The organism is Arthrobacter sp. ISL-69, assembly GCF_018613775.1.
Taxonomy (GTDB): Bacteria; Actinomycetota; Actinomycetes; order Actinomycetales; family Micrococcaceae; genus Arthrobacter.
On the sequence record NZ_JAGGPO010000036.1, the window covers coordinates 1 to 55125 of the forward strand.

Genomic DNA, 55125 nt, shown 5'->3' on the forward strand with positions numbered 1-55125 from the left:
GAGCGACCAACGGACCTGAGTAAACGGCAGCAAGGACACCAGACCCACGCGGCAGCGTCGGCAGAAGCCCACACGAGGCCCGCAAAGCCCTCACGGACGGTCACCGACCTGCGCGGAAGCCCCATCAGATCCCGTACGGTCAGACTCACACCGCTGCCATAAGAAGAAAACCAATGGCCAGCAGCCAAGAAGCCCACTAATTCAGCAGTCTCCTAGGTGCTCCTGCCCGCCGATGCTGCTGCTATGAATGCCCGCCGTTGGGGTGCCTGACGGCGCCACAGTTTCCGCGCGTCCCAGGAGCCTGCTGAATTCAAGTAGCTGTTGGCTGAATCGTGCCGAAGCTCATGCCGCTCCCTAGGTGCACGTCCAGTCCCAGAGGATGCCGGGGAGCCCCAGCGTTGTTGTAACAGTGGCAACCAGGCCCTCGCCGTGAACACCGCAGACGGCTCCGTGGTGTACGACGTCGCGTTCGCGCTGGTGTGGGCCGAGGACGGCGAACCCGTGGACACCACCAACGAGGCCTACGCCTTCGCGAACTGCGCCGACTGCGCCGCGGTGGCCGTCGGTGTCCAGGTGGTGCTGATCGTGGGCAGGCGGACGTGATTGTGCCGGAGAACCTGTCCGCCGCCGCGAACTACAACTGCGTCCGCTGCCTCACGTATGCTGGCCAGCCAACTGGTGGTCACGCTGGACGGGCCCCTGAGTGGTGAAAACATGGTCAGGCTGAACGCACTGTGGGCCGTGATCGCAGAGTACGGACGGAATCTGCAGGACGTTCCGCTGTCCGAAAGCCAGGGGCGCCTGAACTCGTTCAAGGTGCAGATTATGGAGACCGTCCGGAGCGACCCCAACGTCACAATGGGCGCTGGCACGCCTGCGTCCCCGTCGGCAACAACCACGCCGGCGCCCGGATCAACCCCGACTCCTTCGCCCCCTTCGACCGGTGGCTGAGTCGGCCCCGGGGGTCGAGCCTTGCGAAACAGGGTTCGGCCACCGGGTCCACCGATCAGCGGGTTTACCGATCAGCGGGTTTACCGATCAGCGGGTTTACCGATCGGCCTAGACGGGGGCCGGGGCGTGATTCTGGCGTTTTCCGGATTTTCCGGCGATCACTGCCGCGACGCTTCGGCCGGCGATGGTCACGGTGAAGGCTGTTGCCAGGGCAAGGAAGGTCCAGGAATAGATTTCCCGGCCCGGAAGGTTCGACGCGGCGAACCAGCGGACGGCGTAGTTTGCCGTGGTGGCGACGGGGAAGGTGAAGACCCAAAACAGGGGGCTGAAGGCCAGCTTGCGGTATTCCCCGATGAGCAGAAGCTGCATCAGCAGCATGATGATCAGCACTCCGGTGAGGCCAAGCTGCAGCGCTCCCATGGGCCCGGGGTGGGAAACCAGCCAGGCGATACTCGCTGTGGCCGGCGCGGCAAGATAGGCCGACAGTCCGGTGCGGGCTGCCGGGGGCAGCTCGCCGGCCGTCATCAGCCGCACGGTGACGACGGTTCCCACGACCAACCAGAAGAACGCGCCGATGCCGAACGCGGCCAGCGCCGCGTCATGGGCGTGCACGCTGGAGAACCCGATGCTGGCGACGAAGGAGCCGGCCACGACGGGCAGGAAGTAGCCCGGATGAATGGACTGCATTGATACTCCGCCGGTGAGCCAGTGTGCCAAGAGTTGGGTGGCGACGACCGTGAGGGCGGCGATGAAGCCTAAGCACACCCACGTGCCTACCACAGGAAGGTATTCGCTGTAGTGGGCTGAAAGCAGAATCCCCACGAGCGGAATGAATGACGCAAACGGGCCGGCAAACTGGTGCGTCAGATCGGCCCGGAAGGCTCCCTTTTGTCGCAGGCCCCTAAGCAGATAGATGGTGGTAAGGACGAGCCAGATGGCACTGGCCGCCCCGTAGAGGACTTCCTCCGGCCAGGACGGCGCCCCGAGCGTGGCCCGTGCTGCGGACCATCCGGCACCCAGTCCGGCCAGGCCCAGCGGAACACCGAACTGGCTCAACGGCAGCATGCCCGAAGGGGCAGCGCGAGGGGTGGCTGCGGGCGATGGGATGCGGGCTCCGGCCACTGTCTGCTCAGTCCTGAAGTCAATAACAGTCATTCCGTACTCCTCGAAGTTCGCTGTGCGGCGAGCTGCAGTGGTTGATCGTTCCGGTGTCGGCGCGTAGTATCAAAGTACAAGCTTTCTTAAAGAAAGTAAACAAGCTTGCTTTAAGAAAGTAAACCGGTTCTTTGAAGGGAACGCTGATGCCGCTCCGTACCAGCTGGTCAGCAGACAATTGCCCCATTGCCCGGGCCGCTGACGTCCTGGGTGATCCCTGGTCTCTGCTGGTTCTGCGCGAGGTCTTCATGGGCAACAACCGGTTTGACGGCATTAAGAAGGAGCTCCGGGTCGCTGACAACGTCCTCAGCGATCGCCTCCGGCGTCTGGTCGGGGCGGGGCTTCTGATCGCCGAGCCCTACAGCGAGGGAAAGCGCCCCCGGAACGAGTACCTCCTCACCGCAGCCGGAACCGACGCACTGCCCGTGCTGCACGCATTAACGGTGTGGGCGCAGAAACACACAGGGTCTCCGAGCGGAAAATCCTTGCGCATTATTTGCACGACCTGCGGGACGGAGTCCGCCTCCGGCGCCTGGTGCCAAACGTGCGGGGCTGAACTCACGGCGGCAACCACCGCGTGGGATCACCCGAAATCCGGTGAAAATCTCATCGAGCTCGCCAAAGCCGGCACCAGGCAAAGCCCCGCGACTGACGCCTGACTGCACGATCTGACGCGCGCGGGAGAAGCCTAAGAGTCCGCGCGTTGGTGTCCGGCCATGGAGCTGTCGCCCTAGTGTTGCTCATTCGCTAAAGCTGTGAAAACCCAAGTACGAGCGAGATCCAGAAGCTTGGCGATAACCAGCTCCGCTCTAATTTGTGCTCCGCCGGGAGACCGCGGCTGTCAGCGCCGGTCATGGCTTCCTCAGCAAACATGGCCCGTCGGAGCTCACGTTCTGGGACAAGGGCTCGCCAAGCTGGGTTGCATCCGCCGGGCCCGGGAGGTCAACGAGTACCGTGCGGAAGTGGTGGCCGCTCGCCGAACTGCCCGCTCCGGGGGTGCCGGGAGACTCCGCACCCTGTCCCTGCGATGAGCGCTCATAGCCACGACAGGCCCGATCACCGGGACCGGGCAGTCCATTCATCGCGGAGCATGGCGTAGACCACTTCGGTGGCCCATTCGCCCTTGTACCGCCACTTGTCCACGTGGCGGGCCTCGAGGCGCATGCCGAGCCGTTCACAGATGGCTGCCGAGGCCGTGTTCAGGGCGTCGAGCTTGGCGTCGATCCGGTGATAGTCCAGGCCCTCGAACCCGAGCTTCAACACAGCTTCCGCAGCCTCGGTGGCGTAGCCGTGGCCCTGTGCACCCGGGGCAAGGCTCCAGCCCACTTCGCCCTGCCCGTGGCCGGGAAGCCACTTGAGCACCACCTCGCCGATCAGGCCGGGCGAGTCCGCTGCTTCGATCGCCAGCGCCACCCAGTCGCCTTCGCTCTCGAACACGAAGTTGGCGTACTTACCCACCCGTTCCATGCACTGCGTGTAGCTCTTGGCATCGCCGGGCAGGAACCGGGCGGTCTCCGGCAGCGAGTGGTAGCCATGGAATGCGTCGAGGTCCGCGGCTTCGAAGCGCCGCAGGATGAGCCGCTCGGTGCGGATGGGGAGGGTGATTTTCGGCATGGTTTGAGGGTACCTCCAGGCCTTAGTGCATTACTTCTTCACAACGTGGAATCCATTGACGGGCTTAAGGAGCGCCATCATGACGGCCGTCGCTTCCATTGCACTGAACACCGGCAACAGGACAACCTGGACTGCGGTCCACGCGCTTCGAGCGAGCCAGCCCGTGATCCCGTGCTCGTCGAGGTTCGCCTTCAACCCCGTGAGGTAGAGGGTCACGAACGAGGCAAAGGAGAAGTTGGCGAGGGCACGCACCCAGGGCTGAATCTCAAAGCCGTAGAAGAAGTGGACGATGGTGTACAAAACTGCGAACGGAGCGAGCGTCCACAGCAGAGTGTTGGCGCCGATGGCCAGCCGCCACCTCAGCTTCACGGGTGCGTGGATCGCAACCTTCATCAGGCCCTGGTACCAGCGCCGCCGCTGCCTGAGGAAGTCACCGACGCTTTGTGTTGACTGCTCTTCGAGGTACCCGTCAACCCACCGCGCCCGCCCGCCTGCTTCCATGAGTTTGAGGGCCCAGAAGGCATCCTCGGTGATGGAACCGTGGGGCCCAAAATCGAATCCGACGGCCTTCTCCACATCATTGCGGACCACTATGTAGCTGCCGTGCAGGCCAAAGACCGTCCGGCCCAGCTTGTGCTGGAAGTGGAAGCGGGCAAAGTCGTCGCCGGTGCGCACGTTGTCTGCGAGGGTCAGGAACGGGTGCTCCTTCCAGTCCCGGTGGTAGAGGAGGGCTCCCTGGCCCGCGCGCAGCCGGCCGCTTTCCTCTTCTTCCCGGATCATCTGGGCTATGCCTTTTATGCCAGAGGACGTGGGTTGCGTTTCCTCGTCCAGGTGAACCAGCCAGGCGTCGCCCGGAACGTCAGAATTCTCCAGGGCGAACTGCAGGGCGCGTGCTTTGTAGAGCGAGATATTTGCCGTTGCGTAATTGCGGGGGATGACCACGTACCTGATGGTGTCGCCCTGTGGAAGATCACCGACCCCGGGATCATCCTCGATGACGATCTCAACGAGGTAGCGGAAGAGCGGGGTCCTTTCCATTTCGGTAACGCACCTCCGGATGGTGCTGGCCACCGCCTCCCGGTTGGTGCCGCGGGTGACTATGCGGAACACCACCAGCTGACTGATTGGTGCCACCGCATCCAGGTGGGCCGGGTGCCGGAACGACAGTGCCCCCAACAGTCCCAGCAACCCGGGAATGACGGCGCCGAGCCATACGACACTGGCGGATCCCCACAGACTGTCTGCGAAGGACACAGGTTTCACTGCCACCGGCCACAGGAAATCCTGGAGCAAGTAGAGGCCAACGATCGCCAGGGCCATGCACAGGACAATCCTGGTGCGGTGCCCGGTGATGAATCCCAGGCTCCAGTCGCGGACAGGCTCAAGGACCTTCCCCGGACGGTCAAAATGAAATCTCGTTCGGAATCCAGACCCTACTGCGATCCGCGGGGCCGAAATCCCCTCTTCGAGTGTTGACATGGCTCTTCCTTCAGATGGCTGGTTTTGGTCCGGCGCGGCGCCGGCGGAGTTTGTTGTGCGCCTGCCGGCCCGATTTTGGGCAGGACAAATCAGCGCGGCGTGATGCCGGGACATGGCCGCATCAGGCCGGGGTAATCAGGGTCGGTGCGTATTTGGGCTTTGAAGGCGTTTAACCGCGGAGTAGCGGCACGGCCGTCCACCATGCGCGGTGCCTGTGGAGGCTTAGCCAGCGCTGGGTCCACGTTGACGTGAGCCGGGCTCCCGGATGCCTGCCCGGCGGTGCCAGGGGCAAGGACATTCTGATACGCAAAGAGTTAGACACGGTGAGACCCCCTTAGGTTCCGCGTCGCTGACCAACATTGACGGTTAAGAAACGACGGCGGGCCCCCTCAGTTGGGACCGCCGTCGCGTGAACGAAACCGCTTGCTTAGAGGGTAGGGACAGAGCCGGGGCAGGGACCAGCGTGTGCGCTACCCGATATTTTTGGCACGAACCACTGGTAAATGGGGCGGGACCACTTGCCTAAAGGGGGCGGGACTACTTGTTTCGGCCGTTACGAAGCAGCCGGTGAATCGACGACGGCGGCAGTCGCCTCCGCGATCGCACGCTCCTCGTCCGTGGGCACCACCAGGACGGGGATGAGCGACTCCGCGGTGGAAATCACGCGAGGCTCCTTGGACCGCTCACTGTTCAGCCCGGCGTCGATCTCTATGCCCAGGGCACCCAGCTTCTCCCCCACCAAAGCGCGGAACTGGTGCGAGTTCTCGCCGATGCCCGCGGTGAACACCAGAGCCTTGGCCCCTCCCACGGCCACGTGGTACCCGCCGATGTACTTGGCCAGCCGGTAGGACGCGACGGCGAGCGCCGTCGCCGCCCGGGCATCGCCGGCTTCCGAGGCCTCCACGACCGTGCGCATGTCGTTGTTCCCGGCGAGCCCCTTGAGCCCGGATTCGCGGTTGAGCAGGGAGTCGATGACCTCCGTGGACCAGCCGGCCCGGCCGAGGAACACCAGGATGGACGGGTCCAGGTCGCCGGAACGGGTGCCCATCACCAGACCCTCCAGCGGGGTGAAGCCCATGGACGTGTCCACCGATTTTCCGCTGCGGATGGCCGTGACCGAGGCGCCGTTCCCCAGGTGGGCGATCACGCCGTCGAACTCTTCCACCGGAAGATCCAGCAGCGCCGCCGCCTGGTGGGCCACGTACTCGTGCGAGGTGCCATGGAAGCCGTAGCGGCGGATGCCGTGGTTCGTGTACAGCGAATCCGGCACCGCGTAGCGCCAGGCGTGCTCGGGCAGGGTGCGGTGGAAGGCGGTGTCGAACACGGCCACCTGCGGCATGTCCGGCCACTTCCTGGCGATGGCGCGGATGCCCAGCACATTGGCGGGGTTGTGCAGCGGGGCCAGCGGGTTGAGCCGCTCGATGGCGCGGGTGATCTCGTTGTCGATCAGCACAGGTTCGCCGAAGCGCTCGCCGCCGTGCACCACCCGGTGGCCTACGGCGTCCAGCTTCCGGTCGCCCAGCACCTCGTGGATGGCGGTATCCACCTGCTCCAGTGCCTCGGCGTGGTCGCGCGGGCCCTCGATCTCGCCGTCGCCCTCGCCGCCGTTGCCCATGCCGATCTTTTCGATCAGCCCCTCGGTAAGGACGCGGTGGGATTCCACATCGCGCACCTGGTATTTGAGCGAGGACGAGCCGGAGTTGATGACGAGGACGAGCACTGGGCCTCCTAAGCCTTGGCTGCTGCGGTGGTCGGTGGAAGTTCGATCGTAGCGTGGCCGGCCACCGGGATCTGCCGGGTTGCTGTAACGTCTCTGGGGGCCGGGCCCTTCGCGTTGTGCTCCCAGGGCGGGACATGGCTTTCTCCCGCTGCAGGCGGAGACTGGCCAACCCCAACCCTTAAGGACACATGACTACGACCAAACCAGCCGACAACGCAGGCCACGGTCTGCCTCCTGCAGATACCCCAACCGCCCGGACGGCGGGGATGCCGTTGGGAGCCAGGCGCCTTGCCCTCATCGGGGGCCTCTGCATTCCGGTGGGTTTGGTCGCCGGTCCGTACCTGCTCGGTCTTCAGCTTGTGGCCGTGGCCGGGGCGGTGGCGGTGGCCATCGCGTTGTCCTACAGGCTCGGCGAGCGCTGGTTCTCGCCGTGGTCGTGGCTGACCGCAGCCGCCGGCGCCCTCTGGATCGCCGCAACGCTCGGATACTGGGCGACCATCGTGGCTGCCGCCGAAGCGTCGGCTGCCTTGGCTGCCTGGTCCACTGTACTGTTCAATGTCGGCGTCGGCGCGATGGTGCTCATGGCCGCCGGTGCCCTCGCTGGAGCGACCGCACGGTACCGCTCCGGACGGCTGCCCAGTGCATTGTCGGCCTGAAACCGCCGAACCCGGGCCCCGTCCCTTACGGGCGGGCTCTACCGCAGGGCGGAGACCGGCAGCCATCCGCATTGGTCGCCCGAAACATGACTTTTCGGTATACCTAAATTAACGCTATCCTCGTCTTAACAGGACCCCGATGACGAGGAACAACGATGACCACCACCACTCTTCCGGCCCGCCCGGCCACGAACCGGCGTTGGTCGCGGCTGCTGCTGATGGGGCCGGCCTTCGTCGCCGCCATTGCGTATGTGGATCCGGGAAACGTCGCGGCGAATCTCACGGCCGGCGCGAACTACGGCTATCTGCTGGTCTGGGTGCTGGTGGCCGCGAATGCCATGGCGGTCCTGGTGCAGTATCAGTCGGCCAAGCTTGGTCTGGCGACGGGGCTCAGCCTCCCGGAAATTCTTGGCAAACGCCTCGGCACCCGCCGGCGGCGGCTGTACTGGGTTCAGGCTGAAGTGGTGGCCGGGGCCACGGACATGGCAGAAGTCATCGGCGGTGCCGTTGCCCTGAACCTGCTCTTCGGGCTTCCCTTGCTGGCCGGCGGCCTCATCATCGGGCTCGCGTCCATGCTGCTGCTGGCCCTGCAGTCCGCCCGCGGCCAGAGATCCTTCGAATACGCGATCCTGATCCTGCTCGGGATTATCGCTGTCGGGTTCGTGTCCGGGCTTTTCGTCGATCCCCCGGACGCGGGAGGCGCGCTGTCAGGTCTGGTGCCCCGTTTCGAGGGGACGGACACGGTCCTGCTCGCGGCCAGCATGCTCGGCGCGACGGTGATGCCGCACGCGATCTACCTGCACTCTGCCCTGGCCCGGGACAGGCACGGTTTCTCCGAGGACCCTGCCGTAAGGACCCGGCTGATCCGTGCCACGCGCTTCGATGTGGCCGGAGCCCTGATGCTGGCCGGTGTCGTGAACATCGCCATGCTCCTGCTGGCCGCGTCCAGCCTGCGGGGCATCGAGGGAACGGACACCATTGCCGGCGCCCACGCCGCCGTGACGTCAGCCCTTGGCCCCGTGATCGGCGTGGTGTTCGCGATCGGGCTGCTGGCTTCAGGCCTGGCCTCCACCTCGGTGGGCTGCTACGCGGGGGCGACGATCATGGGCGGGCTGCTCAAGATCCGGGTGCCGCTGCTGACCCGGCGGGTGATTACGCTGATACCGGCACTCGTCATTCTCGGCGCGGGCATTGAGCCGACACTCGCCCTTGTGCTGAGTCAGGTTCTGCTCAGCTTCGGGATACCGTTCGCCCTGATTCCGCTGATCCGGCTGACCGGAAAACGGGACGTCATGGGAATCCACGCAGACTCCACGGCGCTGAAAATCGCCGGCTGGACCAGCGCAACGTTGATCGTTGGCCTGAACTGCGTCCTGATTGTCCTGACGATTACCGGGCAGTCCTAACAAGGTGCCGCCCGCACCTGACCGCCCGGGCATTGCTGTTGGGCGGGCTCGGACTATTTTGCGGCGTCATCAAGCAACTGCCGGAATTGCTCCTCCGAATTCAGTGTCAGTTTTTCGCCGTTGAGGAAGAACGTGGGAGTGCCGGTGACGCCCAAGGCGGTACCGTCGGCAACGTCTTTGCGGATCCGGTCCTTGGTTGCCTCATCGGCGACGGCGGCATCGAATTTGTCCAGATCCAGACCGAGCTCCTGCGCGAAGGTGCGGAACAGGGCCGCTTGGGAATCCTGCTTTTCGCCCCACTGCGGCTGGGTTTCGAACATCTTGCTGTACATCTGTTCGTATTTGCCCTGCTGGGCGGCGGCCTCGACGGCGAGGGCGGCGGTGCCGGAGTTCCGGTGCCCGGATAGGGGAAAGTAGCGGTTCACGAAGGTGACCCGGTCACCGTAGTCCTTCTTCAGTTCCTCCACCAGCGGCACTGCCACGCGGCAGGACTCACACTCAAAGTCCAGGAATTCAACGAGCTGCGCCTTTTCGGTGGCCGGGTTCGTGACCCGGTGGCTGTCCTCCCTGACGAGCTGTGCATTGACGGGGGGCTGCACGGCCTCCGGCGTCGGTTTGGTGGCCGTGAAGACCGCGTACCAGATCAGGCCGCCGCCGACGACAACTGCCATCAGGATCCAGAGGACCATGCGGACTTTCCGGGCGGGGTCGGTGGTGTTCGCCGGCGTGGAGGGTGCTGGTGCCATTAGTGGGGCATGCTTTCCTGGTCGCGGTGGGCGGCGGGTTCTATCTGGAAAGTGGAGTGTTCGACGCTGACGTCGAAGTGTTCCGCGACGCAGTGCTGCAGGTCCGCCAGGATGGTCGCGGCGTGGCCGTCCCTCATGCACGGGTCCTGGACGGTGACGTGGGCGGAGAGCACCGGTGTTCCGGAGCCGACGAGGGAGGCGTGCAGGTCGTGGACGTCGATGACGTGCGGCAGGGCCAGGATGTGTTCGCGGACCTTGCCCAGGTCCAGGCCCCGGGGCACGCTTTCCATCAGCACGTCGGTGGTGTCGCGGAGCAGCTTCAGGGTGCGGGGAATGATCAGCGCGCCGATCAGCAGGGACACGACGGCATCGGCCCGTGTCCAGCCGGTGAGCGCGATGACGACCGCGGCGACGATGACGGCGACCGATCCGAGGGCGTCGTTGAGTACCTCGAGGAAGGCTGCCTTCATATTGAAGTTGTGGTTCCGGCCCGAGGCCAGCACGATCAGGCCGATGGCGTTGCCTGCCAGGCCGATGATGCCGAACCACAGCATGGTGGATCCGCCGATTTCCGGGGGTTCGAAGAGCCGCCGGATGCCTTCGACGATGACGAATCCGCCCACGCCCAGCAGCAGGGCCGCCTGCCCGGCGGCCGCGATGATTTCGGCACGCTTGTACCCCCACGTCCGTTTCAGGGTGGCAGGTTTCAAAGCCAGAGATGCGGCGATCAGCGCGATCAGCAGCCCGGCCGAGTCGGTGAACATGTGCCCGGCGTCCGCCAGCAGCGCCAGGCTTCCGGTCAGGACGGAGCCGATGATTTCGGCGACCATCACCGCGAAGGTGATGCCGAAGACGATGACCAGTTTGCCGCGCTGACTGGCGGCACCGGCGGCACCGTGTGAGTGGTCGTGCCCGCTGCCCATGGGTCAGGCCTTCCTGCGGGTGTCCAGCGTCAGGGCCTGCGGCCGCTCCTCGGATTCACACCCGGCACAGCAGCCGTCCGTGTCGGCGCCGTGGGCAGTGCCGGCGGTGTTGGGGACCGTGCAGCAGGCATCGCCGCGCCAGGCGTTGATGCCTTCCCGGATGGCGATCGCCGCGATCACCAGTGCGGCGCCGGCATCCGCCCACCACCATCCCAGCGTGCTATTCAGGACAAGCCCCGCCAGCAACACCGCAGAGAGATATGTGCACAGCAATGTCTGCTTTGAGTCCGCGACCGCCGTCTTGGAGCCAAGTTCCCGGCCCGCGCGGCGCTGCACCCAGGACAGGACCGGCATGACGGCCAGGCTCAGGGCCGCAATCACGATCCCGGGCGTGGAGTGCTGGGCCTCTCCTCCTCCGGTGAGGGACCTGACCGCGTCGACGGCGACGAACGCCGCGAGGGCGAAGAAGGACACCGCGATGATCCGCAGCGTCAGATGCTCACGCCGTTCCGGGTCCTTGGCGGAAAACTGCCAGGACAACGCCAGCGCGGACGCGACCTCGACGACCGAATCCAGTCCGAAGCCGATCAGAGCGGAGGAGTCCGCGACGCCGCCGGCCCACAGGGCCACCACCGCCTCGACGAGGTTGTAGGTAATGGTCGCGGCAGCGAACAGCCGGATCCTGTGGCTCAGTACCGCACGGCGTTCCGGGCTCGGCGTATGGACCAGGACCGTCATGCGAAGCACTCCCCGTTCGGGGCGCAGCAGGACGGATCCACCGCGAGGACGACACCGATCAGATCCCTGATCGCGTGGCCCAGCCGGGCGTCCGCGAGTTCATACCGACTGCGGCGGCCGTCCTGGACGGCAACCACGAGTCCGCAGCCGCGCAGGCACGTCAGGTGGTTGGACATGCTCTGCCGCGACACCCCCAGGGAGTCGGCCAGATCCGAAGGATAGGACGGGGCATCTGAAAGGGCCAAGAGGATCCGGGCCCGGGTAGCGTCCGAGACCGCATACCCAAACCGGGCCAGCACGGGAGCCTTGGTGAGCGTTTCCATCCCACCAAAGTACATCCGCGGATGTACTCACACAAACCTGTATTAGCGAACAGGGCATTTGTCAGGCTTTCGGCCTCAGACGATGGTGAAAAACCACCGTCATTGCGAAAGGTCCGGCGGGAGCCTAGAGTCGGCGGACCAGTTGGACAACGCACGGAGGACTTTGCCATGACTGATAGCACTTCCCAAGCGGACGGCGGCGAGCCGGACGCCACCAAGCCGGACAGCGGCGAGCCGGGCAGCGGGGCCGGCACGAAGGATCCCACCGGCGTCGAAGGTGCCAACCCTGCCTTGGACGACACTGGCAACGTCAAGGCCGCCGAGGTGGGCGAGGCCCCGGAGCCTCCTGAGAATCTGGAAGAGCTGGACCTCACGCCGAAGAGCCTGGCCGACGAGCCGGCCAAGCAGGAAGATCCCGACAGCCCGGCGGAACCCGAAAACAGCTGACCGGACAGCTGACTACGCGTGGACCGGCGCCGGCCGCCGGAACCCGGCGGCTACGCGTGCGCGGCTGCGGGTTCCGGCTCGGCGGCAGGCTCCACGGACTGCGCCTGCACGGCGGTGATGGCCACCGTGTTCACAATGTCCTCCACGGTGCAGCCGCGGGACAGGTCGTTCACCGGCTTGCGGAGCCCCTGCAGGACAGGCCCGACGGCGACGGCCCCCGAGGACTGCTGCACCGCCTTGTAGGTGTTGTTGCCCGTGTTGAGGTCCGGGAAGATGAACACCGTGGCCTGCCCGGCGACGGACGAGCCCGGCATCTTGGACTGGGCGATGGCGGCGTCCACGGCGGCGTCGTACTGAATGGGGCCCTCGACGGCGAGATCCGGGCGGCGCGTCTTCACCAGTTCGGTGGCCTGCCGGACTTTGTCCACCGCCTCGCCGGTCCCGGACCCGCCGGTGGAGTAGGACAGCATGGCCACCCGCGGGTCCACGCCGAACTGCGTGGCAGTCTCGGCCGAGGCCAGCGCAATGTCCGCCAGCTGCTCGGCGTTCGGGTCCGGATTGACCGCACAGTCGCCGTACACCAGGACCCGGTCCGGCATCAGCATCAGGAACACCGAGGAAACGATCTTCACGCCGTCGCGGGTCTTCACGAACTCCAGCGCCGGGCGGATGGTGTGGGCGGTGGTGTGCGCGGCACCGGACACCATGCCGTCCACCACGCCCAGCTGCACCATCATGGTGCCGAAGTAGCTGCCGTCCAGCATGACCTCCAGGGCGCGGGCAAGGTCCACGCCCTTGTGCGAGCGGAGCTCCGCGTACTTCTCGGCAAACTGCTGGCGCAGCTCCGACGTGGCCGGGTCCACGATGCTCATGCCGGAGAGGTCGATGCCCTGGGTGGAGGCCAGCTCACGGACATCCGACTCGTTGCCCAGGATAGTGAGGTCGCAGACGTCCCGCCGGTGCAGGATTTCCGCGGCGCGCAGGATCCGCACGTCGTTCCCCTCGGGCAGCACGATGTGCCGGCGCTGCAGCCGGGCCCGCTCAATGAGGTCGTGCAGGAACCGCAGCGGCGTCATCCGCTCCAGCCGCGGCAGGTGCAGGCGCTCCACCAGCTCGGCCTCGTCCACGCACCTGGCCCACAGCCCCACGGCCGAGGCCACCTTGCGGCGGTGCCCGGACCAGATTTCGCTCCGGACCTCGGACACCCGCTTGGCCGTGGTGTAGGTATCGTCCGGGGCCGCGAACACGGGGAACGGCGCCTGCGCCAGCAGCGAGTAGATGTTGGGGTCCGGGGCCAGGCCGCCGGTGAGAATCAGCGCCGACGGCACCGGGAACTCCGGCGAGAAGGACGACGCCAGGCACGCGACCATCACGTCCGCACGGTCACCCGGGACGATCACCAGCGCGCCGTCGTCGAGCACGTGCAGGAAGTTGGCCACGTTCATAGCCGCCACCTTGATGGAGTGGACGTCGCGTTCCATGTCCGGCCGGCCGGCCACCTGCCGGATGCCCAGGGCCGTGGCTACCTCGCCGGTGGTGGGCCGGGCAATGTCCTCCAACTCCGGGAAGACGTACACCGGCCGGCCCGACGCACCGGGCTTCACGGCGGCGGCGATGCCGTCCACGTCCTCCGGGTCGGCGCGGTTCACCATGATGGCCAGCAGGCTGCAGCGTTCCGCCGCCAGTTCCTTGCGGGCAACCTCGACGGCGTCAGCCGCCTCCGCGACGGTGAGCCCCTTCGCGCCCACCACCGCCACGATGGGGGCGGCCAGGTTGTTCGCGAGGCGTGCGTTGAGGTCGAATTCGACGGCGGCGTCCTGGCCGGTGAGGTCCGTTCCCTCCACGATCACCACATCGCAGTGTCGTGACATTTCGGCGAAGATCTCCACGCAGCGGGCGTCGATCTCCGCCCGGTTTCCCTCGGCCAGCAGGCCGCGGACCTCGGTAAACGTCAGGCCGCCGCGGCAGCGCTGGTCGTCGAGGTCGAACCGGGCCCTCATCAGGGCCACCATGGGGTCCGCCCCGGCGTCGTTGCCGTGGACCACCGGTTTAAAGAAGCCGATGCGGTCCGCGTGGCGGTGCAGCGTGTCAGCCAGACCCAGCGCTATGAGCGACTTCCCGGATCCCGGTGTGGTCGCGCTGACGTATATCCCCTTGGCCATGATCCGCCCTTAGGTTGTGACGTGGTGGTGCTCCGTCCTTCCATACTTTCACTTGTTGTCTCCGGGAGCGATCCGGCCCGCTGCTCTTGACAGCATGCCCCAAAATGGGATTACCTAATGAACATTCGGTAAATAAAGCTGGAGGCAATGACGCATGGCTGAACTAACCATTCCCGGGGCAACCCATCAGATCCTGAAGGACGACTACGCCTCCGAATGGATGGGCATCGAAGTCCTCAAGCTGGAAGACGGGCACGCCACCATCCGCATGACGCTCCGGCAGGAAATGCTCAACGGCTTCGGCATGGCCCACGGCGGAATGATCTTCGCCTTCGGCGACACCGCATTCGCCCTCGCCTGCAACCCCGCCAGCCCGCCACCCGGCGCAGCAGGGACCGAGACCGACACCATCACCGTGGCCGCCGGCGTCGACATCAACTTCCTCAAGCCGGCCTTCCGGGGCCAGGTGATCACCGCCGTCGCCAACCGCCGTGCCCATTCGGGCCGCAGCGGACTGTACGACATCCAGATCTACGCCGCAGACCCGCACGTCGCCGCAGGCACCAACACCGCGGGCGACCACACCGCCGATACCAACACAGGCGGCTCCCCCGCGGACGCTGCCGCTACCGACACCCCGGGCGAGCTCATCGCCGAGTTCCGCGGCCGCAGCCGCACCATCTCCAAGAAATAGAAACAGGGAACCCAGATGACCCTCCACGCCACTGAACCAGCCTCCGCCACCGGCGCCGTACTGGACCCCGAAGAAACCATGTCCCGCGACGAACTGGAGACCCTGCAGCTCAGCCGGCTCCAGCACACCGTCGCCTACGCCTACGACCGCGTCCCGCTCTACAAGCGCAAGTTCGACGAAGCCGGCGTGCACCCCACGGACCTCCGCGAACTGGCGGACCTGGGCAACTTCCCGTTCACCACCAAGGACGACCTGCGCCAGGAATACCCGTTCGGGATGTTCGCCGTGCCGCAGAACGAGGTGGCCCGGATCCACGCCAGTTCCGGCACCACCGGACGCCCTACCGTGGTGGGCTACACCAAGAAGGACCTGGCCGACTGGGCCAAACTCGTGGCCCGCTGCTTCCGCGCCTCCGGCGTCCGGCCCGGCATGAAGGTCCACAACGCCTACGGCTACGGCCTCTTCACCGGCGGACTGGGTGCGCACGCCGGCGCCGAAGCGCTGGGGTGCACCGTGATCCCCATGTCCGGCGGGCAGACCGAACGCCAGATCCAGATGATCCAGGACTTCGAACCGGACGCCATCCTGGCCACTCCCACGTACCTGCTCACCATCGCCGACGCGATGGCCCACATGGGCATCGACCCCACGTCCACGTCGCTCAAGTACGCCGTGCTCGGGGCCGAACCGTGGACCCAGGAAATGCGCCACGAGCTCGAAGTGACCATGAACATCAAGGCCTGCGACATCTACGGCCTGTCCGAGGTCATGGGGCCCGGCGTGGCCGGCGAAGCCGTGGAGACCCAGGACGGCAGCCACATCTGGGAGGACCATTTCCGGCCGGAGATCATCGATGCCTTCAACCCGGCGCCCGGCAAGGAGAACGTCCTGGGCGACGGCGAGCACGGAGAACTGGTGTTCACCTCGCTCACCAAGGAGGCGCTGCCGATCATCCGCTACCGCACCAAGGACCTCACCCGCCTGCTCCCGGGCACCGCGCGTCCGGCACACCGCCGGATGGGCCGCATCACCGGCCGCAGCGACGACATGATCATCCTCCGCGGTGTGAACCTGTTCCCGTCCCAGATCGAGGAAATCGCCCTCCGCATCCCGGAGCTCAGCCCGCACTTCCAGCTGGTGCTCACCAGGCCTGAAGGCCAGCGGATGGACCAGCTGACCGTGAAGATTGAGCGCCGCGACAACGTCACCGAAGGGCAAAGCACGACGGCGGCCCGCACCCTGCGCGAGCAGATCAAGATCCACGTGGGTTCTTCGTGCACGGTGGAGGTGGCGGAGCCCGGGTCGCTCGAGCGTTCCAGCGGCAAGCTGCGCCGGATCTACGACATGCGCCCCAAGGGTTAGTCCGCGGGGAAAGTTCCGGACACGGGGATGGTCCCCGGCTACGGCAGCCGGGGACCATCTTTTCGGGAGGCATTCAGTGCACTGCTGCCAATGCGCGACAGCGCTGTGACGTGCCGATGGCTAACCGTCCTCCGGGCAACCCAACGTGCCTGATCCCGTCCCGGTCTGTGAAGTCCCGGTCTTTGAAGCTGTTCCATTGTGTGGACGGTCCCCGCGCCCGGCAAGTTCCTGATACAAAATTTCTAGCACCGGGGACACTGACAGGCAAGGCTTTTTTTCGGCTTTGACAGCCCGTTACATTGATTGACCGAACGTTCATGAGAAAATAGCCGGTATGTCCACAACTGATGCACCCACCAAGCGCGGCCGCCCGGGGTACGACCAGCAGTCGGTGCTGCAGATCGCCGTCGAGGTCTTCAACCGCCACGGCTACGACGCCACGTCCATGGGCATTCTTGCCGAAAACCTGGGCATCTCCAAGTCGGCCATCTACCACCACGTGCCGTCCAAGGGGGACCTCCTCAAGCTCGCCCTTGACCATGCCCTGGGCGGCCTCGAGGCGATCCTGGACCAGCCGGAGGCCCAGACCGGAAGCGCCGACGCACGGCTCGAATTCGTCCTCCGCCAGACCATCTCCGTACTGGTGGAACGCCTGCCGTTCGTCACCCTGCTGCTACGCCTGCGCGGCAACACGGACATTGAGCGCAACGCCATGGAACGCCGACGCACCTTCGACCACACGGTGGCGGCACTGATCTCCGCCGCCCGCGATGAAGGCTCCCTCCGCGAGGACATCGACCCCCGCACGGTCACACGCCTGCTGTTCGGCACCATCAACTCAATCGTGGAATGGTACAAGCCCGGCGGCACGCTGTCGCCGGAGAAACTGGCCGACGACGTCATCACAATGGCATTCAAGGGGCTCAGCGCGCCACGCTGACGCTGTTCTCCCCCACGTTCTCCCCCGCGGCTGCGAGGGCAGTCATTGACGCCGGGAATGGCGGCGACCACCCTGTAGTCATGGCCACGAAGTTATCCGAAGTCATCTTCGGCACGTTCCCCCAATTGCGTTACCAGCCCACCGCCAAACGGGTCCGTGCCATGGTGGACGGGAACCCCGTCGTCGACACTTTATATGCGCTCCTGGTGTGGGAGCCCAAGCGGATCACCCCCATCTATGCCGTCCCCGAAGTCGATCTGCGGGCCGAACTCGCGCCGCCGGCGCAGCAGCCCGGCGAGGTCACGGAACACGGTGTCACGCTCGGCTCGGACGGGCCGCCGGCGCTGGATCCGCGCACCGCTTTCGGCCGGCACACGGCGCCCGGTGAGGAGTTCGACGTCGTGACCTCCGAGACGAGGCTGCCCCGGGCGGCCTTCCGGCCGGAGGACCCCGACCTCGCCGGCTATGTGGTGCTGGATTTCAAGGCCTTCGACTGGCTGGAGGACGATGAGGAAATCATCGGCCATCCCCGTGATCCGTTCCACCGGGTGGACATCCGGGCGTCGTCACTCACCGTTGAAGTCAGGCTCGACGACGTGACACTGGCCATCACGAACGGCGCCCAGCTGCTGTACGAAACCATGCTGCCGGTGCGCTACTACATCCCTCCGGCGGACGTCCGGCTGGACATCATGGAGGCCAGCCCGAAGAAGACGATGTGCCCGTACAAGGGAACGGCGAGCTACTGGACCTACCCGCAGTCCGAAACCGGGCGCAACATCGCGTGGATGTACGACCCCCGGTTCCGCGACGCCGCCCAGATCCACGGGCTGGTGAGCTTCTTCAATGAGCGGGTGGACATCACGGTGGACGGTGTCAGGCAGGAGCGGCCGGTCACGCCATGGTCCTCGCCGCCGCCGGAATCGCCGTGAGGCCGATTGATCTTTGATCACCCTGACGCAGGCAAAAGATAAGGCGTCCCGCTGAGCCGGAACGCCCGTCTTCTTCGCCCTGGCCGGCCTGGTCACCGGCAGGGCCACAGCCGCTAGAGCTGGTACTCCGCCTGCTGAATGCCGAGGGTTTCGTGAACGCAGAGAATATTGTTCTCGGTGTCCATGAACCATGCGCATTTTTCGGAATCGGTAGTACAAATGTGGTGTTCGCCAGTCTTCAGATCAGGGCGATCGTAATCCTGAAACCGGACGCCGCGGGCTTCCATTTCATCAACGGTCCGCTCGATGTCCCTGACCTCAAAGCTCAGCGTGGTGTGCTCGGAGTGCCTGCCATCCTTTACCGGCATCAGCTGCAGCATGGGGCCGTCGCCGCTGCCAAACAATTCGCTTCCGTCATCTGCCACGCCGCGATGAGGCAGTCCGAGTGTTTCCGCGTAAAAACGACGGGCGCGCTCTTTGTCATCCACGGGCAGGACGGTTGTGGCTGTGTTCAATACTAGGGTCATTTCGCCACCTCCTACGCTGAAAATTTTACGCCGGGGCGGGGCCGAAAGATCTTACGAAACCCTCTCTCACATCCTGCCGCTTAACCCCCAACGCTCTCTCACTGGAGTGAGAGAGCGTCGGGAAAAAACCCACCAGAAGTGAGAGAGCGTCGGGTGGGGGCTACTTTTCGACCCGCTACTTTTCCACGAGGGTGAGGACGTCGTAGGTGGCCACGATTTCGTCGTTCTGGTTGGTCAGGACGGCGTCCCAGGCCACCTCGCCGTACTCGTCGGTCTCGCGCGGGGTGATTTTCTTCGCCGTCAGGGTGACGCGGATGGAGTCCCCCGCGGCCACCGGAGTGATGAAGCGCAGGTTCTCCAGGCCGTAGTTGGCCAGGACGGGGCCCGGAGCCGGCTCGACGAACAGCCCGGCGCCCCAGGCCAGCAGCAGGTAGCCGTGCGCCACGATGCCCGGGAAGAACGGGTTGGCCTCCGCTGCCTCCTGGTTGGTGTGGGCGTAGAAGGTGTCGCCGGTGGAGTTGGCGAACTTGGTGATCTCCTCCAGGCTCACTTCGCGGAGCCCGGAGCGGATCGCGTCGCCGATGTGCAGCGTGCTCAGGTGCTTCCGGAACGGGTGCTGGCCTTCGGTTTCGAGCGTAAAGTTGCGGTCCGCGCCCGTGTGCCAGACACCGGTGACGGCGGTGAGCATGTTGGGCGAGCCCTGGATGGCCGTGCGCTGCATGTGGTGCATCACCGAGCGGATGCCGCCCAGTTCTTCGCCGCCGCCGGCACGTCCCGGCCCGCCGTGGACCAGGTGCGGCACCGGCGAACCGTGCCCGGTGGAGCTGCGGGCGTCCTCGCGGTTGAGCATCAGCACGCGGCCGTGGTGCGCGGCAATCCCGGTGACCAGTTCCCGCGCCACGGCGGGATCGTTGGTGCACACCGTGGCCACCAGGGAGCCGCCACCGCGGGCAGCGAGGCGGACGGCGTCGGCCAGGTCGGTGTAGCCGATCACCGAGGAAACGGGTCCGAAGGCCTCCAGCGAGTGGACTTCCTCGGCTTCGGCATCGGCCCAGCTCAGCAGCACCGGGGACATGAAGGCACCGCTTTCGACGACGCCCACTCCCCCGTCCGCTTTGGTCACCTTGGGCGAATCGAGCGTGCCGTACGCGAGCTCGCCGCCGGCGTCGAGCATGGCCTGCACGGCGGCGCGGACATCGGCCAGCTGCTCGAGGGAGGCCAGGGCACCCATGGTGACGCCCTCGGCGCGGGGATCGCCCACCACCACGCGTTCCTCGATGCGGGCACCCACGGCCGCAACGACGTCGGACACCAGCTCGCGGGGCACGATGGTGCGCCGGATGGAGGTGCACTTCTGGCCGGCCTTGACGGTCATTTCGGTGACCACGGACTTAATGAAGGCGTCGAACTCCGGCGTGCCCTTGACCGCGTCCGGGCCCAGGATGGCGGCGTTGAGCGAGTCCGTCTCCGACGTGAAGCGGACGCCGCCCTGCGCCACGTTCGGGTGCGACTTCAGCATGTTGGCCGTGGACGCCGATCCGGTGAAGGCCACGAGGTCGCGGTAGTCGAGGTGGTCCAGAAGCGTGCGGGCCGAGCCGGAGATCAGCTGCAGGGACCCCTTCGGCAGGATGTTGGACTCGATCATGGCCTTGACCACGGCGGCCGCCACATAGCCGGTGGGGGTGGCGGGCTTGACGATGGTGGGAACGCCGGCGATGAATGCCGGCGCAAACTTCTCCAGCATGCCCCACGCCGGGAAGTTGAAGGCGTTGATCTGCACGGCCACCCCGGGGATGCGTGTGTAGATGTGCTCACCGGCGAAGGAGCCGTCCCGGGACAGCACCTCCATGGGACCGTCCACCACCACTTGGGAGTTGGGCAGCTCGCGCCGGCCCTTGGAGCCGAACGTGAAGAGCACGCCGATGCCGCCGTCGATGTCAACCATGGAGTCGATCTTGGTGGCGCCGGTCTGCGCGGAGAGCTCGTAGAAGTGTTCGCGGCGCGCGTTCAGGTACTGCGCCAGTTCCTTCAGCTTGAGGGCGCGCTGGTGGAAGGTCAGCGTGCCGAGTTCCGTCTGGCCGGTGGTTCGCCCGTAATCCACGACGTCGGCAAGGTCCAGTCCCTCGGTGCTCACCTTCGCCAGGACTTCTCCTGTACTGGCGTCCAGGACGGGAACAGCGGAAGCCGCGGCTCCGGCGTCGGGCGTCCACCAGGAGTCCCGGACGAAACTGGGGACTGTCTCAACAGTGTCGAGTGAGGATTTCGGAGCAGTTGCTGTGGTGGTCATCGTTGACGGGTCCTTCCAACGGGGGCAAGATCTTCACGGCCAGAGCATTACTGACCGTCCGTTCGGTAATATGTCTACAGTACATGAATGTGCCTTGCTGCACACTAGAGGAAGACCAAGGAAAGATAGGTGGCCATGCAGCCAGAAACAGGCAGCCCCGAACTGTGGAAAATCACGCTGGGCGAACTCGACGAGAAGATGGGCGTGAAAATCGTCGAGGAATCGGTGGAACGCGTAGTCGCCACGATGCCCGTGGAAGGCAACCGGCAGTCGTTCGGGCTGCTCCACGGCGGCGCGTCACTGGCCGTGGGCGAGGCCGTGGGGTCCTGGGCGGCCGTGATCCACGCCAGCACCCTGGGCAAGACCGCGGTGGGTGTGGACGTGTCCGCCACCCACCACAAGTCAGCGCGCGAAGGCCGGATCACCATTACGGCCACGCCCATCCACCTGGGCCGAACGCTGACCACGCACGAGGTCCTGCTCACCAACGAAGCCGGCCAGCGCCTGTGCACCCTGCGGATCACCAACCTGCTCCTGGACCGGAAAAACTGACGCCGCGGGGAAGCTTGCTGTCACGTTCGAACCGGCTCCCCACGGCTTGGCAGGACCGGCTGCTACCGCAGTGGCCCATCTCGACGCCGACGGCGCCCCGACGGCCACGCTCTTCGCCAACGACACGAAAGCCCCGCGCAACGACAGCAAAGGCAAGCTGACGGTCCGGCACCTAGCCGCTGCCCCCGCCGTCGACGTCCTGGCGAGCGGAACAGCCGTGATCGAGGGGCTCAGCAATCCGGACGAGGCGACCCTGAAGCTGGAGGCCGGGACCGTCTCGGCGTCCGTTGCCGCGGCCGGAACCACAGCTCCGGTGATCGGGCCGGCTGACGTTACCGTCGAGGCCGGCAAGAACACGATTGTCTACGCCTGGGGAAGCCTGGCCGACGGCACGCTGGCTGTGGCTGTCCAGGTTGTTGACTCCTCCGAGCGGTGGTGCGGACGCCACTGACGCCGGTTCTGGGAACGACGTGCGCCATCACTGAATACCGCTGCCGGCGGGGCCGCCTGACAGGTGGCCCCGCCGTCGTGCCCGCACCCCTGCGTCAGAGTGCCCCACCCGCCGCTTCCGGTGTTGCGGAATCGTGGCTGGCGCCGCCATGGCCGCCGCCGTGATGGTGACCGCCGTGACCGTGGCCTCCTCCATGACCGCCGCCCCCGCCCCCGCCGCCGCCGGAGTCGCCCACCCTTTCGCGGGCAAGGAACATTTCGACGTCGAAGAGGTTGTCCGCGCGGCGCGCCACATTCAGGAGCGTGGACATGGATGCCACCTCTTCCACCTGCTCCTTGAGGAACCAGAGCATGAACTGCTCACCCAGGGGGTCGTTTTCCGCCCGCGCCGTCGCGAACAGCTCCTTGATGCGGTCCGTGACTTCGACCTCCTGGGCCAAAGCCAGGACGAGGGGTTCCTCCGCCGACGTGAAGTCATTCCGGACCGGCTCGATTCCGGGGATTGTGATCCTGATGCCGCGGTCCAGGATGTACCGCACCATCATCATGGCGTGGTTCCGTTCCTCCAGCGACTGCCGGTAGAAGTGCTTGGCCAGCCGGGGCAAATCCTGCCCGTCGAACCAGGCGGCTATGGCAATGTACTGCTGCGATGCTGCGAATTCGTTGCCCACCTGTTTGGCAAGCAGGTCATTGAATGTGGTGCTCATGGGGCACTCCTCGAGTCGGGGTTCAAGGCTGAGGACCTGCGGCACAAAGGCTCGTCTGGGCCCGGGGTTGCCGGAGGGCCTGAAATGAGCTTGCTCCGGTGCGGAGTCGGCGGTCAAGACCCTCCCGGTAGCCGCCCTTGCCCGGGCCCATGGGAGCGCCCATCGCCGCATCTATGGCGGACCGTTGGGCGGCACGGCATAATGTGGTTCCACAGGTCTCACTGCCGCTCGAAGGAGCCATCGGCCAGGTCAGCGGCTTCCGCGAAGTCTGGGTGATCTCGCCGGACCTGAGCAAACTCGTGAGCCTCGGCGTGCTGGACGGCGAACCCGGCGTTTTCGCCATCCCGGAAGGACTCGATCTGGCTGAGTACCCCATCGTGGACGTCTCCAACGAGCCGTTCGACGGCAACCCCGGGCACTCCTCGGACAGCATTGCCCGCGGCGAGCTCGCCGCGGAAAACTAAAACCGGAAGGGACCCATCATGCTCTCAGACACCTCTTCTCCAGTCATCAAGGCAACGCTGCCTGTCGTAGGCGAGCACATCGAAGAGATTGCCAAACGGTTCTATAAGCACATGTTCGAGGCGCGTCCTGACCTCCTGGACGGCCTCTTCAACCGGGGTAACCAGGCGGACGGGAGGCAGCAGCAGGCATTGGCGGGGTCTATCGCCGCGTTCGCCGGATTCCTCGTGGACAAACCCGATCAGCTGCCGGACCATCTGCTCTCCCGGATAGCCCACAAGCACGTCTCACTCGGCCTGAGTCCGGACCAGTATCAGGTTGTCCACGACCATCTGATGTGGTCCATTGTGGACGTGCTCGGAGACGCCGTCACACCCGAGGTGGCAGCTGCCTGGGACGAGGTCTACTGGCTCATGGCCAACATGCTCATCAACAAGGAGCGGGGACTCTACAACGCCGTGCACCTCTCGCCCGAGACGATCTGGCGCACCTGGCGTGTTGCCCGGCGGATCCAGGAAACCGACGACGTGGTCACGTTCATCGTCGAACGAACCGACGAGCGCGACGTCAAACCGTCCCTGCCCGGCCAATACGTCACCATCAAGATGGCCATGCACGACGGCGCGCACCAGCCCCGGCAATACAGCCTCACAAGGGCCGACGACGGGCATCACCGGCAGTTCGCGGTGAAGCGGGTTCATGGACTCCCGACACCCGACGGCGAAATGTCCAACTTCCTCCACGACGAGGTCCACGAGGGCGACGAGGTGGTGCTTTCGGTACCTTTCGGCGACGTGGTCCTGGAATACACGGACAGGCCTGTGGTCCTGGCCAGCGCGGGCATCGGCATCACGCCCATGGCCGGAATGCTCTCCCATCTGGTGAAGTCCGGTTCCCGACGCCAGGTCCTGCTCCTCCACGCGGATGACTCAGCAGAGTCCTTCCCGCTGAGGGCCCAGGTCACCGAGGATCTGGCGAAACTGCCGGACGCGTCGTTGAGCACGTGGTTCCTTGAGCCGGCAGTCCCGGGGACCGGCGGAACGGGCGGGGCCGGGGGTGCGCCGGAATTCGAAGGTTTTATGGACGTCAACGCCGTCGATCTGCCCGACGACGCCGAATACTATCTCTGCGGCCCCCTGCCCTTCCTCAAGTCAGTCCGGAGCGCGCTTATTGCAACGGGCGTCCCGGCCAAGGACATCCAGTACGAAGTGTTCGGCCCGGACCTCTGGCTGGCGGACTTCCAATAGCCGGACCGGCTCCTCGGCGGTTCAGCGGCGGGAGCGGCGCCTGGCCAGGACCAACGCGATGCCGCCGAGGACCAGAACCCCGGCCCCGACACCCGCAGCGGTGAGGAGGCCATCGGCACCGGTGGCCGGCAACTGGCCTGACACACCGGCGGGGGTAATGGCCGCGGGGGCAACCACGGGGGCGGGGTCAACCACAAAGGTGACGTTCACGGGAACCGAGGCCACGCCGTCGACCGTTTGGCTGGCTGCCACCGTATGCGTACCTGCCGCGAGTCCCGCAGGCAACGGCGAGCTCCAGGTGCCGTTCGACGGGGCACGCGCCGGTGCGGCGGCATCAACAGTGACGGTCACCGCCGCGCCGTTGAGCGCGGTACCGGTGACCTGACCTGGAACCGCGTCATGGGCAAAATGCTGGCCGTCCTGGATGTTGGTGACCGCTGGCGCCGGCGGTGCAACCATAAAGGTCCGGCTTGCCGCCGGGCTGTCAGCGATGCCCCGGGCGGTCTGGACTGCCGTGACGCTGAAGGAGCCGAACCTCGCGTTGCCGGTGACAGGCACCGTCCAGTTACCGTCGAGGCCAACCATGGCCTGCCCGGTGGCGTCACCGGAAAGTTGCACGGTGGCGCCGGGCGTACCGGTGCCCTGAATGCCTTCGAGCGCCGTGAGGAGTTCCCCGTCAGCCGGGCTGGCAATGGTAGGTGCCGGCAGGTCTGACGGCAGCACAGTGACATCAAACGAACTCGCGCCGGAGTGGCTGAAGCCGTTGATGGTTTCGGCCGTAAACCGCAGCCGGCCGGCCGGAGACGGAGCGGTGAACTGCCACTGTCCGGCGGCGTCCACGGGCACCTCCACGGGAGCCTGGCCGGGCACCGTGATGCGGACGGTTGAGCCCGCCGCAACGGCGGAGGCCGGAACGGCCGGGACCTGTCCCGTGATGGCCTGGCCGAGCGCCACTCCGCCGCCGGCGGCCGGTTCCGTGAGCACGGGTTTGTTGAGGAACAGCTGCAGCTGAACGCCGGGGAGCCGGGTCATGGCGTCCTCCAGGGTGGTGGCCACGGCGAAATTCGACGCGGAACCGGGCGCGTCACCCGCAGAGTGCGTGCCGACGGCGAAGTTTCCGCTGATCCACGGGCCGCCGGAGTCGCCGCCGCTGGACTGGACCGAGTTGGACAGGAAGCCGCGGAACGCCCGGAGGTCGGAGGGGTCGGGGGTGATGCCGCCCACGACGTAGATTCCCACCTCATCCACCGTGCCGCAGGACCAGCCGTCCGTGCGGCCGGAGCGGCAGACGGCCTGCCCGGGTGACGGCGACGCGGTTCCGATGATCTTCACGGCCGTGGAACCGGGGTTCGCGGGAGCATCCCAGCGGGAGGCCGCAGGCTGAACATCCAGCCCGGAGCGGATGGACTCGATCACTGCGATGTCCGTGCCGATGTTTCCGGGGTTGGCCTCGTCACCGGTGATCCACGAGTTTCCCGGCCCGCCGAACTGGCTGAAGCCCAGGGTGCCAAGCAGGTTACTGGCGGGCGATTCGGGACGTTCCACGTTGGCCGTTGAAAGGGTTCCGTCGTCAGTGCAGTGGCCGGCGGTGAGCACTATGGGCTCCCCTGCCGGGCTGTAGGCGCCATACCCTGCGGAGCAGATGATTCCGTTGTTGAGCACAAACCCCTGCCCGCCGAAGAAGTCCTCCTCCGGGGCGAGCGGTTCGCCCTGCTCCAGCCGGACGTTCGAATACCGCGCCACGAACTCGGACGGCGAGGCCGCGGGGGCTGACGATGCGGGGGCTGACGATGCGGTGGCGGCGCCCGCCGGAGCGGCGCCGGCCGGGGCCGCCGGGCTCGTCGGGGTTACCGGAGCGCTGCCGGCCTCCGCCTGGATGGTGCCGCCGGTCCGGATCACAAAGCTGCCGTCGGCGAAGGCGACGGCCTGAAGGCCGGCGGCGCCAACTTCGCGGACGTAGTCCGTGAACAACTGGTCCGTGCTGGCCGCGACCCGGTCCGGCGTTTCGGCGCCGGACGATGTTTCCGGTGATCCCGTCGTGGTGGCACTAGCGCTGGCCGCCGGCGCCCCGGCTGATGGCTTAGGGGCCGGTGCCTTCAGGACGAATTCACCGGACGCACCCGCCTCGCCTGCCGCGCCGGATCCTGCAGCATTGAGTTCAGCCACACGGGCCGCAAGCTCCGTGCCACTGCCCTCGACCACAATCCGGCCGTCCTTCAGGCTGATTCCCACATAGCCGGGCAGTTCGCGCAAGGAGGCAACGGCGTCGGCCGCGCGTTTGCCCTGGTCACCGGCGGCGTTGAACTGTTCGAGCGTCATCCCCAGGTCGCGGAGGACGGCCTCCGTCAGCCCGGCATCGCTGATCGCGGGCGCGGAATCGCCCGCTTCGGGGGCCGGCGCCTCGGGAGAGGCAGCAGGCGCCGCGGGAGAGGCCGCAGGCGCCGCGGTGGAAACGGTAGACGCCGACGGACCAGGGAGCGGCGGACCGGACTCTGCGACGGCGGGACCCGCGAGGAAGGTGGAGCCGAGGGCCAGGGCGGCTGCGGCAGCCAGTCCCAAGGCGCGGTTGAAGCGGTTACGTCCGGAATGATGCGTCAAAGCGTCCCCCAAATTTCGTTCACGTCGCCACCCTTGTTGCCAGCCGGGACCGGATCGCAGCCAGCTCGGCCACGGTGATCCCGTGCCGCAAAAGATAGTTTGTGGTGTCCAGCCGCCGGACGAACTCGAGGGCTCCCCCGCCGCGCTTCTCCAGCAGGGGCAGCAGGGCGTGTTCTTCCAGGTAGCGCTCGTGCTTGTGGGGCACCGCGGCCGTGCGGTGGCGTTCGTTGATTCCCCGCATGGCGGCCTGGTAGCCCGAAACAATCTCGTGGTCACCGGCGCCCGTAAGGTCCTGGAGCATGGCAGCGATCATTCCGCTGCGGTCCCGCCCGGCCGAACAGTGGATCACCACACCGGCAGGCGCAGCGGCGACGGCCCGAAAAACGGCCACGAGCTTGTCCGGAAACAGCCGGGCGTTGGCCGCGTAGCAGTCCGGATCGTTCAGGTACGGGGAACACAGTTCCTTGAACTCCGGGTGCTCCGGGTCTTCGGTGGGAGCATGCACCACGTCGAACACCGCCAGCACGTCCGCGCCCACTTCGGGATCGGTGTCCCGGCGGCCGTGTTCCGCAGCGTTCCGAAGGTCGATCACCGTGCGGATGCCGTCGTCGTACGCCTGTTTCCAGCCCGCTGCGGTGACCCATTCCCGGCGCCCCATCCGGAACACGTTGCCGGAAATGCGCCACGCATTCACGGCTCCGTCCCAGTGCACGGGCTGTCCAGGCTGTTCCATCCAGCCAGCTAACCACAGACGCCCGGCATCCGGCACCGGTACTTGCCGAAAAATGGGGTGGCTGCCGGCAAACAAACGGGTACTCCAACCGGTGTTCGCAGGGCCGGCGCAAGCGTACTCTTGGGCGTACTTGCGGCTTTGCCGCCTGCCCGCGGCCACGCGGCCCGGCGCACAATTCAGAACAAAGGGGAAACTGATGGGTGACCGGATATTACGACGGCGGCGCGCGGCGTTCGCGGCAGGCCTCGCGACGCTCGCACTGGCGTTGGGAACCGCGGCGGGTCCGGCGACAGCCGCTCCGGCCCTGGCCTACGTCGCACTGGGTGACTCATTCGCTGCCGGCCAGGGAGCCGGCTCGTATTTGGATGAGTGCCTTCGAAGCGCGAACAGCTACCCGGCCGACGCCGTGGAAAAGAAGACGGTGCGCCTGGCCATCAACGCCGCGTGCCAGGGATCCACCACGCAAGTGGTTGTGGCCACGCAGCTCGAACGGCTGAACAAGAGCATTGCGGTGGTGACCATTACGGCCGGAGGCAACAACCTCGACACCACCGGTTTGCTGACCGTGTGCACGTCACCGGGCCAGGAGGCCGCCTGCCTGCAGGGCCTGCAGGCCCGTTCGATCGCGCTTGCCGAGGCTCAGACCGGTTCCGGTCCCTTGTTCCAGGGCCTGGTAACGATGATCAACGCGGTGAAGTCCAAAGCACCAGATGCGCGGGTCTATGTGACCGGATATCCGCTGCTGTTCCATTCACCCGAGCCCGGTTCACTCCAGGAAACCGTGAACGGACTCACCCTGGGGCTCAATGCCGTGATCGCAGGGGCAGCCGGTGCCGACGGTCCCGGAGGCGCACAGTACGTGGACGTAGCCGGAGCCTTCCTGGGCCACGGGATCGGCTCCGCGGATCCCTGGATCAACTACAACCCGTTTGTGCCTGGGCCGGACAACTTCCATCCCAACGCGGCCGGGTACCGGGCCTACTACGCAGCCCTCACCGCGGCCGGCGCCTACTCGACGCCGTAGCGCTGCTTCGCGAGCCTGAACTCCAGGCCGGTGCGGACCATGGGCCATTCGTGCTCGAGGATCGAGAACACCACGGTGTCCCGGAGTGTGCCGTCCGCGGTCCGGCTGTGGTTGCGCAGCACGCCGTCCTGCTTGGCTCCCAGCCGGGCGATGGCTTCCCGGGACTGGTGGTTGAGCCAGTGCGTCCGGAACTCGACGGCCGGGCATCCCAGCGTTTCGAAGGCATGCCGCAGCAGCTGCAGCTTCGAATCCGGGTTGCTGCCGCTGCCGTGCGAAGAAGCCGCGTTCCAGGTGGAGCCGATCTCCACGCGGGGTGTGGCGGCGTCGATGTTCATGTAGGTGGTCATCCCGATGACCCGGCCGGGACCGCCCGTGGCGGGGTCGATCAGGCTCGTGGTGAACGGCAGCATGGAGCCCTGTTCCTGGAGCCCCAGCCGGCGGTCGATCTCCGCGGCCATGCCTTCAGGGGTGGGAACACTCGTGTACCAGAGTTTCCAGAGTTCGCCGTCGCGGGCCGCGTCCACCAGGCCGTCATGGTGCGCGTGGCTCAGCGGTTCGAGGACGACGTATTGCCCGGTCAGAGTGATGGGTTCGATGGAAGTCACGGCACCATCCTAGGGGCAACGGCTAGGCTTCTCGGATGATCACTGTTGCAGGAACCGTCCGCTCTCCCCTCGCCGCAGAACAAGCCTTCGCCTACCTGTCAGCCTTCGAGCACACCGCCGAATGGGACCCGGGTACGCCCGTGGTGAAGAAGCTCTCCGAAGCGCCCGTTGCCGTGGGCCACCGGTACCACGCCGAAGCGGAATTCCGGGGCAAACGGCAGGCCCTGGTCTACGAGGTGGTGGAGCTGACCGGCAGCCACATCAAACTCCGCGGCGAAAACAAGACGGTCATTTCCGAAGACTCGATCGACGTCTCGCCGGACGGCACCGGCTGCGCGGTGAAGTACACAGCCGAGTTCCAGCTCAAAGGCTTGCTCAAGATCGCCGAACCCTTCATGAAACCGGCGTTTATGTCCCTGCGGGATCCCGCCATGAACGGCCTGAAGACGGCCCTCGACGCGCAGGCAGCACACTAAGGGTTCCCGGCGCTAAGCCGGCCAGTCGAAGAATCCCTTGCCGGTCTTCCGGCCCAGTTCACCGCGGGCCACCTTGTCGCGCAGGATCTGCGGCGGCGCGAAGCGCTCCCCCAGCGTTGACTGCAGGTACTCCGCGATGCCCAGCCGGACATCCAGGCCCACGATGTCCGTGGTCCGGAGCGGCCCGGTGGGGTGCTTGTAGCCCAGCACCATGGCGTTGTCGATGTCCTCCGCGGACGCAACGCCCTCCTCCACCATGCGCATGGCTTCCAAGGCGATGGCCACGCCCAGCCGCGACGAGGCAAAGCCGGGCGCGTCGTTGACGACGACGGCGGTCTTGCCGAGTGCCTCGACCCACCTTTTCGCCGCAGCGGCAAGCGCCTCGGAGGTCTGCTCACCGAGCACCACTTCGATAAGCGTGGACGCCGGCACCGGGTTGAAGAAGTGCAGGCCCAGGAAGTTCTGCGGACGCTTCAGTTCGCGGGCCAGGCCGTTGACGGACAGCGAGGACGTGTTGGACGCGAGGTAGGCGTCGTCGGAAAGCCGCGCCTCGATTCCGCGGAGCGAGGTGACCTTCAGGTCCCAGTCCTCCGGGACGGCCTCCACCACCAGCTGGCGGTCCTTGAAGTCGTCGTAGTCCACGGTCACGGACAGGCGGGAGGCCATCTCGTCCAGGTTGGCGTCCGTGGCGCCTCGTTCGATGCTCTTGGCTGCCGCGGACTCGACGCGTTCCCGGGCGGCTTCGGCGGAGGCTTCGTCCCGTTCAACCACCAGGACGTTGGCACCGTTGATCAGGAAGGCGTGGGCGATGCCGGCCCCCATGCGGCCGCCGCCGAGGACTCCCACCGTGGCGGGAAGGTCAGTGGCGGGAAGGTCAGTGGCGGGAAGGTCAGTGGCGGGAAAGTTGGCGCCGCGAATGTTTGCCGGAAGTGCGGAGTTGCTCATGGTTACTGCTTCCCGTCGGACTGGTCTGAATTCTTGGCTGACTTCTTATCTAAGAAAGCCTGCATGCGGTCGAACTTCGCCTGGGATTCGAAGAGGATCCCCTGCGCCAGCTGGTCGATCAGCGGGTGTGCCTCGGCCGGTGCATGGAACACGGATTTGGTGATCCGCACGGCCAGCGGGTCCTGCCGGGCGATGCGGTCGGCGAGGCTGTGGGCTCCGTCCATCAGCACGGGGGCCTCGTGGATCTCCGTGATGAGGTTGACGGCGAGAGCCTGTTCGGCGCGCAGCACCAGCCCGGCCAGCAGGATCTGCTTGGCAAGGGGCTCGCCCACCAGTTCCTTCAGCCGCCAACTGGCACCGGCCGCGGCGAGGATGCCCAGGCCGGTCTCGGGGTTGCCGATGCGGACGCTGGGCGTGCCGATCCTGAAGTCCGCGGCGTAGGCGAGCTCGGCGCCGCCGCCCAGGCAGTAGCCGTCCAGTGCCGCAATGACCGGCATGGGCAGCTTGGCGATCCGGACGAAGATCGTGGAGTTGATGCCCTGCAGCGCGTCGTCCCGGCGCCGTTCGCGCAGCTGGGCGATGTCCGCGCCGGACGCAAAGACGCCGTCGACGCCCGCGATGATCAGCACCTTGGGGTTCTGCTCCAGCGCGGCACACACGAGGTGGAGCTCGTCCACCATCTGCTGGTCGATGGCGTTGCGGACCTCGGGGCGGTTGAGGAGCACCACCACGCGGTCGTCACGTTCCTCAACCAGGAGGGTGCGGAAGTCGTGGGTGCTCAAGTGTCCGTTGGCGCCGTCCGGAGCTGGCATTACACACGCTCCAGCAGCATGGCAGTTCCCTGGCCGACGCCGATGCACATGGTGGCGAGACCCATTTTGGCGTCTTCGCGTGCCATCCGCCCCAGCAGGGTGATGGCGATCCGTGAGCCGCTGGAACCGAGCGGGTGCCCCAGGCTGATGGCCCCGCCGTCGTTGTTCACAATGTCCGGGTCCAGGCCCAACCGCCGCATGCTGGCGAGCGACTGGGTTGCAAACGCTTCGTTGAGTTCGACGGCGCCGAGGTCGCCCACGCTGTAGCCGCTGCGGGCCAGCACTTTCTGGGTGGCGGGGACGGGGCCGATGCCCATGATCTCGGGTTCGCACCCGGCCGAGGCGCCGTCGATGATGCGGGCGCGGGGGGTGAGGCCCAGCTTCTGGATGGCCGCCTCGGACGCCACGATGATGGCTGAGGCGCCGTCGTTGAGGGTGGAGGAGTTGCCAGCGGTGACGATCGAGCCGCCCTTGACCACGGGGCGGAGCCCGGCCAGCACGTCCATGGTGGTCCCGGCACGGGGTCCCTCGTCGGTGTCCACCACGGTTTCGCCCTTGCGGGTCTTGACCGTCACCGGGACGATTTCCTCGGCGAAGCGTCCGGCGGCGATGGCCGCGAGGGACCGTTCGTGCGAGCGGACGGCAAAGGCGTCGGCGTCTTCGCGGGAAATGCCGTCCACGCGGCCCACTTCCTCGGCCGTCTCCGGCATGGAGTACGTCATCTTGCCGTCCCGGGAGAGTTCGCCCTTCTGGAACAGCGGGTTGGCAAACCGCCAGCCGATGGACGTGTCGAAGATGGCGCCGGGCTTGGCGAAGGCCGTCTGCGGCTTCTCCTGCACCCAGGGTGCCCGGCTCATGGATTCCACGCCGCCGGCAATCACGATGTCCGCGGCTCCGGACTTGATCATGTGGCTCGCCATGATGATGGCGCTCAGCCCGGATGCACACAGCCGGTTCACCGTGATTCCGGAGATATGGAGGGGAAGCCCAGCCAGCAGCGTGGCCATGCGGGCCACGTTGCGGTTTTCCTCGCCGGCGCCGTTGGCGTTGCCCAGGATCACTTCGTCGATGGAGTCGGGGTCAAGCCCGGCCCGTGAAACGGCCTCGCGGACCACGAGGGCGGCGAGGTCATCCGGGCGGACAGCGGAGAGCGCGCCTCCGTACCGGCCCACCGGCGTCCGGGCGCCGCCCACCAAAAATGCCTGCGGTCCTGCTACTGCTGAGGCCATGGAAACACCCTTCACGCGATAAACGGCACTGTCATCTGCGGCGGCAAGAGCCCTGCGACTAATTTACCGACCGTTCGTTCTATAAAGATTACACGGCGGCCGCAAGGGGTCAACCGGGCTCCCGGCCTTTAGAGGACAGTAATGCCGAGGTGGGCCGCCAGGAGCGGGGCGAGCAGGCTCAGCTGATAGTCGTCAATCACGACCCCCGCGAGGCTTTCGAGCCCGCTGATGGTGCGGAAGTCGGTGCCCCGGAGATCGAAGTCCTTGAACTTGGCGCCGGCCAGGTCGAGGGTGCCGATGGTGCAGTTCTTCAGGGCCACCCGCGTCCCCGTCACGGAGCCGAGGTCCAGCTCGTTGATGATGCAGTCGCTGATCTGCACGTCCGTCAGCCGCGATCCGCGCAGGTTGACGTAGTCCAGCTTCCCGCCGTCGATCCGCACCGACGTCCAGCCGCTCTCGTACAGCTCCGCCGAACCCCACCGCGGATTGCTGATCTCGACATCCCGCAGCGTAGCCCGCGCCGCCGTGAACACCGGGGCGTAGACCTCCGCCAGGACGCAGTCCCGGAACGTGGCACCGCGCAACTCGGTTTCATTGAACGAGACCCCGTTGAATTCACACTCGGCGAAGTCCGTGCCGCTCAGCTCCAGGCCGTCGGCGTCGGCGCGGGTGAACCTGACGCCGTCGTACCGTTCGCCCCGCTGGAAATCCGGGGCCGGCTCATCACGAAGTTCATCGAGCCGGACCGGAGAGAGCCGCGGTGCGGTGACCTTCGCGGCCTTGCCGGTCGCAGCCTTACTTGTCGCCGCCCTTCCCGTGGCGGGCCTGCCCGCCATCAGAGGGACTCGGCCTTCGCAGCAATCTCGGCCAGGTCCTTGGCCAGCGCCTTCCTGGTCATGCTCATGCCGATCTTGCCGAAAAGGGCCATCGCGACCTTGCTCAGCAGGGTGGGCTTGACCACCTCGGCGCCGAAGGTCAGCGAGAGGTCCGTCCCGCCGTCGCGCCCGGCAAGCGTGAACCGCGTGGTGTAGTCCGCGCCGCCCTGGAGCGCTTTGACCGTGGTGCTGCCGGCCTGGGCCGGCGACGGCGGTTCGGCCTGGGACACCCACATTTCCACGGTTTCGGCGCGGCCCATCATGGTGCGGGTTTCCTTCCACCGGGTGCCTTCGCCATATCCGCCCTCGCTGAGCATCTGGATGGAATCGATTCCGGAAAGGGTGGCTGCCGAGCCCGGAATGTCCGAGATCACGGCCCAGACCTTGTCCGGGCTGGCATTGACGTGCTGCGTGAGCGTGGTCTTGTGGTCCATGCAATCGAGCCTAACCGGGAGCACCGACAACCGTCACGGACGACGCCGGGCGCCCTTGGAATTCCCTTGGAACCGCAACGAAACTTCCCTTGAATTAGTAAGCATGCTTTGTGTTATTGTAATGATGCTTAGTTTTTTACCGGCAACGAGAGGTGGAATACACCATGGGAATCGGCGACAAAATTCAGAACGAAGCAGAGCACCTCGGCGGCAAGGCCAAGGAAGCGGCCGGCAACGCCACGGACAATGACCGGCTGCGTGCAGAGGGTCAGAAGGACCAGGTTGTTGCCGACGCCAAGAAAGTTGGCGAAAACGTGAAGGACGAGTTCAAAAGAGACTAGGGCAACCTAGGCAGCGGCCACGGCGGCTGCCCGGGAAACGGCGGCGGGCATTCCTTTGGGGGATGCCCGCCGCCTTTGTGTGAGATTCTCTGGTGACAGCAACCGCCAACGGAAGGTCCGCACGATGACGATCATCGACCTCAGCGAGGCCGGCACTTCCGCCGGTGCTTCAGGGAAGCTCAGCCACCTGGGCGGCACTGGTTCCCGGAACCTGCGCGGCTACCTCGCGGAACCTGCGGGGACGGGTCCGTTTCCCGCCGTCCTGATGATTCACGAGGCGTTCGGCCTCAACGACATTGCCCGGCGCCAGGCGGACAGACTGGCCGCCGCCGGCTACCTCACCCTGGCTGTGGACCTCTTCAGCGACGGCGGCTCCCGCCGCTGCCTGGTGTCCACCATGAGGTCGATGCTGTCCGGCTCCGGCAAGGCGTTCACGGACCTGGCCACCGCGCAGGCCTGGCTGGAGGGCTCGGGACGCACCAACGGCAAGATCGGTGTGATCGGCTTTTGCATGGGCGGCGGCTTCGCCCTGCTGGTCGCCAGGAACGGCTTCGACGCCGCGGCCGTCAACTACGGCAGGCTGCCCAGGCACCCGGAAGAAGCCCTGCTGGGCGCATGCCCGGTGGTGGGCAACTTCGGCAAGAAGGACCGCACACTGCCCGGCGCCGCGGCGAAACTCGAAGCCACGCTGGAAACGCTGGGTATCGAGCATGACGTCAAGGAATTCGAAAGCGCTGGCCACGCCTTCATGAACGACGCCGAAGAGGGTCCGCGGCCGCTGCGGCCGCTGTTCCGCGTCATGGGCATCAAACCGGACCCCGAAGCGGCCACGGAAGCCTGGCAAAGGATCGAGGACCACTTCGCCCGGCATTTGAAGAACTAAGCGCGAACAGGCAGCTAATGCCCTCAAATCCGGAATTTGAGGGCATTAGCTGCCTGTTCGCGCTCCTGCCTTACGCTTCGCGCCTTACGCCGCGAGGTTTTTCGCCACAACCTCGAGCGTGCGTGCCAGTTCATCGGTCGGGCTGAACTCAACCAGCTCCGTCCCGGGATCGAGCTCATCCGTGTGTCCGGGTGCGGCGTAGTACGCCTCACCGGCCTGGATGATCTCGTCTCCTGTGGGCGTGTGCATGATGAGCCGCCCGCGGATGACGTAGCCCCAGTGGTGGCTCTGGCACAGATCGTCCGGCAAGCCACGGTAGAAAGGAGTGAAGTCCCCGCCCTCTTCGAAATTTTCGAAGGCTAGCGTATAGCCGTCCGCCTCCCGGAAGCGGCCCTCGTAGCCCGTCATGCTTTCAGTGCGTGCTGTCGAATCGTCTCGTGCTAGCTTTGCCATCGTCCTGTTCCTTCCTTGATTTGTGCCTTAGTGAATCTGTGCCTTGATAGATGCGGGTCAGGCCCACGGTTTGGTCTCTGCTGCCGCCACGAGCCGTCGCAGGCCTGCCCGGCTGGCCCTCGCCCACTCGCGGGATGCGAGCCAGCGCAGGACCGGAATTCCGAGGAGAGCCAAGGATCCCGGCAGCGCGTCCGCGCGGACCAGCCGGCACGTGTAGGTGATCCGGCTCCCGACGCCGACCGGCTCAATCTCGTAGCGGTGTACCAGGAGCCATTGCGCCGGAGTCCCTTTCCGCTTTGTCTTCAGCCGGGACTCTGTGACCTTCTCGAAGGTGGCCGGGCGGACGGCTTCCGTGACCACCGAAGAATCCCAAATCCGGCAGGTGGCGTCCTCCGACGTCGAGGTGAACTCCGTTCCTGCCATGGCCGGCCCTGCCGGAGCATCCACGGACAGGAGCGTTGCTGCCTCGGCACCTCCCCAGCCGGGGTGGCCCGACAGGTTGGCGAGGGTATTGAAGACGGTGTTTGCCGTGGCTTTGGACTTCTCCCGAACCATCACCGCCAGCTCGTGTTTGAGGACATTGGCCGATGCCATTTGCCGTGTCATGTCGCACCTCCTGCGGACTTGCTGATACCGCAAGAATGCGCCGCCGCAGGCGGGAAAGGATGGGGGAATTTCCCTATTTACTGCCCTGTTCGGGCCGGGAGTGGCGCAGGGCAAAGGCAGCGGCTTCGGCACGGTTGCGCAGCTGCAGCTTGGCCAGAATGTTGCTCACATGGTGTTCCGCGGTCTTCGCGCTGATGAACAGCCGGCCCGCAATTTCTGCATTCGTCAACGCCTCCGCCAGTAGCGTGAGCACCTCAGATTCCCGCCGCGACAGGAGCCCGAGAGCCTTGGGCCCCGTACGGGCCGGACCGCCGAGGGAGCGCAGGAGCGCGGAAGCCTGATCTGCCATTCCTGCGGCACCCGCATCGTCAAAGACCGCCAGTGCCACTCCGGCCTCATGGACCGCCACATCGCGATCCGACAGGCGCAGGGCCTCTGACAGGGAGAGCCGCGCCTGAGCGGCCTCGAGCGGCATGTTCAGCTCGTCATAGTCCGCTATCGCCGCGTCCAGGCGTTCCTGCGCCGACGCAATGTTTCCCGCGCCGGCGGCGGCGCGACCCGCCGCGAGGTGTGACGCCGCGATTGCCCGCGGCCAGTTGGTGGCAGCGGCGACATCATCCAGGCGTGCGGCCGTTGCCATGGCCTGGTCGGGAGTCCCTTGAGCCAGTTGAACCTCGGCCAGGAGAGCCAGGAGCGGAACCGCAAGGAGCCCTCCGCCGGTCTGGCGGATCCGCCGGTGAAGGAGCGCCGCCGCCACAGCCGTATCGCCGGACGCCAGCCGCACTGCCGCCGTCGCCCTTAACGCGTCAGGGCGCCCTTCGAAACCTGAGAGCAACCTGCCCGCGTCCTCAACACGGCCTTGGAGCAGCCGGAGTTCGGCGAGCTTGGCGGCAGGGTGCACACACCGGGAGCGGTGGCCGCCCTGATCAAGCTCATGCAATGTCTTGGTGAGCCACGCTTCGGCACTTGCGATGTCACCGGTGGAAAGAAGGATCTCCGCGCAGCATGTCCCGCAGAACTCGAGGAGCGCGGGGTGCCCCGTGTTTTCCATGTAGCGCATGACGGTCTTGTTCCATTGGCTCAGCCGCGAGGTGTCACACGCATCTTCGCTGGCCCGCGTGACCATGCAGCAGACGTCGCCGAAAACCATTGCGTCCTGCAGCTCGCTGGCGGTCACCACAACCATCGCCTCGTCGAGGAGCGTCATCCCGTCCGGTACGTTGCCGGCGGCGATTGTCCCGAGACCGAGGAGTGCTAGGGCCGTTGCCTCAAGATCCGGGTCGGCGGAGCTTCGTGCAATGTCCAGCGCCGCCTGGGCGTCGTCGCGGGCCGCCGCCGGGTCGGCCCCGAGGAGGCCCCGGGTGACGGCGAGCCAGCCGCGTTCGACGCCGGGCGGCAGTTTCGAGGCGAGGCCTTCGGCCCGTGCCAGCCACCCACGGCTGACAGACTCGTTGCCCACGGCCTCTGAATATTCGCGGGCCAGCCAGGTGGCTGCCCGGAACGCCTGGGCATCTTCGCCCAACCGGCGAAAGCCCGTGTAGGCCGCGGTTCTTTCGGCGATGGCCCTGTCGACGTCGCGAAGCCACCACAAGGCACCGGCCAGGCCGTCATGCGCCGCGGGGTCGTCGCTGTCCGCCAGAACGGACTCGAACGCCGCGGCTGCGCCTGCCCAGTTGTTTGCTGCGAGAAGGCGCCTGCCCTCTGCAAGGCCTGTGGACACCGTGCTGTCGACCATGGGTTCATTCTCCTCTTCGTGCCTGCCGGACCCATAGCCCCAGGGGCGAACGGACACTTGTGGCCCCACCTCCCTTCGCAAGTCGCACCGGGCCGAATAGTCGAGTACGCCTTACTCGGGTGTTACCTTCAGCCTCATTCGTACACTCCAGTAACGGAGTTTCAGTGCTCCGTTCATGCCCTGGCGATCGACGCCCGGGCAACATCAACATCAACAAAGGGGTATTGGTCTCATGAGTAAGAGAACTCTTGTGTTTGTTGCCGCGGGGGCCGCGTTCGCAGCTTCACTGGCCTTAGCGTCACCGGCAGCGGCGATTGTCACCTTCGACCCGGCCACGGGCACCGGCTTTGTCGGCAAAGGCGATGTCCAGACTGGTTTCGATTGGAACAACAAGGCGCTCCAGACCCATGCATCAACGGTCGACTTCCGGGTGGACTCCGTGAGCGAGACGACCTGGACCTGTTCGAAGACCTTTGAGACAGGCAACGGCGAGACCAAGGAAATCGTCCAGGTTCGCAATTCCACTACGAGCGTCCAGGGCCTCGTGACCACGGTCGCCCGGGACAACTCCAAGGGCAAAGATGGAGCGATAACCGGCTTCTACCTCCGCGGTTATGAGGGCACCCCCACACTGGAAACCGACGGCCCTCCGGCGGGCACCTGCCCCGCTGACCCGAGCGGCTTTGTTTACGATGGGAACGCCCAGACCACCGAGTCCGGCGGCGGCTTTGAGGTCACCTACGACGGGCAGAACTGGTACAGCCTCGGCTAGATACCGGCTTCCCCGTAGTTCCCCCGCGGAAAGGGAGCGTTTCGGCGCTCCTCCCGCAAACGACGACGGCGGCGGCCACCTTGGGAAGGTGACCGCCGACGTCGTCGTACTGCTTGGGTGCAAAGCCCTAGCTGAAGAGCTCGCTCTTCGGTTCGTTGTTCCGCACCTTCTGCCAGCCGAGCCACAGCACCAGGGCGAAGAACGGGATGGTGGCCAGGGTCCAGAGGCCGAGGTGGAAGACCTCGCCGGTCTTGCTGGTCATGGTGTCGAAGCCGATCAGCACCGTGATGGCCAGCAGGGCCACCAGGCCGGCCCAGCTGCTCCAGGCTCCGCCGGGAGCGGGCAGGGACGAGACCTTGCCCTTCTTCTTGCGCAGCGCGATCTGGCTGGCGAAGATGGCTCCCCAGGTGAAGATCACGCCGATCGACGCGGAGTTGAGCGCGAGGTCGAAGGCGTGCGAGCCGCCAAGCCAGATGTTCAGCAGGATACCGACCAGGTAGACAGCACCGATGGCCAGGATGGCGGCGTACGGCACGTGGCTCTTGGACATCCTGGTCAGCCACTCCGGAGCATGTCCGTTGTTGGCCATTGTGCGGAAGATCCGGCCGATCGAGTACAGGCCCGAGTTGCAGGAGGACAGTGCGGCGGTGATGACGATCATGTTCATGACGTCGCCCATCCAGCCGAGGCCCATCTGGCCGAACACGGTGACGAACGGCGAGGTGCCGGCCACGTACTGGTCAGAGGGAAGGAGCATGGCCAGGAGGGTCACGGAACCGACGTAGAACACCACGATGCGGAAGACGACCGCGCGGATGGCCTTGGGCACTTCCTTGGCCGGGTCCTGCATTTCGCCGGCCGTGATGCCGACGAGCTCAATGCCGTTGTAGGCGAAGATCACGGCGTTCAGGACCAGGATCATCACCAGCGCACCCTTGGGGAACATCCCGCCTTCGGCTGCGAAGAGGTTGTTCACCGAGGCGTGGCCGTCGCCCACCTGGGCGTTGGTGACCACCATGAAGGTGCCCACGGCCAGGAAGATCAGGATGGCGCCCACCTTGAGGCAGGAGGCCCAGAATTCGAATTCGCCGAACGCCTTGACGCTCAGGAGGTTGACGCCCACGAGCAGTAGCAGCGCTGCGATGGCGGACAGCTCAACAGGCACGTTGGGGAAGAAGAACTGGAAGTACAGTCCGATCGCGATGAGCTCGGCGATGCCGGTCATGGCCCAGTTGATGAAGTACATCCAGCCGGACAGGTACGCGCCCTTCTTGCCGAACATTTCGCCGGCATAGCTGACGAAGGAGCCCGAGGTCTGGCGGTACATGATGAGTTCGCCCAGGGCGCGCATCAGCAGGTAGGCGATGACGCCGGCAATGGCGTAGGAGAAGATCAGGGCGGGGCCCGTGGAGGCCAGGCGTCCGCCGGCACCCATGAAGAGGCCGACGCCGATGGCGCCGCCCATGGCGATCATGGTGACCTGGCGGCCGCTCAGGGACTTCTTGTAGCCCTCGGCGCTGAGGGTGGAGTCGACGACGGCGGATTGCGCCGTCGGGCTCACGAGTTCTGTGGGGGTACTTTGTGGCACAACTGTTCCTTGTGGGTCGGGGGATGGCCGGCACCGGAACGCAAGGCTCTTGTCCACATAATTCGGGTTTATCCCGCGTTTTGGGGAATTATCTGGACGAAAACTCTCGGGGCGTCGGAGGTTCGCGCGGCCTACCTAGCTTACAAGGCCCGCGGAACCGCCAGTGACGCAGACAACAGTTAGAAGGAGTTATGCCGAATTAATTTCCCTACCTTGCCGAGGTTCTCAGAATAATATTCTGGTGGTTATCGATTTGGACGTCATAGCTGGTCAAAGGTTCGGCGCCGGTGGTGGAGCAGCCGGTGTCCAGCCTGAAGGCGTTCTGATGCAGCGGGCACAGGACCAGGTCCTGGTCGATGGTGCCGTCCGCGATCGGGCCGCCCTTGTGCGGGCAGACAGCTGACAGCGCCCGCAGGCTGCCGTCGCGGAGCCGGAACACCGCCACCTGTTCGCCGGCCACGCCGAACGCCCGGCCCTCTCCGAACGGGATCTGCTCCACGGAACCGAGGTTGTGACCGGTGTTCATCGGACCGGCACCTGGGGAAGCACCGTGAGCGGCAGCGACGTGCGGAACTGCCCGGGGGTGAGCGGATCGTCGCGCTCGGTCCACGGATCCACATAGCTGTCCACGGAGGCCTGCATGGCCGCGTCCAGGGTGGCCGCGATGCCCTCGGCGTCGTCCACCACCACGGCGCGGATGTGGTCGATGCCCACCCTGGGCACAAACGCGTACGTCCGCTCCAGCCAGTTGGCGTTCTCCCGGTAGTACTGCATGAACCGGCCGGTCAGCACCTTCACTTCCTCGGGGTCGTCGACGGTGGCCAGCAGGTCACCCTTGCGGATGTGGGCGCCTGCCGCTCCCCCGACGTAGAGTTCCCAGCGGCCGCCTTCCACGGCCACGACGCCCACGTCCTTGACCAGCGACTCGGCGCAGTTGCGCGGGCAGCCCGAGACAGCCAGCTTCAGTTTGGCCGGCGCCTCGATGCCCTGGAACCGTGACTCGATCTCGATCCCCAGCTTGGTGGAATCGCCGGTGCCGTAACGGCAAAAGTCCTTGCCCACACAGGTCTTGACCGTGCGGAAGCTCTTCCCGTACGCATAGCCGGACGGCATGTCCAGGTCGGCCCAGACCTGCGGAAGGTCCTCCTTGGGCACGCCCAGCAGGTCGATGCGCTGGCCGCCGGTGAGCTTGATCAGGGGGATGTTGTGCTTTTCGGCGACGTCGGCAATCCGGCGCAGCTGCTGCACGGACGTCACGCCGCCCTTCATCTGTGGAACCACGGAGAAGGTGCCGTCCCGCTGGATGTTGGCGTGGACGCGGTCGTTGATGAACCGTGCGTCCCGCTCGTCGATGTACTGGTCCGCGAGCATCATCTTCATCAGGGACGCGAGGCCCATCTTGGATTTCGCATCCTCGGCACTGCCGGGTGCGAGCGCGGCGAACACCGAGGACACCGAGCGCAGGCCCTGTTTGCGGATGGCTGCCATCAGTGACGCCTTGTCCAGCGGAATGCCGGGCACGTAGTAGCTGGCGGCGGGGTCCTCCTCCACGGCGCCGCCGGCGGCCCATTCCACCACCTGTTTCACCAGCAGCTTGCAGGAACCGCAGCCCTTGCCGGCCCGCGTGGCGTCCATGGCTCCGGCCACGGTGTTGCACCCGCCTTTGACCGTCTCCACGAGGGACTTCTTGCTGACGCCGTTGCAGTTGCAGACCTGCGCGTCGTCGTCGAGCTCGGCCACGCCCTGTTCCTCTGCGGGGGCACCCAGATCGAACATCAGCGAGATCCGTTCCTCCGGCAGGGGCAGCCCCTTGTCGAACGCCTGGGTCAGGTACGCCACCTTGCGGCTGTCGCCGAGCAGGGTGGCGCCCACCATCTTGTTGTCCCGGATGACGATGGACTTGAACACGCCCCGGCTGGGCTCGGAAAACACGATGTGCTCGTCCGTCTCCCGTTCCGGGCCCTGCAGGCCCATCGACGCGACCTCGACGCCGGCAACCTTGAGTTTGGTGGCGATCCGGGAGCCGAGGTAGGCCGCAGTGGAGTCAGCGCCGGTGACGTGGTTGGCGAGGACAACGGCCTGTTCCCACAGCGGTGCCACCAGTCCGTAGACCTCGCCGCGGTGCTGGACGCATTCGCCCACGGCATAGATGTCGTCCTCGTCCACCACGCGCAGCTGGTCGTCCACCACGATGGCGCGTTCCACGTGCAGTCCGCTGAGCACGGCAATGTCCACGTTGGGGCGGATCCCGGCGGCCACCACCACCATGTCACAGTCGATGTCCGGCCGGTCCCGGAGCCGGACGCCGGCGACCTTGTCCGTGCCCAGGACGGCGGTGGTGCGGCTCCCGGTGTGCACCCGGATGCCCAGGGCCTCCACGCTCCGGCGGAGGATGGCTCCGCCGTCGGGTCCCATCTGGGCGTTCATGAGGTGCCCGCCGGAGTGCACCACGTCGACGTCGATGCCGTGGCTCTGGAGCCCGCGCGCCGCTTCCAGTCCCAACAGGCCGCCCCCGATGACTACGGCCCGGTGGTGGTGGTCGTGCTGCGCGTGCTGGACCATGTTGCGGGTGTCGTCGATGGTGCGGAACGTGAAGACCCCGGGCTTGATCGAACCGCTGGGCGTGTACAGGCCGTCCATGGGCGGCATGAAGGACTGGCTGCCCGTGGCGATGATCAGTACGTCGTAGGGAACAACGTGGCCGTTGTTGGCGAAGACGTATTTGGTGAACCGGTCGATCCGTTCCACCCGGACACCCGCGTGCAGGGTGATTTTGTTGTCCTGGTACCAGTGCAGGGAGTTCAGGAAGATGTCCGCGTCGCTTTCCTCGCCGGAGAGGACGTGGCTGAGCATGATCCGGTTGTAGTTGCCGTAGGGCTCGTCGCCGAACATGGTGATGGTGAACTGCTCGGCGCCGCCGCGGGCCAGGATCTCCTCGACGGCACGGGCGCCGGCCATGCCGTTGCCGATCACCACCAGCCGACGGCGGGCGGCCGGCTTGGCCTGGCGCGCTTGGTGCTTGGGCCGTAGCTTGGGCGGGCCTGGCTGTGGACTGAGCTGCGTCTTGTCTGTGACAGCTGTCATCAGTGTTCCACCATGCCCAGATCGATGACCACGTACCCCGCAACGCCGTCGGCCGCCAGGAGGAACACCTCGATGACGGACCCGCCCTCGATGTCCTCCACCACCCGGAGCGGCACATGGACGTCGCTCTTGGCGCCGATGGGGAAATACCGCATGGGCACGCCGTCGCGCATCAGGACCACGGTGACCAGTTCGGAACTGGAGTTGCCTCCCCGGAAGTAGAGGGTCTGGTTGATGATTCCGTCCGGAACGAAGTGTGCGAGCTCCCTGTGGATGGGGACGGGCTTCTCGAGTCCCGCTCCCTCGAAGGGGAAGACGCCCTGCAGGAAAAGGTTCTTGGTGATCACGGGACAGATCCTTTCGGCCGGCTGAGTACGTCCCGGCGGCGGACCGCAAGGACGCTACTTGAGCGTGGGAATCACTGACTCCCCTCCATCCTGCTCCGCGGTTGTTTCGGCCCTGCAGGCAGGGCGTAACGATCCCTTAACGCAAATCTCACCGTTTTCCACGGCTGCTTCACCAGCGCCGCTTTCCGAGCGGCTCAGGGTGCCCGAAAACTAGGCCAGCGCGCCTTCCGCCATCCCGTAGCGGAGCCAGCCTGCGCCGCCGGTGCTCCCGCCGGTGTTCCCGGCGGCGGACCGTGCGGCGCATTTGCTGAACCACTCACCCAATGCGCGGTCGTGGCTGACCATGATCAGCGTTCCGCCGAATTCCGAAAGGACCGCTTCCAGCTGTTCCACCAGCACGGGTGCCAGGTGGTTGGTGGGTTCGTCCACGAGCATCGTCTGGAATCCGCCGAGCAGGAGCCGTGCAAGGGCCAGCCTGCGCTGCTGCCCGGCGGAAAGGCTTCCGACCGGAACATGGAATTCTGTGGTCCGGAAGAGGCCCAGCCGCAGCAGCGCCTCCGCATGCTCGTCGATGTTGCCGCCCAGGCCGGCGACGAAGGCCGGCAGAAGGCGCATCCCGGGACGGACCGGCGGTTCCAGCTCCTGCTGCAAATAGCCGATCCGGCCATGCCGCACCACCGAGCCCGCCTCCGGTTCGAGCGTGCCGGCCAGCACGGACAGCAGCGTTGACTTCCCTGCCCCGTTGGGACCGGTGATCAGGATCTTCTGGCCGGCCTCCACCCGGAAATCGGTCGGTGCCAGGCGGCCGGGCACCTGCACACCGCGTGCGTCCAGCGCCGGTCCCGCAGCCCCAGCCGCGGCAGCGTCCCCGCCAGTCGCCGACTGGAGGTCTACCGCCAGTTTCAAGGGAACCGGCGGCCGGTCAACGGGATTGGCCTCGAGCCGGCGCAGCCGCTCCTGGGCGTTGCGGACTTTGCTGGTGACGGCCTGCTGCCAGGTGCCTGCCTTGAAGTCGAAGCCCATTTTGTCGCCGTCGCGGCGGCGGGCGTAGCCCATCTTCCCGGCCACGGTGTCCGCCTGAAGGCGCTCGGCGGCCATCGCGTCCAGCCAGCCGCGGTACTGCTGCACCCAGCGTTCCCGCTCGGCGGCCTTCTCGCGCAGATAACCGTCGTAGCCGTTCCCGTAGCGGTTGACCGCGCACCGCTCGGCGTCCACTTCGATGACGGAAGCGGCCACCTTGCGCAGCAGCGCGCGGTCGTGGGAAACCACGACGACGGTCCCCCGGTGGGCGGCCAGCCGCGCCTCGAGCCAGGCCGTGCCGCTGGCGTCCAAATGATTGGTGGGCTCGTCCAGCAGGAGGACGTCCGCAGGATCAGCCAGCACGCAGGCCAAGGCGACGCGGTGCTGCTCCCCGCCGGAAAGCGAACCCAGCGCCCGCTGCCGGTCCAGCCCGCCCAGGCCCAGGCGGTCCAGGGCCGCCTCCACCCGGGACTCGGCGGCGTAGCCTTCCCGGAGCTGGTACTGGGTCTGCAGGTCGCCGTAGCGTTCCAGCTGTTCCTGGTCGGCATCGGCCAGGCCGGATTCCAGGCGGTCCAGTTCGGCCTCGATGGCGCGGAGCGACTCGAGTGCGTGGTCGATGGCGTTGCCCACGGTGAACGACGCCGGCAGGCCGGTGGTCTGGGCCAGGTAGCCGACGCGGCCGTGGTTCGCGGCCGTGCCCTCGTCCGGGGATTCAAGCCCGGCAAGGATCCGCAGCAGCGTTGATTTGCCGGCGCCGTTTTCGCCGACGACGGCCACGTGTTCACCGGCAACAATGGTGAGGTCGACGGCAGTGAAGAGCCGGCGGTCCCCATAGCCATGGGTGACGCCGGTCAGGGAAAGATGTTCAGTCAAGAGGAGTCCTCGCAGGTCCGCAGTGAATGGCGATAGCGCCGATATGTGTACTGGGAATGCAGCCGGAAAGAAGGGCTGCGCTTAGGACTTCATCGCTCCAGACTGCCCGGCGGAGGCGGGTGAGTCAAGCCGCGACACCACGGTGACACCACCAACCACCAAAATGTCTTGACGTGACACCACAATGGCGTCATAGTGGTGTCATGCAACTCAACCAATACGTAACCTCCGTCCAGCACCAGCTGGACGTGGCCGCCGAAGCCGGCGGCCCCGACGCCCGGGAACTCAGCGAACGCCTCACGGCTGCGCTCGAGTCCACCGTCCGGCTCGTCCTCCTCGAAGCCCTGTCCGACGCCGCCAGTGAGATCACACTGGAGCTGGCACCGGCTTCAGTGGAGGTCAGGCTGCGAGGACGCGATCCCGAGTTCGTGGTCACCAACCCGCCCGCCGCCAGCGAGTACGAGGCCGTGGTGGAGCGGTCCAGCCAGCCTGCCCGGCAGGTCACGGAAGAGCTCGACGGCGCCAGCACCTCCCGCACCACGCTCCGGCTGCCGGATCACCTCAAGCAGCAGGTTGAAGAGGCCGCCGGCCTTGAAGGCCTGTCCGTGAACTCCTGGCTGATCCGGGCCGTGGCCGATGCCCTCAACGGCAGCCAAACATCTCACCGAACCGCCCGTCGGGATCCCGGCGAGCAGACCTTCACAGGATGGGCACACTGATGGAAACCTTCGAGACACCCCAGCCGATCGCCGTCGTCGTGGACGTTTCGGTCCGCGCCGATATCTGGATCGTCGCCGGCAACCGCACCGACACCGTGGTCAACGTCCAGCCCCGCACCGCAACCCGCACTTTGGACGTCAGGGTGGCCGAGCAGACCACCGTGGACTATTCGGACGGGCGCCTGCAGGTCAGGCTGCGTCCCCAGCGGCGCCACAGCTGGTTCAGCGACGGGGGCGCCGTGGACATCACCGTTGAAGTGCCCATCGGCTGCAGCCTGGAGTTGAAGTCCGGCATGGGCGACCTCCGTTGCGAGGGCGAGTTCAGTTCGGCCGAGCTGAAGACGGAAATGGGCCACGTCCGCCTCGACCACTGCACGGACCTCAAGGTCCACACGGGCATGGGCGACGTGACCGTGGAACGCGTCGCGGGCCGGGCAGAAATCAAGACCGGCTCGGGCAAGATCCGCATCCGGGAGATCGACGGAATTGCCAGCGTCAAGAACGGAAACGGCGGCACGCACATCGTGGATGCCGCCGGCGAACTCCGCGTCAGTGCCGCCAACGGAGACGTCGCACTGGAACGGGCCGGTGCATCAACAACAATCAAGGCCTCCAACGGCGACATCACTGTCGGCGAGGTCTCGCGCGGAACCCTAACCCTCCAGACCGCCGCCGGCTCCCTGGCCATCGGCGTCCGCGAAGGCAGCGCCGCGTGGCTGGACCTCAGCACCAAGTACGGGCGCGTCCGCAACGGGCTCGACGCCACCACCGGACCCGGCGAGTCGGACACCAAAGTGGAGGTCCGTGCCCGCAGCGCCTACGGCGACATCACCGTGCGGCGCTCCCCCGTTCCAACCAGGTAACCCAACCAGGCAAGAACCCAGCAAAGGAAGAGTCATGGCAAGCACCACCTCTTCGGCCATCACTGTGGCCGGGCTGCGCAAGGCATACGGCAGCAAACAGGTACTCGACGGCGTGGACCTCACCGTTCCGGCGGGAACCGTCTTTGCCCTCCTCGGCCCCAACGGCGCCGGCAAGACCACCATCGTCCACATCCTGTCCACCCTGATCTCCGCCGATGGCGGGGAGGTCGCCGTAGGAGGTTTCGACGTCGTACGCCAGGCCGATGAGGTGCGCGGCAAGATCGGCCTCACGGGGCAGTTCTCGGCCGTGGACAGCCTGCTCACGGGCGAGGAAAACCTGGCCCTGATGGGCAGGCTCCGGCACCTCCCTGCGGCTGAGGTCAGGCGCCGCGCGGCAGGGCTTCTGGAAAAGTTCGACCTGGTCGAGGCGGCCAGGCAGCCCCTTGCCACGTACTCGGGCGGCATGCGGCGGCGGCTCGACCTCGCCATGACCCTGATGGGCGATCCGGAGATCATCTTCCTGGATGAGCCAACGACGGGTCTGGATCCGCGGAGCCGCCGCACCATGTGGGAGATCATCCAAGGCCTCGTGGCCCGCGGCGTCACGATCTTCCTGACCACCCAGTACCTGGACGAAGCCGACCAGCTCGCGGACAGGATCGCGGTGCTGGACCAGGGCCGGATCGTGGCCGAGGGCACCCCGGCTGAGCTCAAGCGGCTGGTCCCCGGCGGGCACATCCGCCTCACGTTCGGTGACCTGGCCGCGTTGGAGCGGGCCGCCGTCGTGCTCGAACCGGACAACCGCGACGACGATTCCCTCACCTTGGAAGTCTCCGGCGACGAGGGCGTCCGGTCCTTGAAAGACGTGCTGGACCGCCTGGAGCGCGCCTCCGTGGAGGTGGCCGACCTGTCCGTCCACACACCCAACCTGGACGACGTCTTCCTCGCCCTCACCAGCCAGAAGGAGAACGCACGATGAGCACCCTCAGCTATGCCGCGTCCGACGCGACCACCATGCTGCGCCGGAACCTCAAGCACGTGGTCCGCTACCCCTCGATCCCGCTGTTCGTTGCGGGGACCCCGATCATCTTCCTGCTGCTCTTTGTGTATGTGCTCGGCGGGACACTGGGCTCGGGACTGGGCGGTGGCAGGGACGACTACCTCGCATACATCGTGCCGGGCGTCCTGATGCTCACCCTCACCGGGAGTGCGACGGGAACCGCAATCTCGGTGTCCACGGACATGACGGAAGGCATCGTTGCACGCTTCCGCACCATGGCGATCTCCAGGGGCGCCGTGCTAACGGGCCACGTCCTGGGCAGCCTCATCCAGACCATGGCCGCCATGCTGCTGGTGGCCGCCGTTGCCCTTCTGATCGGATTCCGGCCCACCGGTTCCCCGGCAGGCTGGCTCGGAGCCTTGGGCGTGCTGACGCTGATCGGCTTCTCCGTAACGTGGTTATCCGTGGCCATGGGCATCAACGCCAAGAGCGTGGAAACAGCCAGCAACCAGCCCATGATCCTGTTGCTGATGCCATTCCTTGGCAGCGGGTTCGTGCCCACGGATTCCATGCCCGAGGTCCTGCGCTGGTTCGCCGACGTGCAGCCGTTCACGCCGTTCATCGAAGCCGTGCGCGGACTCCTGATGGGCACACCCGTGGAAGCCAGCACCATGCTTGCAACGCTTGTCTGGTGCGCAGTCTTCAGCGTGGGCGGGTACGTGTGGGCGCTGTGGCTTTACAACCGCAAGTCCGTCCGGGCGTAGGCAACAAAGTGCGGGCCCGGGGCGTAACGCCCCGGGCCCGCACCGCCGTCGTACGGTCCGTCGCCGGACACAAACCTAGGCGGCGAGCGCCACTGCTTTCTTGCGGCGCGCCTTCGCCAGCCGGGTGCCGATCAGCCCCTGGCGGGGGCTGAACAGGTAGACGACGGCGAAGATGGCACCCTGGGTGAGCACCACCATGGCGCCGGAGGCGGTGTCCAGGTAGTAGCTGAGGTAGATGCCGGCGATGGAGCACAGCGCCGAAATCACCGGGGCGATCACCAGCATGCGGGAGAACCGGTCTGTCAGCAGGTAGGCCGTGGCTCCGGGGATGATCAGCATGGCAACCACCAGCACCACGCCAACGGTCTGCAGCGCCACCACCGAGGTCAGCGCCAGGAGGCCCAGCAGCAGCGCCCCCAGCCGTTTCGGGGACAGCCCGATGGCGTGGGCGTGCGTGGGATCGAAGGCGTAGAGCGTGAGGTCCCGCCGTTTCAGGATGAGGATGGCGAACGCCACCACTCCCAGCACCAGCACCTGGATGAGGTCCGGAATGCTGACGCCCAGCAGGTTGCCGAAGATGATGTGGTTGAGGTCGGTCTGGCTCGGTGTGACGGAGATGAGCACCAGGCCCAGCGCGAACAGCGAGGTGAACACGATGCCGATGGCCGCGTCCTCCTTCACCCGGCTGGTGTTCCGGACCACCCCGATCAGGGTGACGGCGATCAGCGCGAAGACCAGCGCGCCCAAGGCGAACGGCGCCCCCACAATGTAGGCGAGGACCACGCCCGGGAGCACGGCATGGGACACGGCGTCGCCCATGAGCGACCAGCCGATCAGCACCAGCCAGCAGCTCAGCACGGCGCAGACAATGGCGGCGAGCGCCGTGGTGATGATGGCGCGGACCATGAAGTCGTAGCTCAACGGTTCAAGCAGGAGGTCGAAGAGATCCAAAGTCAGTTCCTGCCATGGTGGTTGGAGAGGTCCTGCACCCGGCGGCCCGCGCCGGAAGGATCCGCGCGGGAAGGATCCGGGGCGTCCTCGTCGGGGAGATCCTCATCGGGGAGGTCCCGGTTGAGGACGTCCAGGCCGAACGCCATGGCCAGGTTCTCGGGCTGCAGGACCAGCTCGGGCGGGCCGTGCATCAGGACCTTGCGCATCAGCAGCACGGCTTCGTCGCACAGCTGGGGCAGGGCGTGAAGGTCGTGGGTGGAAATGAGGATGGTGCAGCCATCCGAGGCGAGTTCACGCAGCAGGCGGGTGATGGTGGCTTCGGAGCGTTTGTCCACCCCGGCGAACGGCTCGTCCAGGAGCATCATGGTGGCGCCCTGGGCGATGCCCCGGGCCACGAATGCGCGCTTCTTCTGGCCGCCGGAGAGCTGGCCGATCTGCCGGTTCGCGAACTCGGAGAGTTCCACCCGGTCAAGGGCAAGCTCGACGGCGGCACGGTCCGCCTTGGAGGGGCGGCGGGTGAAGCCCTGGTGGCCGTAGCGGCCCATCATCACCACGTCGCGAACGGACAGCGGGAACTGCCAGTCCACGTCCTCGCTCTGCGGGACGTAGCCGATGCCCCCCTCCTTGCGTGCCTTGGCCGGTGACTCACCGTTGATGAGGACGCGGCCGGCGTCGGGCTTGATCATTCCCATGATCACCTTGAACAGGGTGGACTTTCCGGAGCCGTTCATGCCGATCAGGCCGCAGATCCGTGCGGTGTCCAGGGTCAGTGACGCGGCGTCCAGGGCAAGGACCTCGCCGTAGTGGACGGTGACGTTTTCAACCAGGATGGCCGGGTTGCTCATGATGCCGCTCCTGTCAGGGCTTCGGTGATGATCTTGGAATCGTGCCGGATGAGGTCCAGGTACGTGGGGACGGGGCCGTCCGTTTCGGAGAGCGAGTCCACGTAGAGGACGCCGCCGAATTTCGCGCCCGTGGCTCCCTCCACTTGGCGCATGGGGGCATCAGAGACCGTGGACTCGCAGAACACGGCAGGGACCTTGTTGGCCTTGACGAATTCGATGGCCCGGGCGATCTGCTGCGGCGTGGCCTGCTGCTCGGCGTTCACGGCCCAGATGTAGACCTCGCGGAGGCCGGCGTCACGCGCCAGGTAGGAGAAGGCCCCCTCACAGGTCACCAGCGCCCGCTGCGCCTCGGGAACGGTGGCGAGCTTCTGCACCATTTCGTCCTTCACGGTCTGCAGCTTGGCCTTGTAGGCCGCGCCGTTCGCCTCGAAGGTGGACGCGTTGTCCGGGTCGAGCTTCGAGAACGCCTTCACCATGTTGTCCACGTAGATCTGGACGTTGACCGGCGACATCCACGCGTGCGGGTTCGGTTTGCCCTGGTAGGAGTCTTCGCTGATGGACATGACTTCAACGCCTTCAGTGACCACGGCGTGCGGAACATCCAGGCCTTCGACGAACTGGGCGAACCAGGCTTCGAGGTTCAGGCCGTTGTCTAGGATCAGGTCCGCCTTGGACGCCTTGCGGATGTCCCCGGGGGTGGGCTCATAGCCGTGGATTTCGGCGCCGGCCTTGGTGATGGACTCGACCTGCAGCTTGTCCCCGGCCACGTTCTGCGCGACATCCGCCAGCACGGTGAAGGTGGTCAGCACCACGGGCTTCTCACCCCCTGACCCTTGGCCGGGGGCGGCACCCCCGCACGCGGCTAGGGACAGGCAGAGGAAAACGGCGACGACGGCGGCTCCGGCAGTGCGAAGGCCCTCGGTTCGGCGGACTACTTTGGCGCACCGAAACAGAAATTTAGGCATACCGAATATTGTACGGGGCGCCTCATCGCGGCTGCAACGTCGCTGCTTCACACACGCACCCAACTGACTCGCATTTAACGTCGTCATTCACCGTTTTCACGACGCCAACTGCCAGTCAGTTGGGAAGCTAGGCTGGAGATATGGGAACAGCTCTCCGCAATTCCCCGGCGCCACAGCCGGATCTCTACCGTTTTTCCGCGCTCGACTACACCACCGTGGGGCTCTACGTGGCTGTGGCGGCTCTCTTTGCCGTGGCAGGATCGCTGCTGCAACCGCTGCTGCTGCAGCTATCCCCGGACCCCACTATTGCCGTGTACTCGGTGAACCTGCTGTTCTACGGCGGCGTCGGCGTGCTGGCCTTGGCTGCTGCCCGCCGGGTTGTCTCCCGGGACCTCCGCGTCCTGGCCACCAGGCCCTGGTTCACGCTGATCATGATTCCCGTCGCGGTGGTGGCCATGCTGATCCTGACGGCCCTGCTGGTGGCCCTCACCGGACCGGTGCAGGGCTCCGCCAACCAGGCCAATGTCCAGGCACTCGTTCAACAGGTGTCGCCGTGGCTGATTGTGCCGCTGCTGGTCATCGTGGGTCCGTTCGTGGAGGAGTACATCTTCCGCCACCTGCTGATCGGCAAGCTCAGCCGCCGCCTCAACATCTGGGTGTGCTGCGTCCTGTCCACGGTCCTCTTCGCGGCGCTGCACATCGTTGGCCAGGAAACCCTCACGCTGCCGGTGCTGATGCCGTACCTTGCCATGGGGGCCACGCTGGTGTTCGTGTATGTGTGGACCGGGAAGAATGTGATGTTCTCCTACTTCGTCCATGCCGCCAAGAACCTGCTGGCCGTGGTGTTCATCTACGCGATCCCGCCCGAACTGATGGAACAGCTGCAGCAGGTCCAGCCCTAGGGGTTCAGGGACAGGCCGCGGAGCGTGAGCGTAAACGTGCCGCGCGTCCTGCCCGTGATGTACACCTTCAGTCCGTCGGCGGCATTGGTGCCCGCGAGGTACCGGTAGGCCTCCCCCGGGTTGTAAACCGGCGGCGCGTCCAGGTCAGGCGGGGTTCCGGGACCGAATTCGATCACGTCCCCGCCCACGCTGTAGCGGCCCGTCCCATCCGTCAGCTGGAAAGTCCCCGGGGCCGCCAGGGGCTGCACGCCTTCCAGCACGCCGCCGGGCCGGAACGTCAGTTCCAGCGCAAATGAAGTGTCCGCACCCTCGAAACCGATCTCCACAGCCGCCCCGGACCCGGCAGTGCGGACCGTGACGTCGGTCTTCAGCCGGTGGACCACGGCGGGCCTGCTGCTGAAATTCATGCTGGCGCTGAACCGGCCTTCATGTTCCAGCGCGTAGATGCCGTCCTGCTGGAGTTTCCCCGGCGGGAGCGGCAGGTAGAAGTTGGCTTCCACCGTTTCGGACAGGGCTACTCCATTGCCGGTCAGGACTGATTCCTGGCTCCGGAAGGGACCCAGGTCGAAGAAACTGCGGGACAGCCGGACGTCGCTGAGGACTGCTGCCCCGTGGCCGAACCGGAAGAACGTGGGGTTGCCAGTGCCACATCAGGAAAAGCCTTTCCCGGGACAACTGTGACCCATGTCATGACAATCTGTCAAGGTATTGTCTGCACTTCTTATAAGCCTTGCGTTATGTTCGGCGCCCGTCCGAACCCGGACCGGAACTGTCCGCAGACCCCTTCCGGCGGGAACACCGCCGTCGTAGTTTTGACCCATGGGACTCAACATTCAGATAGCGATCGACTGCAGTAATCCGCACGAACTTGCCGACTGGTGGGCGGAAACCCTGGACTGGGCGGTGGAACCGCAGGATGCAGCGTTCATCCGGTCCATGATCGAGCAGGGGTTCGCCACCGAAGCCGAAACAAAGACCCACAACGGCAAGCTGGTGTGGGCTGCCGGCGCGGCGATCCGGCCGGTCGAGGAACTCGAAGCCAAGGCACCCGCCCGACGCTTGCTGTTCCAGACCGTGCCGGAAGCGAAGACCATAAAAAACCGGGTGCATTGGGATGTCCGCCTTGACGGCAGGGACAAGGATGAGGTCCGCGCGGCTCTTGAGGCACGCGGCGCAAAATTCCTGTGGACCGCCAGCCAGGGGCCGCACGAATGGCACACTATGGCGGACCCCGAAGGCAACGAGTTCTGTATCAGCTGAGGCGATTACTAGACTCGGTCTGTGAGCAACGAATTCCCAGCCAAGGTATCCGACGTCTTTGACCCCTCCCGGTGGCGCACCGTGGCCGGCTTCGACGACTTCCAGGACATGACCTACCACCGGCAGGTTGAGCGGGACTCGGACGGCGCCGTGCTGCGGGACCTGCCCACGGTCCGCATCGCCTTCAACCGTCCGGAGGTCCGGAACGCGTTCCGCCCGGGCACCGTGGACGAGCTCTACCGCGCCATGGACCATGCCCGCATGACCCCCAACGTGGCCACGGTGCTGCTCACGGGCAACGGGCCGTCACCCAAGGACGGGGGCCACTCGTTCTGCTCGGGCGGGGACCAGCGGATCCGCGGCCGTGACGGGTACCGCTATGCCGAGGGCGAGACCAAGGAGACCATCGATCCCGCCCGCGCGGGCCGCCTGCACATCCTGGAAGTCCAGCGGCTCATGCGGACCATGCCCAAGGTGGTCATTGCCGTCGTCAACGGCTGGGCGGCCGGCGGCGGGCACTCGCTGCACGTCGTTTCCGACCTCACCATCGCCTCGCGCCAGCACGGCAAGTTCAAGCAGACGGACGCCACGGTGGGAAGTTTCGACGCCGGGTACGGCTCGGCGCTGCTGGCCCGCCAGATCGGCCAGAAGGCCGCCCGCGAAATCTTCTTCCTGGCCCGCGAATACTCGGCCGAGGACATGGTCCGGTTGGGCGCCGTGAACGAGGCCGTGGACCACGAACGGCTTGAGGAAGTGGCCCTGGAATACGCGGCGGACATCGCCCGGCAATCGCCGCAGGCCATCCGCATGCTCAAGTTCGCCTTCAACCTTGCCGACGACGGCCTGGCCGGGCAGCAAGTGTTCGCCGGCGAAGCTACCCGCCTGGCGTACATGACGGACGAGGCCGTGGAGGGCAAGGAAGCCTTCCTCGAGAAGCGCGATC

57 protein-coding genes and 1 pseudogene (1 of these 58 only partly in view) are annotated in these 55125 nt (G+C 66.1%); 26 read left to right on the top strand and 32 right to left on the bottom strand.

The genetic code is table 11. The features are described from left to right. Positions 1-429 precede the first annotated feature (429 nt). Complete coding sequence (locus tag J7I79_RS24390) at positions 430-603, top strand: hypothetical protein (protein WP_251043111.1); 174 nt, start codon at positions 430-432, stop codon at positions 601-603. Between the two features lie 57 nt (positions 604-660). Beyond that, positions 661-951 (top strand): hypothetical protein, encoded by a 291-nt coding sequence (locus J7I79_RS24395; protein ID WP_251043112.1) that lies wholly within the window; start codon positions 661-663, stop codon positions 949-951. Between the two features lie 108 nt (positions 952-1059). Here J7I79_RS24395 and J7I79_RS20850 read toward each other — a convergent pair whose 3' ends face one another. Continuing rightward, on the bottom strand, positions 1060-2106 hold the full coding sequence (locus J7I79_RS20850) for a TDT family transporter (RefSeq protein WP_214956592.1): 1047 nt from the start codon (positions 2104-2106) through the stop codon (positions 1060-1062). Between the two features lie 146 nt (positions 2107-2252). On the opposite strand from J7I79_RS20850, the gene J7I79_RS20855 reads away from it, so the two are divergent. Continuing rightward, positions 2253-2765 carry a helix-turn-helix domain-containing protein gene (locus J7I79_RS20855; RefSeq protein ID WP_214956599.1) on the top strand — a complete coding sequence of 171 codons (513 nt, stop codon included), beginning with the start codon at positions 2253-2255 and terminating at the stop codon, positions 2763-2765. Positions 2766-3162: 397 nt separating this feature from the next. Here J7I79_RS20855 and J7I79_RS20860 read toward each other — a convergent pair whose 3' ends face one another. The 3 genes from J7I79_RS20860 to J7I79_RS20870 form a co-directional block, all read right to left on the bottom strand. Beyond that, a complete protein-coding gene (locus J7I79_RS20860; protein WP_214956601.1) occupies positions 3163-3720 on the bottom strand; it encodes a GNAT family N-acetyltransferase in 558 nt (185 codons plus the stop codon). A gap of 30 nt (positions 3721-3750) precedes the next feature. Further along, positions 3751-5199 (bottom strand): glycosyltransferase family 2 protein, encoded by a 1449-nt coding sequence (locus J7I79_RS20865; protein ID WP_214956603.1) that lies wholly within the window; start codon positions 5197-5199, stop codon positions 3751-3753. A 553-nt stretch (positions 5200-5752) separates the two neighbouring features. Then, positions 5753-6919 (bottom strand): acetate kinase, encoded by a 1167-nt coding sequence (locus tag J7I79_RS20870; protein ID WP_214956605.1) that lies wholly within the window; start codon positions 6917-6919, stop codon positions 5753-5755. Between the two features lie 188 nt (positions 6920-7107). Between J7I79_RS20870 and J7I79_RS20875 the strand changes: the two genes are divergently transcribed. Together J7I79_RS20875 and J7I79_RS20880 are read left to right on the top strand one after the other, a co-directional pair. Further along, a complete protein-coding gene (locus J7I79_RS20875; protein WP_251043113.1) occupies positions 7108-7575 on the top strand; it encodes a hypothetical protein in 468 nt (155 codons plus the stop codon). 155 nt (positions 7576-7730) lie between these two features. Continuing rightward, entirely contained in the window at positions 7731-8981 is a 1251-nt protein-coding gene (locus J7I79_RS20880) for an Nramp family divalent metal transporter (RefSeq protein ID WP_214956613.1), read from the top strand. Between the two features lie 53 nt (positions 8982-9034). On the opposite strand, the gene J7I79_RS20885 is transcribed toward J7I79_RS20880, so the two are convergent. Genes J7I79_RS20885 through J7I79_RS20900 form a run of 4 tightly spaced genes read right to left on the bottom strand, consistent with a single transcriptional unit; the run spans position 9035 to position 11711 of the window. Next, a complete protein-coding gene (locus J7I79_RS20885; protein ID WP_214956615.1) occupies positions 9035-9727 on the bottom strand; it encodes a thioredoxin domain-containing protein in 693 nt (230 codons plus the stop codon). Beyond that, on the bottom strand, positions 9727-10650 hold the full coding sequence (locus J7I79_RS20890) for a cation diffusion facilitator family transporter (protein ID WP_214956617.1): 924 nt from the start codon (positions 10648-10650) through the stop codon (positions 9727-9729). Before J7I79_RS20890 ends, J7I79_RS20885 begins: the two co-directional genes overlap by 1 nt. Before the next feature lie 3 nt (positions 10651-10653). Beyond that, positions 10654-11388, bottom strand: coding sequence for a cation diffusion facilitator family transporter (locus tag J7I79_RS20895; protein WP_214956619.1), 735 nt, complete (start codon positions 11386-11388; stop codon positions 10654-10656). Continuing rightward, the gene (locus tag J7I79_RS20900; protein ID WP_104173263.1) at positions 11385-11711 is read right to left on the bottom strand and encodes a helix-turn-helix transcriptional regulator; all 327 of its coding nucleotides are present in this window, start codon (positions 11709-11711) and stop codon (positions 11385-11387) included. The genes J7I79_RS20895 and J7I79_RS20900 overlap by 4 nt, the downstream gene beginning before the upstream one ends. Positions 11712-11879: 168 nt before the next feature. Here J7I79_RS20900 and J7I79_RS20905 point away from each other — a divergent pair, with 168 nt between their 5' ends. Then, positions 11880-12158, top strand: a complete 279-nt coding sequence (locus tag J7I79_RS20905; RefSeq protein WP_214956621.1) for a hypothetical protein — start codon at positions 11880-11882, stop codon at positions 12156-12158. Between the two features lie 50 nt (positions 12159-12208). On the opposite strand, the gene pta is transcribed toward J7I79_RS20905, so the two are convergent. Continuing rightward, on the bottom strand, positions 12209-14320 hold the full coding sequence (pta, locus tag J7I79_RS20910) for a phosphate acetyltransferase (protein ID WP_214956622.1): 2112 nt from the start codon (positions 14318-14320) through the stop codon (positions 12209-12211). 154 nt (positions 14321-14474) lie between these two features. Between pta and J7I79_RS20915 the strand changes: the two genes are divergently transcribed. The 4 genes from J7I79_RS20915 (at position 14475) to J7I79_RS20930 (ending at position 18248) form a co-directional block, all read left to right on the top strand. Then, a complete protein-coding gene (locus tag J7I79_RS20915) occupies positions 14475-15014 on the top strand; it encodes a hotdog fold thioesterase (RefSeq protein ID WP_214956624.1) in 540 nt (179 codons plus the stop codon). 15 nt (positions 15015-15029) lie between these two features. Further along, a complete protein-coding gene (gene paaK, locus J7I79_RS20920) occupies positions 15030-16376 on the top strand; it encodes a phenylacetate--CoA ligase PaaK (RefSeq protein ID WP_214956626.1) in 1347 nt (448 codons plus the stop codon). Between the two features lie 334 nt (positions 16377-16710). Beyond that, positions 16711-17316 carry a TetR/AcrR family transcriptional regulator gene (locus tag J7I79_RS20925; RefSeq protein WP_104173270.1) on the top strand — a complete coding sequence of 202 codons (606 nt, stop codon included), beginning with the start codon at positions 16711-16713 and terminating at the stop codon, positions 17314-17316. Positions 17317-17396: 80 nt separating this feature from the next. Continuing rightward, on the top strand, positions 17397-18248 hold the full coding sequence (locus tag J7I79_RS20930) for a DUF427 domain-containing protein (protein ID WP_214956628.1): 852 nt from the start codon (positions 17397-17399) through the stop codon (positions 18246-18248). Positions 18249-18361: 113 nt separating this feature from the next. Here the strand turns inward: J7I79_RS20930 and J7I79_RS20935 are convergent, their stop codons facing one another. Both J7I79_RS20935 and paaZ read right to left on the bottom strand, forming a co-directional pair. Continuing rightward, positions 18362-18775: a VOC family protein gene (locus J7I79_RS20935; protein WP_055804662.1), complete on the bottom strand. Its 414-nt coding sequence runs from the start codon at positions 18773-18775 to the stop codon at positions 18362-18364. 175 nt (positions 18776-18950) lie between these two features. Further along, positions 18951-21062 carry a phenylacetic acid degradation bifunctional protein PaaZ gene (paaZ, locus tag J7I79_RS20940; protein ID WP_214956630.1) on the bottom strand — a complete coding sequence of 704 codons (2112 nt, stop codon included), beginning with the start codon at positions 21060-21062 and terminating at the stop codon, positions 18951-18953. Positions 21063-21197: 135 nt separating this feature from the next. Here paaZ and J7I79_RS20945 point away from each other — a divergent pair, with 135 nt between their 5' ends. Together J7I79_RS20945 and J7I79_RS20950 are read left to right on the top strand one after the other, a co-directional pair. Then, complete coding sequence (locus tag J7I79_RS20945; protein WP_214956696.1) at positions 21198-21614, top strand: PaaI family thioesterase; 417 nt, start codon at positions 21198-21200, stop codon at positions 21612-21614. 64 nt (positions 21615-21678) lie between these two features. Further along, positions 21679-22065 (top strand): annotated as a pseudogene (locus J7I79_RS20950) (DUF4397 domain-containing protein); the annotation flags it as partial. 94 nt (positions 22066-22159) lie between these two features. On the opposite strand, the gene J7I79_RS20955 reads toward J7I79_RS20950, so the two are convergent. Further along, positions 22160-22771: a ferritin gene (locus J7I79_RS20955; protein WP_214956633.1), complete on the bottom strand. Its 612-nt coding sequence runs from the start codon at positions 22769-22771 to the stop codon at positions 22160-22162. Between the two features lie 149 nt (positions 22772-22920). On the opposite strand from J7I79_RS20955, the gene J7I79_RS20960 reads away from it, so the two are divergent. Further along, a complete protein-coding gene (locus J7I79_RS20960) occupies positions 22921-23235 on the top strand; it encodes an anti-sigma factor domain-containing protein (RefSeq protein WP_214956635.1) in 315 nt (104 codons plus the stop codon). Positions 23236-23253: 18 nt separating this feature from the next. After that, positions 23254-24480 carry a globin domain-containing protein gene (locus J7I79_RS20965; protein WP_214956637.1) on the top strand — a complete coding sequence of 409 codons (1227 nt, stop codon included), beginning with the start codon at positions 23254-23256 and terminating at the stop codon, positions 24478-24480. A gap of 21 nt (positions 24481-24501) precedes the next feature. Here the strand turns inward: J7I79_RS20965 and J7I79_RS20970 are convergent, their stop codons facing one another. Both J7I79_RS20970 and J7I79_RS20975 read right to left on the bottom strand, forming a co-directional pair. Beyond that, entirely contained in the window at positions 24502-27078 is a 2577-nt protein-coding gene (locus J7I79_RS20970; protein ID WP_214956638.1) for a trypsin-like serine protease, read from the bottom strand. Positions 27079-27097: 19 nt separating this feature from the next. Then, complete coding sequence (locus J7I79_RS20975) at positions 27098-27811, bottom strand: tyrosine-protein phosphatase (RefSeq protein ID WP_214956639.1); 714 nt, start codon at positions 27809-27811, stop codon at positions 27098-27100. 196 nt (positions 27812-28007) lie between these two features. Between J7I79_RS20975 and J7I79_RS20980 the strand changes: the two genes are divergently transcribed. Then, entirely contained in the window at positions 28008-28835 is an 828-nt protein-coding gene (locus tag J7I79_RS20980) for an SGNH/GDSL hydrolase family protein (RefSeq protein ID WP_214956641.1), read from the top strand. Here the strand turns inward: J7I79_RS20980 and J7I79_RS20985 are convergent. Continuing rightward, positions 28820-29440: a GNAT family N-acetyltransferase gene (locus J7I79_RS20985; RefSeq protein WP_214956643.1), complete on the bottom strand. Its 621-nt coding sequence runs from the start codon at positions 29438-29440 to the stop codon at positions 28820-28822. The genes J7I79_RS20980 and J7I79_RS20985 overlap by 16 nt on opposite strands. Before the next feature lie 35 nt (positions 29441-29475). On the opposite strand from J7I79_RS20985, the gene J7I79_RS20990 reads away from it, so the two are divergent. Continuing rightward, positions 29476-29916 (top strand): SRPBCC family protein, encoded by a 441-nt coding sequence (locus J7I79_RS20990; RefSeq protein ID WP_214956645.1) that lies wholly within the window; start codon positions 29476-29478, stop codon positions 29914-29916. A gap of 12 nt (positions 29917-29928) precedes the next feature. Here the strand turns inward: J7I79_RS20990 and J7I79_RS20995 are convergent, their stop codons facing one another. From J7I79_RS20995 to J7I79_RS21015, 5 genes are all read right to left on the bottom strand, one after another. After that, positions 29929-30861: a 3-hydroxyacyl-CoA dehydrogenase family protein gene (locus J7I79_RS20995; RefSeq protein ID WP_285291493.1), complete on the bottom strand. Its 933-nt coding sequence runs from the start codon at positions 30859-30861 to the stop codon at positions 29929-29931. A 2-nt stretch (positions 30862-30863) separates the two neighbouring features. After that, on the bottom strand, positions 30864-31673 hold the full coding sequence (locus J7I79_RS21000; protein WP_214956647.1) for an enoyl-CoA hydratase/isomerase family protein: 810 nt from the start codon (positions 31671-31673) through the stop codon (positions 30864-30866). Next, positions 31673-32902, bottom strand: coding sequence for an acetyl-CoA C-acyltransferase (locus tag J7I79_RS21005; protein WP_214956649.1), 1230 nt, complete (start codon positions 32900-32902; stop codon positions 31673-31675). Before J7I79_RS21005 ends, J7I79_RS21000 begins: the two co-directional genes overlap by 1 nt. A gap of 128 nt (positions 32903-33030) precedes the next feature. Beyond that, positions 33031-33738 carry a pentapeptide repeat-containing protein gene (locus J7I79_RS21010; RefSeq protein ID WP_214956651.1) on the bottom strand — a complete coding sequence of 236 codons (708 nt, stop codon included), beginning with the start codon at positions 33736-33738 and terminating at the stop codon, positions 33031-33033. Beyond that, a complete protein-coding gene (locus J7I79_RS21015; protein ID WP_214956653.1) occupies positions 33738-34211 on the bottom strand; it encodes an SRPBCC family protein in 474 nt (157 codons plus the stop codon). The genes J7I79_RS21010 and J7I79_RS21015 overlap by 1 nt, the downstream gene beginning before the upstream one ends. Before the next feature lie 164 nt (positions 34212-34375). Between J7I79_RS21015 and J7I79_RS21020 the strand changes: the two genes are divergently transcribed. After that, positions 34376-34552 carry a CsbD family protein gene (locus J7I79_RS21020; RefSeq protein ID WP_011693098.1) on the top strand — a complete coding sequence of 59 codons (177 nt, stop codon included), beginning with the start codon at positions 34376-34378 and terminating at the stop codon, positions 34550-34552. A 124-nt stretch (positions 34553-34676) separates the two neighbouring features. Further along, complete coding sequence (locus tag J7I79_RS21025; protein WP_214956655.1) at positions 34677-35435, top strand: dienelactone hydrolase family protein; 759 nt, start codon at positions 34677-34679, stop codon at positions 35433-35435. 84 nt (positions 35436-35519) lie between these two features. On the opposite strand, the gene J7I79_RS21030 is transcribed toward J7I79_RS21025, so the two are convergent. From J7I79_RS21030 to J7I79_RS21040, 3 genes are all read right to left on the bottom strand, one after another. Continuing rightward, a complete protein-coding gene (locus J7I79_RS21030; RefSeq protein ID WP_214956657.1) occupies positions 35520-35888 on the bottom strand; it encodes a hypothetical protein in 369 nt (122 codons plus the stop codon). Between the two features lie 57 nt (positions 35889-35945). Further along, positions 35946-36494: a hypothetical protein gene (locus J7I79_RS21035; protein ID WP_214956659.1), complete on the bottom strand. Its 549-nt coding sequence runs from the start codon at positions 36492-36494 to the stop codon at positions 35946-35948. Between the two features lie 73 nt (positions 36495-36567). Continuing rightward, positions 36568-38229 carry a LuxR C-terminal-related transcriptional regulator gene (locus J7I79_RS21040; protein WP_214956661.1) on the bottom strand — a complete coding sequence of 554 codons (1662 nt, stop codon included), beginning with the start codon at positions 38227-38229 and terminating at the stop codon, positions 36568-36570. Positions 38230-38461: 232 nt separating this feature from the next. Between J7I79_RS21040 and J7I79_RS21045 the strand changes: the two genes are divergently transcribed. Further along, positions 38462-39001: a hypothetical protein gene (locus J7I79_RS21045; RefSeq protein ID WP_214956663.1), complete on the top strand. Its 540-nt coding sequence runs from the start codon at positions 38462-38464 to the stop codon at positions 38999-39001. Positions 39002-39128: 127 nt separating this feature from the next. Here J7I79_RS21045 and J7I79_RS21050 read toward each other — a convergent pair whose 3' ends face one another. From J7I79_RS21050 to J7I79_RS21070, 5 genes are all read right to left on the bottom strand, one after another. Then, positions 39129-40589 (bottom strand): amino acid permease, encoded by a 1461-nt coding sequence (locus J7I79_RS21050; RefSeq protein WP_214956665.1) that lies wholly within the window; start codon positions 40587-40589, stop codon positions 39129-39131. A 208-nt stretch (positions 40590-40797) separates the two neighbouring features. Further along, positions 40798-41115 (bottom strand): Rieske (2Fe-2S) protein, encoded by a 318-nt coding sequence (locus J7I79_RS21055; protein WP_214956666.1) that lies wholly within the window; start codon positions 41113-41115, stop codon positions 40798-40800. Further along, a complete protein-coding gene (nirB, locus tag J7I79_RS21060; RefSeq protein ID WP_285291494.1) occupies positions 41112-43673 on the bottom strand; it encodes a nitrite reductase large subunit NirB in 2562 nt (853 codons plus the stop codon). Before nirB ends, J7I79_RS21055 begins: the two co-directional genes overlap by 4 nt. Further along, positions 43673-44020: a molybdopterin oxidoreductase gene (locus J7I79_RS21065; protein WP_104173299.1), complete on the bottom strand. Its 348-nt coding sequence runs from the start codon at positions 44018-44020 to the stop codon at positions 43673-43675. Before J7I79_RS21065 ends, nirB begins: the two co-directional genes overlap by 1 nt. Positions 44021-44230: 210 nt before the next feature. After that, on the bottom strand, positions 44231-45913 hold the full coding sequence (locus J7I79_RS21070) for an ABC-F family ATP-binding cassette domain-containing protein (protein ID WP_214956668.1): 1683 nt from the start codon (positions 45911-45913) through the stop codon (positions 44231-44233). A gap of 203 nt (positions 45914-46116) precedes the next feature. Here J7I79_RS21070 and J7I79_RS21075 point away from each other — a divergent pair, with 203 nt between their 5' ends. Genes J7I79_RS21075 through J7I79_RS21090 form a run of 4 tightly spaced genes read left to right on the top strand, consistent with a single transcriptional unit; the run spans position 46117 to position 49259 of the window. Continuing rightward, on the top strand, positions 46117-46632 hold the full coding sequence (locus tag J7I79_RS21075) for a histidine kinase (protein ID WP_104173301.1): 516 nt from the start codon (positions 46117-46119) through the stop codon (positions 46630-46632). Then, the gene (locus tag J7I79_RS21080) at positions 46620-47495 is read left to right on the top strand and encodes a DUF4097 family beta strand repeat-containing protein (protein WP_251043114.1); all 876 of its coding nucleotides are present in this window, start codon (positions 46620-46622) and stop codon (positions 47493-47495) included. Before J7I79_RS21075 ends, J7I79_RS21080 begins: the two co-directional genes overlap by 13 nt. A 34-nt stretch (positions 47496-47529) precedes the next feature. Then, positions 47530-48474 carry an ATP-binding cassette domain-containing protein gene (locus tag J7I79_RS21085; RefSeq protein WP_214956670.1) on the top strand — a complete coding sequence of 315 codons (945 nt, stop codon included), beginning with the start codon at positions 47530-47532 and terminating at the stop codon, positions 48472-48474. Then, entirely contained in the window at positions 48471-49259 is a 789-nt protein-coding gene (locus tag J7I79_RS21090; RefSeq protein ID WP_214956672.1) for an ABC transporter permease, read from the top strand. The genes J7I79_RS21085 and J7I79_RS21090 overlap by 4 nt, the downstream gene beginning before the upstream one ends. A 75-nt stretch (positions 49260-49334) precedes the next feature. On the opposite strand, the gene J7I79_RS21095 is transcribed toward J7I79_RS21090, so the two are convergent. Genes J7I79_RS21095 through J7I79_RS21105 form a run of 3 tightly spaced genes read right to left on the bottom strand, consistent with a single transcriptional unit; the run spans position 49335 to position 52020 of the window. Then, positions 49335-50165, bottom strand: a complete 831-nt coding sequence (locus tag J7I79_RS21095; RefSeq protein ID WP_396020229.1) for a metal ABC transporter permease — start codon at positions 50163-50165, stop codon at positions 49335-49337. A gap of 47 nt (positions 50166-50212) precedes the next feature. Beyond that, complete coding sequence (locus J7I79_RS21100) at positions 50213-51055, bottom strand: metal ABC transporter ATP-binding protein (protein WP_214956677.1); 843 nt, start codon at positions 51053-51055, stop codon at positions 50213-50215. After that, a complete protein-coding gene (locus J7I79_RS21105) occupies positions 51052-52020 on the bottom strand; it encodes a metal ABC transporter substrate-binding protein (RefSeq protein ID WP_214956679.1) in 969 nt (322 codons plus the stop codon). Before J7I79_RS21105 ends, J7I79_RS21100 begins: the two co-directional genes overlap by 4 nt. Before the next feature lie 140 nt (positions 52021-52160). On the opposite strand from J7I79_RS21105, the gene J7I79_RS21110 reads away from it, so the two are divergent. Continuing rightward, on the top strand, positions 52161-52922 hold the full coding sequence (locus J7I79_RS21110; protein ID WP_214956680.1) for a CPBP family intramembrane glutamic endopeptidase: 762 nt from the start codon (positions 52161-52163) through the stop codon (positions 52920-52922). Here J7I79_RS21110 and J7I79_RS21115 read toward each other — a convergent pair. Beyond that, entirely contained in the window at positions 52919-53422 is a 504-nt protein-coding gene (locus J7I79_RS21115; protein ID WP_214956682.1) for a hypothetical protein, read from the bottom strand. The two genes, J7I79_RS21110 and J7I79_RS21115, sit on opposite strands and share 4 nt — an antisense overlap. Before the next feature lie 319 nt (positions 53423-53741). On the opposite strand from J7I79_RS21115, the gene J7I79_RS21120 reads away from it, so the two are divergent. Together J7I79_RS21120 and J7I79_RS21125 are read left to right on the top strand one after the other, a co-directional pair. Then, the gene (locus J7I79_RS21120) at positions 53742-54182 is read left to right on the top strand and encodes a VOC family protein (RefSeq protein WP_214956684.1); all 441 of its coding nucleotides are present in this window, start codon (positions 53742-53744) and stop codon (positions 54180-54182) included. A 21-nt stretch (positions 54183-54203) separates the two neighbouring features. After that, positions 54204-55125 carry the 5' portion of a 1,4-dihydroxy-2-naphthoyl-CoA synthase gene (locus J7I79_RS21125; protein WP_214956686.1) on the top strand. It continues 32 nt past the right edge of the window, so the window shows 922 of its 954 coding nt (coding positions 1-922); the start codon lies at positions 54204-54206; its stop codon lies beyond the right edge, outside the window.

Coding starts and splice junctions, on each gene's coding strand:
- J7I79_RS20860 (WP_214956601.1), bottom strand. CDS start 3,720: ATGCCGAAAATCACCCTCCCCATCCGCACCGAGCGGCTCATCCTGCGG.
- J7I79_RS20925 (WP_104173270.1), top strand. CDS start 16,711: ATGTCCACAACTGATGCACCCACCAAGCGCGGCCGCCCGGGGTACGAC.
- J7I79_RS21020 (WP_011693098.1), top strand. CDS start 34,376: ATGGGAATCGGCGACAAAATTCAGAACGAAGCAGAGCACCTCGGCGGC.
- J7I79_RS21025 (WP_214956655.1), top strand. CDS start 34,677: ATGACGATCATCGACCTCAGCGAGGCCGGCACTTCCGCCGGTGCTTCA.
- J7I79_RS21110 (WP_214956680.1), top strand. CDS start 52,161: ATGGGAACAGCTCTCCGCAATTCCCCGGCGCCACAGCCGGATCTCTAC.
- J7I79_RS20855 (WP_214956599.1), top strand. CDS start 2,253: ATGCCGCTCCGTACCAGCTGGTCAGCAGACAATTGCCCCATTGCCCGG.
- J7I79_RS21095 (WP_396020229.1), bottom strand. CDS start 50,165: ATGGTCCGCGCCATCATCACCACGGCGCTCGCCGCCATTGTCTGCGCC.
- pta (WP_214956622.1), bottom strand. CDS start 14,320: ATGGCCAAGGGGATATACGTCAGCGCGACCACACCGGGATCCGGGAAG.
- paaK (WP_214956626.1), top strand. CDS start 15,030: ATGACCCTCCACGCCACTGAACCAGCCTCCGCCACCGGCGCCGTACTG.
- J7I79_RS21015 (WP_214956653.1), bottom strand. CDS start 34,211: ATGGACCACAAGACCACGCTCACGCAGCACGTCAATGCCAGCCCGGAC.
- J7I79_RS20955 (WP_214956633.1), bottom strand. CDS start 22,771: ATGAGCACCACATTCAATGACCTGCTTGCCAAACAGGTGGGCAACGAA.
- J7I79_RS20900 (WP_104173263.1), bottom strand. CDS start 11,711: ATGGAAACGCTCACCAAGGCTCCCGTGCTGGCCCGGTTTGGGTATGCG.
- J7I79_RS24395 (WP_251043112.1), top strand. CDS start 661: ATGCTGGCCAGCCAACTGGTGGTCACGCTGGACGGGCCCCTGAGTGGT.
- J7I79_RS21035 (WP_214956659.1), bottom strand. CDS start 36,494: ATGACACGGCAAATGGCATCGGCCAATGTCCTCAAACACGAGCTGGCG.
- J7I79_RS21100 (WP_214956677.1), bottom strand. CDS start 51,055: ATGAGCAACCCGGCCATCCTGGTTGAAAACGTCACCGTCCACTACGGC.
- J7I79_RS21010 (WP_214956651.1), bottom strand. CDS start 33,738: ATGGCGGGCAGGCCCGCCACGGGAAGGGCGGCGACAAGTAAGGCTGCG.
- J7I79_RS20885 (WP_214956615.1), bottom strand. CDS start 9,727: ATGGCACCAGCACCCTCCACGCCGGCGAACACCACCGACCCCGCCCGG.
- J7I79_RS20975 (WP_214956639.1), bottom strand. CDS start 27,811: ATGGAACAGCCTGGACAGCCCGTGCACTGGGACGGAGCCGTGAATGCG.
- J7I79_RS21075 (WP_104173301.1), top strand. CDS start 46,117: ATGCAACTCAACCAATACGTAACCTCCGTCCAGCACCAGCTGGACGTG.
- J7I79_RS20995 (WP_285291493.1), bottom strand. CDS start 30,861: ATGAGCAACTCCGCACTTCCGGCAAACATTCGCGGCGCCAACTTTCCC.
- J7I79_RS20960 (WP_214956635.1), top strand. CDS start 22,921: ATGGGAGCGCCCATCGCCGCATCTATGGCGGACCGTTGGGCGGCACGG.
- nirB (WP_285291494.1), bottom strand. CDS start 43,673: ATGACAGCTGTCACAGACAAGACGCAGCTCAGTCCACAGCCAGGCCCG.
- J7I79_RS20880 (WP_214956613.1), top strand. CDS start 7,731: ATGACCACCACCACTCTTCCGGCCCGCCCGGCCACGAACCGGCGTTGG.
- J7I79_RS21030 (WP_214956657.1), bottom strand. CDS start 35,888: ATGGCAAAGCTAGCACGAGACGATTCGACAGCACGCACTGAAAGCATG.
- J7I79_RS21105 (WP_214956679.1), bottom strand. CDS start 52,020: ATGCCTAAATTTCTGTTTCGGTGCGCCAAAGTAGTCCGCCGAACCGAG.
- J7I79_RS21090 (WP_214956672.1), top strand. CDS start 48,471: ATGAGCACCCTCAGCTATGCCGCGTCCGACGCGACCACCATGCTGCGC.
- J7I79_RS20930 (WP_214956628.1), top strand. CDS start 17,397: ATGGCCACGAAGTTATCCGAAGTCATCTTCGGCACGTTCCCCCAATTG.
- J7I79_RS20965 (WP_214956637.1), top strand. CDS start 23,254: ATGCTCTCAGACACCTCTTCTCCAGTCATCAAGGCAACGCTGCCTGTC.
- J7I79_RS20905 (WP_214956621.1), top strand. CDS start 11,880: ATGACTGATAGCACTTCCCAAGCGGACGGCGGCGAGCCGGACGCCACC.
- J7I79_RS20865 (WP_214956603.1), bottom strand. CDS start 5,199: ATGTCAACACTCGAAGAGGGGATTTCGGCCCCGCGGATCGCAGTAGGG.
- J7I79_RS21000 (WP_214956647.1), bottom strand. CDS start 31,673: ATGCCAGCTCCGGACGGCGCCAACGGACACTTGAGCACCCACGACTTC.
- J7I79_RS20990 (WP_214956645.1), top strand. CDS start 29,476: ATGATCACTGTTGCAGGAACCGTCCGCTCTCCCCTCGCCGCAGAACAA.
- J7I79_RS20945 (WP_214956696.1), top strand. CDS start 21,198: ATGCAGCCAGAAACAGGCAGCCCCGAACTGTGGAAAATCACGCTGGGC.
- paaZ (WP_214956630.1), bottom strand. CDS start 21,062: ATGACCACCACAGCAACTGCTCCGAAATCCTCACTCGACACTGTTGAG.
- J7I79_RS21045 (WP_214956663.1), top strand. CDS start 38,462: ATGAGTAAGAGAACTCTTGTGTTTGTTGCCGCGGGGGCCGCGTTCGCA.
- J7I79_RS20915 (WP_214956624.1), top strand. CDS start 14,475: ATGGCTGAACTAACCATTCCCGGGGCAACCCATCAGATCCTGAAGGAC.
- J7I79_RS20895 (WP_214956619.1), bottom strand. CDS start 11,388: ATGACGGTCCTGGTCCATACGCCGAGCCCGGAACGCCGTGCGGTACTG.
- J7I79_RS20980 (WP_214956641.1), top strand. CDS start 28,008: ATGGGTGACCGGATATTACGACGGCGGCGCGCGGCGTTCGCGGCAGGC.
- J7I79_RS20935 (WP_055804662.1), bottom strand. CDS start 18,775: ATGACCCTAGTATTGAACACAGCCACAACCGTCCTGCCCGTGGATGAC.
- J7I79_RS21085 (WP_214956670.1), top strand. CDS start 47,530: ATGGCAAGCACCACCTCTTCGGCCATCACTGTGGCCGGGCTGCGCAAG.
- J7I79_RS21005 (WP_214956649.1), bottom strand. CDS start 32,902: ATGGCCTCAGCAGTAGCAGGACCGCAGGCATTTTTGGTGGGCGGCGCC.
- J7I79_RS21040 (WP_214956661.1), bottom strand. CDS start 38,229: ATGGTCGACAGCACGGTGTCCACAGGCCTTGCAGAGGGCAGGCGCCTT.
- J7I79_RS21080 (WP_251043114.1), top strand. CDS start 46,620: ATGGGCACACTGATGGAAACCTTCGAGACACCCCAGCCGATCGCCGTC.
- J7I79_RS20850 (WP_214956592.1), bottom strand. CDS start 2,106: ATGACTGTTATTGACTTCAGGACTGAGCAGACAGTGGCCGGAGCCCGC.
- J7I79_RS20890 (WP_214956617.1), bottom strand. CDS start 10,650: ATGGGCAGCGGGCACGACCACTCACACGGTGCCGCCGGTGCCGCCAGT.
- J7I79_RS21055 (WP_214956666.1), bottom strand. CDS start 41,115: ATGAACACCGGTCACAACCTCGGTTCCGTGGAGCAGATCCCGTTCGGA.
- J7I79_RS20875 (WP_251043113.1), top strand. CDS start 7,108: ATGACTACGACCAAACCAGCCGACAACGCAGGCCACGGTCTGCCTCCT.
- J7I79_RS21120 (WP_214956684.1), top strand. CDS start 53,742: ATGGGACTCAACATTCAGATAGCGATCGACTGCAGTAATCCGCACGAA.